This window comes from Kitasatospora sp. NPDC032121, assembly GCF_055580145.1.
In genome coordinates this window covers 61645-119315 of sequence record NZ_JBVILX010000009.1, presented here as the reverse complement: position 1 = coordinate 119315, position 57671 = coordinate 61645, and the positions used below count along the sequence as shown (strand labels likewise).

The window sequence follows — 57671 nt, the reverse complement described above, 5'->3', positions numbered from 1 at the left end:
GCAGCCGACTACGCCCTGCACCCCGCCCTGCTCGACTCCGCACTGCACGCCTCCTGGCTCGGCCTGCTCTCCGGCTCCGCGACCGGCCAGGGCCTGCTGCCCTTCTCCTGGAGCGAGGTGAACCTGCGGGCCGGCGGCGCCGCCGTCCTGCGCGTCAAGCTGAGCCCGGCCGGGCCCGACACGGTGTCGCTGCTCGTCGCCGACGGCTCCGGCCTGCCGATCGCGACCGTCGGCAGCCTGGTGCTGCGCCCGGTCGCGGCCGACCGGCTGCGGGTCGCGGCCAGGTCCCGCCAGGACTCCCTCTTCCGGCTCGACTGGGTGGGCGCGCCGCAGGGCGGGGAACTGCCCGCGCCGGCGGTGCTGACCCTCGACGCCGCCACGGCCGACTCGCAGCTGTCCGCACTCGCGGACGCCGTCGGGGACGGTACGCCGGCACCCGCCTACGTCGCGGTCGCGGCCACCGCGCCCACGACCGGAACCCACGACCCCGACGGCTGGACCGGATGGGCCGACACCGTCCGCGCCGCGAGCCACCGGGCCCTGCGGCTCCTCCAGGACTGGCTGGCCGACGACCGGTTCACCGCCTCGCGCCTGGTCCTGGTGACCCGCAACGCCACCGCGCCCGACGGCGCGCACGAGGCGCTCGACCCGGCCGAGGCCGCCGTCTGGGGCCTGGTGCGCTCCGCGCAGTCGGAGCACCCGGACCGCTTCGTCCTGGTCGACCTGGACCGCGACACCGACCCGGCCGCCGTACTGCCCGCGGCCCTGGCCGGCGGTGAGCCGCAGCTGACGGTACGGGACGGCCGCCTCCTGCTGCCCCGCCTGGCGAAGGCCGTCGAAGCCGGACCGGACACCGGCCAGGCCTTCCCGGCGGACGGCACGGTGCTGGTCACCGGTGCGACCGGCACGCTCGGCCGGCTGGTGGCGCGCCACCTGGTCACCGAGCACGGCGTGCGCCACCTGCTGCTGGTGGGCCGCCGAGGACTCGCGGCCGACGGGGCGGGCGAGTTCGAGGCCGAACTCGCCGCCCTGGGCGCCGAACCCGTCACCGCCGCCTGCGACGTGGCGGACCGCGACGCGCTCGCCGCGCTGCTCGCGGCGATCCCCGCCGAGCGCCCGCTGACGGCCGTGGTGCACGCGGCCGGTGTCACGGACGACGGCATCGTCTCCGCCCTGACACCCGAGCGGGTGGACGGGGTGCTGCGCCCCAAGGTGGCGGCGGCCCTCAACCTCCACGAGCTGACCCGGCACCTGGACCTGTCCGCGTTCGTGCTGTTCTCCTCCGTCTCCGCCACCCTCGGCGGCGCCGGACAGGGCAACTACGCGGCGGCGAACGCCTTCCTGGACGCCCTCGCGCAGCGGCGCCGGGCAGCGGGGCTTCCGGCGGTGTCGATGGCCTGGGGCCTGTGGGCCGAGGGCAGCGGCATGACCGGCAAGCTGGCCACCGCCGACCTGGCCCGGATCCGGCGGATGGGCCTGGCCGCGATGGACTCCGCCGACGCACTCGCCCTGTTCGACGCCGCGTGCGCGAGCGACGGCGGCGTGCTCTTCCCGGTGCGGCTGGACGTCGCCGGACTGCGCGGCCGGGCCGCGGACGAAGAGGTCCCGGCCCTGCTGCGGGGCCTGGTCAAGGCCGGCACCCGCCGCGCCCAGGCCGTCGACGGCCCCACCACGGACGACTCCGCCACCCTGGCCGGCCGCCTGGCGCCGCTGGCCGAGGCCGAACGGCACCGCCTCCTGCTGGACCTGGTCCGGCGCGAGATCGCGGCCGCCCTCGGCCACGCCTCCCCGGAACAGGTCGATCCCGAACGGGCGTTCAAGGACCTGGGCTTCGACTCGCTGACCGCGGTGGAACTGCGCAACGCCCTGAACACGGCCTGCGGGGTCCGGCTGCCCGCGACGCTGGTGTTCGACCACCCGACGCCGGACGCGCTGGCGCGCCACCTGGTCGCCGAGCTGGTCGGCACCGTCGCCGAGGCGGCGCCGGTGCCGGTGGCCGGGAGGGAACCCTCCGGCCCCGACCAGTGGGCCGGGGACGAGCCGATCGCCATCGTCGGGATGAGCTGCCGCTACCCCGGTGGGGTGAGCTCGCCGGAGGACCTGTGGCGCCTGGTGGCCGAGGGCCGCGACGCGGTGGCCGGATTCCCGACCGACCGTGGCTGGGACCTGGACGGGCTGTACCACCCGGACCCGGAGCACGCCGGCACGAGCTACACCCGTGAGGGCGGATTCCTCTACGGGGCAGGGGAGTTCGACCCGTCGTTCTTCGGGATCTCGCCGCGCGAGGCGCTGGCGACGGACCCGCAGCAGCGGCTGCTCCTCGAAACCGCCTGGGAGGCCTTCGAGCGGGCCGGGATCGACCCGACCTCGGTGAAGGGCTCGAGGACCGGCGTCTTCGCCGGCGTCATGTACCACGACTACGGCTCGCGTCTGCCCGTCGCACCCGAAGGCCTTGAGGGATACCTGGTCAACGGCAGCGCGGGGAGCATCGCGTCCGGCCGGGTGGCCTACACCTTCGGCCTGGAGGGCCCGGCGGTCACGGTGGACACCGCGTGCTCCTCCTCGCTGGTCGCCCTGCACCTCGCGGCGCAGGCGCTGCGCTCGGGCGAGTGCAGCATGGCCCTGGTCGGCGGCGTCACCGTGATGGCGACGCCCGGCATCTTCGTGGAGTTCAGCCGACAGCGCGGGCTCGCGGTGGACGGCCGCTGCAAGGCCTTCGGGGCCGGGGCGGACGGCACGGGCTGGTCCGAAGGGGCGGGCATGCTGCTGGTCGAGCGGCTCTCGGACGCCGAGCGCAACGGGCACCGGGTGCTGGCGGTGGTGCGCGGCACCGCGATCAACCAGGACGGCGCGTCCAACGGCCTCACCGCGCCCAACGGCCCCGCCCAGCAGCGGGTGATCCGCCAGGCCCTGGAGAGCGCGGGTCTGTCGGCCGCGGACGTGGACGTGGTCGAGGCACACGGTACGGGGACGACGCTGGGTGACCCGATCGAGGCCCAGGCGCTGCTGGCGACGTACGGGCAGGACCGGCCCGAGGACCGTCCGCTGTGGCTGGGCTCGTTGAAGTCCAACATCGGGCACACCCAGGCCGCGGCCGGCGTGGCGGGTGTGATCAAGATGGTGATGGCGATGCGGCACGGGGTGCTGCCGAAGACCCTCCACGTGGACGAGCCCACGCCGCACGTCGACTGGTCGGCGGGCGCGGTGGAACTGCTCGCGGAGCCGGTGGAGTGGGAGGCGGGTGACCGCCCCCGTCGGGCCGGTGTCTCCTCGTTCGGCGTCAGCGGTACCAACGCGCACGTCGTGCTGGAACAGCCGCCGACGGCGGTCGCCGACGAGCGGCCGCTGGACGCGCCGACGTCCGGTGCGGCTGTCGCCTGGCCGCTGTCGGCGAAGGAACCGGTCGCGCTGCGCGGCCAGGCGGAGCGCCTGCTCGCGCACCTCGCGGAGCGTCCGGAGCTCGGACTCGCCGAGGTCGGCCTGTCGCTGGCGACCTCGCGTGCCGCGCTGGCGCACCGCGCGGTGGTCGTCGGCCGGGACCGCGAGGAACTGCTCCAGGGCCTGTCGGCCGTGGCGGAGGACCGGCGGACGGCCGCCGGCCTCGTGACGGGCGAGGCGGGTTCCTCGGCCGGACGGCTGGCGCTGCTCTTCTCGGGGCAGGGGAGCCAGCGGCTGGGGATGGGGCGTGAGCTGTGCGCCGCCTTCCCGGTGTTCGCCGAGGCGTTCGACGCGGTCTGCGCGGCGGTGGACGTTCACCTCGGGCGGTCGTTGCGTGAGGTGGTGTTCGGGGATGACGCGGAGCTGCTGAACCGGACGGAGTTCACTCAGCCGGCGTTGTTCGCGGTGGAGGTGGCGCTGTTCCGGCTGACCGAGTCGTGGGGTGTGCGGGCGGACTTCCTGGCCGGGCACTCGATCGGTGAGTTCGCCGCCGCGCATGTGGCGGGTGTTCTCTCGCTGGCCGATGCGGCCGAACTGGTCGTCGCCCGTGGTCGGTTGATGCAGGAGCTGCCCTCGGGTGGTGCGATGGTGGCGGTGCAGGCCTCCGAGGGCGAGGTGGCGCCGCTGCTCGCCGGCCGCGAGGAGCGCGTGGGGATCGCGGCGGTCAACGGCCCGTCCTCGGTGGTCCTTTCGGGTGCCGAGGACGCGGTGGCGGAGGTGGTGGAGGCGCTCGCCGCATGCAGGACGAAGCGCCTCGCGGTCTCCCACGCGTTCCACTCGCCGCTGATGGAGCCGATGCTCTCGGCCTTCCGCAAGGTCGCCGAGCGGGTGACCTTCTCCGCCCCGACGTTGCCGATCGTCTCCACCCTCACCGGACAGCCGGTCTCGGCGGAGGAACTGGCCGACCCCGAGTACTGGGTGCGCCACGTCCGTCACGCCGTGCGCTTCGCCGACGCCGTCCGGACGCTCGCGGCGCAGGGCGTGACGTCCTTCCTGGAGGTCGGCCCCGGCGGCCTGACCCCGATGGTCCAGGAGACCCTGGCCGACACCGAGGTGACGGCCGTTCCGGTGCTGCGCGCCGACCGGCCGGAGGACGTGGCTCTCACCACGGGCCTGGCCCAGCTGTACGCGCGCGGACTGGCCCTCGACTGGGACGCGGTCTTCGCCGGGCGCGGCGCCCGACGCGTCGACCTGCCGACCTACGCCTTCCAGCGCCGGCACTACTGGCTGGAAGCGCCCGCGACCACCGGGGACGTGACCTCCGTCGGCCTGGTCGCCGCGGAGCACGCCCTGCTGGGCGCGGCGGCGAGCCTGCCCGACGGCGGCGTCCTGCTGACCGGCCGGCTGTCGCTCCCCACCCACGCCTGGCTGGCGGACCACGCGGTGTCCGGCGTGGTGCTGGTGCCCGGCACGGCCTTCCTCGACATGGCGGTACGGGCCGGTGATGAGACCGGCTGCGACCGGGTGGAGGAACTGACCCTCCCCGCGCCGCTGGTGCTTCCCGCGCGGAACGCGGTGCAGATCCGGGTGACCGTCGGAGCCGCCGACCCGACCGGGCGGCGCGCGCTGGAGATCCACTCGCGCCCCGAGGACGGCTCGGCGACGGACGCCCCGTGGACGTGCCACGCCACCGGCGTCCTCGCACAGTCCGACGGCCCTGCTCGGCCGGACACGGTCGATGCGGCCGTCTGGCCGCCCGTCGGCGCGACGGCTGTGGACGTCGACGGCTGCTACGAGCGGCTCGAAGAGGCCGGCTTCGGCTACGGCCCGGTGTTCCGGGGCCTGCGTTCCGTGTGGCGGCACGGGTCGGACCTCCTCGCCGAGGTTGCTCTGCCCGAGGACGTCCCGGTGGCCGGCTTCGCCCTGCACCCGGCCCTGCTCGACTCCGCCCTGCACGCGATGGGCGTGGGCGGCTTCCTCGCCGACGGCCACGAGGGGCGGATCCCGTTCTCGTGGAGCGGGGTGAGCGTGGCGACCACCGGTGCGACCGCGTTGCGGGTCCGGCTGGCCCCGTCGACGGTTCCCGGGGCCGGTGCGGACACCGTGTCGCTGGCGATCGCGGACGGCGAAGGCCGCTCGGTGGCCTCCGTGGACGCGCTGGCCCTGCGGTCGGTGACGGGCGAGCAGCTCTCGGCGGCCCGCACGGCGGACGCCGGTTCGCTCTACCGGGTGGAGTGGGTGCCGGGGTCGGCCGTGGCTGGTGAGCCCGTCGAGGTGGAGGTTCGCGAGGATCTGGCGGCTCTGCCGGCCGGTGCCGTGGTGCCCGGGGTGGTGGCGGTGGAGTGCCCGCCGTCGGGTCCGGGTGCCGAGGGTGTGCGCGTGGCGGTGTGCGGCGTGCTGGGGCTGCTCGGTGAGTGGCTGGGCGGGGAGCGTTTCGGTGACTCGCGGTTGGTCGTGGTGACCCGTGGTGCGGTCGCGGTGGGTGCGGATGACGCGAGTGGTCTCGATGCGGGCCAGGCCGCGGTGTGGGGCCTGGTGCGCTCTGCCCAGTCGGAGCACCCGGGTCGGTTCGTGCTGGTGGATGTGGAACCGGGGCTCGGGGAGCGGGATCTCCGGGAGGCGCTGTCCGGGGCGGTGACGCTGGACGAGCCGCAGGTGGCCGTACGGGGCGGTGAGCTGTCGGTGCCGCGTCTCGCGCGGGCGGCTCAGGACCCGTCCTCGGCCGTTGCCGTCCCCTTCGCGGCGGACGGCACGGTCCTGGTCACCGGTGCGACCGGTACGCTCGGCCGGCTGGTGGCGCGCCACCTGGTCGCCGAGCACGGTGTGCGGCACCTGCTGCTGGTCGGTCGCCGAGGGCTCGCGGCCGATGGTGCGGGCGAGTTCGAGGCCGAGCTCGTCGCCCTGGGTGCCGAGCCCGTCACCGCCGCCTGCGACGTGGCGGACCGCGACGCGCTCGCCGCGCTGCTCGCGGCGATCCCCGCCGAGCGCCCGCTGACGGCCGTGGTGCACGCGGCGGGAGTGGTGGAGGACGGCATCGTCTCCGCCCTGACGCCGGAGCAGGTCGAGCGGGTGTTCCGACCGAAGGTGGACGCGGCGCTGCTGCTGGACGAGTTGACGCGGGGCCTGGAGCTGTCGGCGTTCGTGCTGTTCTCGTCCGCTGCCGGGGTGTTCGGCAGTGCGGGGCAGGGCAACTACGCGGCGGCGAACGCCTTCCTGGACGCGCTGGCGCGGCGGCGCCGGGCAGCGGGGCTTCCTGCGGTGTCGATGGCCTGGGGCCTGTGGGCGCAGGACAGCACGCTGAGCGGCGAGTTGAGCGAGACGGACCGGCGCCGGATCTCCCGTTCCGGGCTGGCCGCGATCGAGACCGCGGACGGCCTGGCGCTCTTCGACGCCGCCCTCCACTCCGCCGAACCGGCCGTGGTACCGACCAGGCTGGAGACGGCCGCGCTGGCCGCACAGGCCCGTTCCGGGGCCCTGCCGGCCCTGTTCGGTGGCCTGGTGCGAACCCCGGTGCGGCGCACGCTGGACGGTGCCGCCACGACGGCGACCGGTTCGCCGCTGGCGCGGCGCCTGGCGGGCCGGCCCGAGGACGAGCAGCTCGACATCGTGCAGGCCCTGGTGCGCGAGCAGGCGGCCACCGTACTGGGCCACGACTCGGTGACCACCGTCGCGGCGGACCGTCAGTTCAGGGACCTGGGCTTCGACTCGCTGACCGCGGTGGAGCTGCGCAACGCCCTGAACGCGGCCTGCGGGGTCCGGCTGCCGGCGACGCTGGTGTTCGACCACCCGACGCCGGAGGCGCTGGCGCGCCACCTGGTCGCCGAGCTGGTCGGTTCGGCGGCGGAGATCGAGCTTCCCGCCCCGGCCCGGTCGGCGGCCGCGGACGAGCCGATCGCCATCATCGGGATGAGCTGCCGCTACCCCGGTGGGGTGAGCTCGCCGGAGGAGCTGTGGCGCCTGGTGGCCGAGGGCGGCGACGCGATCGGCGGGTTCCCGACCGACCGTGGCTGGGACCTGGACGGGCTGTACCACCCGGACCCGGAGCACGCCGGTACGAGCTACGCGCGGGAGGGCGGATTCCTCTACGGGGCGGGGGAGTTCGACCCGTCGTTCTTCGGGATCTCGCCGCGTGAGGCGCTGGCGATGGACCCGCAGCAGCGGCTGCTGCTGGAGACCTCCTGGGAGGCGTTCGAGCGGGCCGGGATCGACCCGGGCTCGGTGAAGGGCTCGCGGACCGGCGTCTTCGCCGGCGTCATGTACCACGATTACGCGTCGCAGCTCGCCGAGGTGCCGGACGGCCTCGAAGGCCACCTCGGGATGGGGACCTCCGGCAGCGTGGCCTCCGGCCGGGTGGCCTACGTCTTCGGCCTGGAGGGTCCGGCGGTGACGGTGGACACGGCGTGCTCGTCCTCGCTGGTGGCCCTGCACCTGGCGGCGCAGGCGCTGCGCTCGGGTGAGTGCACGATGGCACTGGTCGGTGGCGTCACCGTGATGGCGACACCGAGCACCTTCATCGAGTTCAGCCGGCAGCGCGGGCTGTCGGCGGACGGCCGCTGCAAGGCCTTCGGCGCGACGGCGGACGGCACGGGCTGGTCCGAAGGGGCGGGCATGCTGCTGGTCGAGCGGCTGTCCGACGCCGAGCGCAACGGGCACCAGGTGCTCGCGGTCGTGCGCGGCAGCGCGGTGAACCAGGACGGTGCGTCCAACGGTCTGACGGCCCCGAACGGTCCCGCGCAGCAGCGGGTGATCCGCCAGGCGTTGGCCAGTGCGGGGCTGTCGGCGGCGGACGTGGACGTGGTCGAGGCGCACGGCACCGGCACGACGCTCGGTGACCCGATCGAGGCTCAGGCGCTGCTGGCCACCTACGGCCAGGAGCATGCGGAGGACCGGCCGCTGTGGCTCGGGTCGATCAAGTCGAACATCGGTCACACCCAGGCCGCGGCCGGTGTGGCGGGCGTGATCAAGATGGTGATGGCGATGCGGCACGGGGTGCTGCCGCGCACGCTCCACGCGGACGAGCCGTCGCGGCACGTCGACTGGTCGGCGGGTGCGGTGCGGCTGCTGGCGGAGCCGGTGGAGTGGGAGGTGGGTGACCGCCCGCGGCGGGCCGGCGTCTCCTCGTTCGGCGTCAGCGGCACCAACGCGCACGTCGTGCTGGAACAGCCGCCGACGGCGGTCACCGCCGAGCGGTCGGTGACTGCGCCGGAGTCCGCCGCGGCCGTGGTGCCCTGGACGCTGTTCGCCAAGGACGAGCCCGCGCTGCGGGCGCAGGCGCGGCGCCTGGCCACGTACGTCACCGAGCGCCCGGAACTCGACCCGGTGGACCTCGGCTACTCGCTGGCCACCTCGCGCGCGGCGATGGAGCACCGTGCGGTCGTGATGGGCCGTGACCGGGAGGAGCTGCTCCAGGCCGTGGCCGCGATCGCCGAGGACGGACAGCCCGTCGGGTCGGCGCGGGGCTCCGCTTCCCCGGACGCCGGGCTCGCGTTCCTGTTCTCGGGGCAGGGGAGTCAGCGGCTGGGGATGGGGCGTGAGCTGTGCGCGTCCTTCCCGGTGTTCGCCGAGGCGTTCGACGAGGTCTGCGCGGCGGTGGACGTTCACCTCGGGCGGTCGTTGCGTGAGGTGGTGTTCGGTGAGGACGCCGAGCTGCTGAGCCGGACGGAGTTCACCCAGCCGGCGTTGTTCGCGGTGGAGGTGGCGCTGTTCCGGCTCACCGAGTCGTGGGGGGTGCGGGCGGACTTCCTGGCCGGGCACTCCATCGGTGAGTTCGCCGCCGCCCATGTGGCGGGTGTTCTGTCGCTGGCCGATGCGGCCGAACTGGTCGTGGCCCGTGGCCGGTTGATGCAGGAGCTGCCGTCGGGTGGTGCGATGGTGGCGGTGCAGGCCTCCGAGGAGGAGGTGGCGCCGCTGCTCGCCGGTCGCGAGGAGCGCGTCGGTATCGCGGCGGTCAACGGCCCGTCCTCGGTGGTCCTTTCGGGCGGTGAGGACGCGGTGGCCGAGGTGGTGGAGGCTCTGGCGGCCCAGGGTCGTCGCACGAAGCGCCTCGCGGTCTCGCACGCGTTCCACTCGCCGCTGATGGAGCCGATGCTCGCGGCCTTCCGCGAGGTCGCCGAGCGCGTCACCTTCTCCGCCCCGACGTTGCCGATCGTCTCCACCCTCACCGGCCGGCTCCTCACCGCCGAGGACCTGGCCGACCCGGACTACTGGGTGCGCCACGTCCGTCACGCGGTGCGGTTCGCCGACGCCGTCCGGACCCTGGCGGCGCAGGGTGTGACGTCCTTCCTGGAGGTGGGCCCCGGCGGCCTGACCCCGATGGTCCAGGAGACCCTGGCCGACACGGATGTGGCCGCCGTCCCCGCTCTGCGTGCCGACCGCGCCGAGGAGTCCGCGTTCACCACCGCCCTGGCCCAGCTGTACGTCCACGGCATCGCCCTCGACTGGGACGCGGTCTTCGCCGGCCGCGGCGCCCGGCGGGTCGACCTGCCGACCTACGCCTTCCAGCACCAGCGGTACTGGCTGGAGTCGAGCCGGCCGGTCGGTGACGTCGCCGCGGCGGGCCTGACGGCGGCCGACCACCCGCTGCTGGCCGCGGTGGTCCCGCTGGCCGGCGGCGAGGGTGCGCTGTTGACCGGTCGGCTGTCGCCGGCGGCTCAGCCCTGGCTGGCGGAGCACGCGGTGATGGGTGTGGTCCTGCTGCCCGGCACGGCGCTGGTGGACCTGGTGCTGCGAGCGGGTGACGAGGTGGGCTGCGACCTGTTGGAGGAGCTGACCATCCAGGCACCGCTGGTCCTGCCCGAGCAGGGTGCGGTCCAGCTGCAGATCACCGTCGGCGGCGCCGACGAGTCCGGACGCCGCACGGTGACCGTGCACTCCCGCCCGGAGTCCGGCGACGGCGACGAGCCGTGGATCTGCCACGCGACCGGAGCGGTCGCACCCGGGCGGAGCGAGGCGTTCGACCTGTCGGTGTGGCCGCCGGTGGGAGCCGAGGCCGTGGCGACCGCCGGGTACTACGAGCGGCTGGCGGAGCTCGGCTTCGGGTACGGGCCGGTGTTCCAGGGGCTGCGCGCGGTCTGGCGCAGTGGCGACGAGGTGTTCGCGGAGGTCGCGCTGCCGGAGGGGACGGAGGTCGCCGGGTTCGGTGTTCATCCGGCCCTGCTGGACGCGGCGCTGCACGCGGTGGGGCTGGGCGGCCTGCTGCCCGACACCGGCCAGGGGCGGATCCCGTTCTCCTGGAGCGGAGTGAGTGTGACGGCCACCGGCGCGAGCGCGCTGCGCGTGCGACTGGCCCCGGCCGGCCCCGACGCCGTCTCGCTGCTGGTCGCCGACGCCACCGGCCACCCCGTGGCCACCGTCGACTCCCTCGTCCTGCGCCCCGTCTCCGCCGAGCAGCTGACCGCTGCCCGCGGTGGCCGGCCGGACTCGCTCTACCGCGTCGACTGGACGGTCCTGCCGGCCGAGCGGCGGCCGATGGGCGAGTCGTGGGCGGTCATTGGTGACGACGACGGCCTGCGCGCCGCCGTCGAGGAGAGCGGAGTGCGCGCCGACTTCCACCCGGACCTGTCCGGTGTGCTGGCGCGGTCGGAGAGCGGCGGCCGGGTGCCCGGCGTGGTCCTGGCGACGGTGGGCACCCAGGTCGACAGCGATCACCCCGCCCCGCACGCACACCGCACCGTCCTCCGGATGCTGGAACTGCTGCAGCAGTGGGTGTCCGACGAGCGGCTCACCGACTCCCGGCTCGTGGTGCTGACCGGCAGCTCGGTGGTCGCGGCTGACGGCGACAAGGAGGTCGACCCGGCCCAGGCCGCGGTCCGCGGCCTGGTGCGGTCCGCGCAGGCGGAGCACCCTGGCCGGTTCCTCCTGGTCGACCTGGACCGGGACGCGGACTCGGTGCGGGCCCTGCCCGCGCTGCTCACCGCCGACGAGGAGCAGTTCGCAGTGCGCGACGGTCAGCTGCTGGTGCCCCGTCTCGTGCGGATCGAGACGGCGGACGCCGGTGCCGCCGCCGGCCCCTTCGCGGCGGACGGCACGGTGCTGGTCACCGGCGCCTCGGGCGCCCTGGGCCGGCTGGTGGCCCGGCACCTGGTGGCCGAGCGCGGTGTCCGCAGGCTGCTGCTGGCGAGCCGTTCCGGCGGGAACGCCGAGGGAACGGCCGAGCTGGTGGCGGAGCTGACGGCCGGGGGCGCCGAGGTCACCGTCGAGGCCTGTGACGTGGCGGACCGGGACGCGCTGGCCGCGCTGCTGGCGGCCGTTCCGGTGGAGCATCCGCTGACGGCGGTCGTGCACGCGGCCGGTGTGACGGACGACGCGCTGGTCGGGTCGCTGACGCCGGAGCGGGTGGAGCGGGTGTTCCGGCCGAAGGTGGACGCGGCGCTGCTGCTGGACGAGTTGACGCGGGATCTGGAGCTGTCGGCGTTCGTGCTGTTCTCCTCGGCCGCCGGGGTGTTCGGCGCCGCGGGGCAGGGCAACTACGCGGCGGCCAACGCCTTCCTGGACGCCCTCGCGCAGCAGCGCCGGGCATCGGGGTTGCCGGCGGTGTCGATGGCCTGGGGCCTGTGGGCCGAAGGCAGCGGGATCACCGGCCGGATGACGGAGGCCGACCGCGCCAGGATGGCCCGCAGCGGAGTCCTGCCGCTCGCCACGGAGGAGGGCCTGGCGCTCTTCGACGCCGCCTCCGCTCAGGGCGGGACGACCGTGGTGCCGGTCCGACTGGACCCCGCGGGCCTGCGGGCCCAGGCCGCCGCGGGCACCCTGCCCGCGCTGCTGCGAGGGCTGGTGCGGGTCCCGGCCCGGCAGGCCGCGGCGAGCGCGGCGCCCGGCGGGGCGGTCACGCTGTCCGCACGGCTGACCGGACTGACCGAGACCGACCAGCGCAGGCTGGTGCTGGACGTGGTCTGCGAGCACGTGGCGGCGGTCCTCGGGCTCGCCTCGCCCCAGGCGGTGCGTCCCGACCGGCAGCTGCGCGAACTCGGGTTCGACTCGCTGACCGCGGTCGAGCTGCGCAACCGCCTGGCCGCGGCCAGCGGACTGCGGCTGCCTCCCACGCTGATCTTCGACTACCCGACGCCCGTCGAGCTCGCCGAGCACCTGCGGGTCGAGTCCGCGCCGGCGGCGCCCGGTCTCGGTGCGTTGCTCGCCGAACTCGACGGCCTGGAGGAGAAGTTGCGTACGGCGGCGGCGGACGACGAAGGCCGCACGGCCGTCACCGCGCGACTGCGGGCCCTGGCGGCGCTGTGGGCGGACTCCTCGGACACCGCTCCCACGGACGAGCCCAGCCTCGCCGACGAGCTCGGCACGGCGACCGACGACGAGATGTACGACTTCATCGGCAAGGAGTTCGGCATCTCCTGACCCCCGGAGAGTTGGCGGTCAACTCCCTTTCTCCACAACGAATCTGCCGGACTCCGGCTCCACGAGATATCTGCAAGAGGGTGGCCTCAGGTGAACAACGAGGAAAAGCTCCGGTACTTCCTCCGGCGAGTGACGGCGGACCTGCACGAGGCCCGCGAGCGTCTCCAGAAGCTGGACGACGCCCAGCAGGAGCCGATCGCGATCGTGGCGATGAGCTGCCGCTACCCCGGCGGCGTCACGTCGCCGGAGGACCTCTGGCGACTGCTGGCGGACGGCGGCGACGCGATCTCGAGGTTCCCCGCCGACCGCGGCTGGGACCTGGACGCGCTCTACGACCCCGACCCCGACACCCGGGGCACCAGCCATGTGCGCGAGGGCGGATTCCTCGACGGGATCGACCTCTTCGACGCCGGCCTCTTCGAGATATCCCCCCGTGAGGCCCTCACCATGGACCCCCAGCAGCGCATCCTGCTGGAGTCCTGCTGGGAGGCGTTCGAGCGGGCGGGCATCGACCCGACCTCGCTGCGCGGCAGCCGGACCGGCGTGTTCACCGGCGTGATGTACCACGACCACGGGGCCGTCCTGCAGCGGGCCGTCGAGGACGTCGAGGGCTACATCGGGACGGGCAGCGCGGCCAGCGTCGTCTCCGGCCGGGTGTCCTACGTCTTCGGTCTGGAGGGCCCGGCGGTGACGGTGGACACCGCGTGCTCGTCCTCGCTGGTGGCCCTGCACCTGGCGGTGCAGGCGCTGCGGCAGGGCGAGTGCACGATGGCACTGGCCGGCGGGGTCACCGCGATGTCCAACCCCACGGCGTTCGTGGACTTCAGCCGACAGCGGGGCCTGGCCGCCGACGGCCGCTGCAAGCCCTTCGCGGCCGCCGCGGACGGCACCGGGTGGTCCGAGGGCGTCGGCATGCTGCTGCTGGAGCGGCTGTCCGACGCCCAGCGCAACGGGCACCGGGTGCTGGCGGTGGTGCGCGGCAGCGCGATCAACCAGGACGGTGCGTCGAACGGTCTCACCGCGCCGAACGGTCCGTCCCAGCAGCGGGTGATCCGTCAGGCGCTGGCGAGTGCCGGGCTGTCGGCCGCGGACGTGGACGTGGTCGAGGCGCACGGTACGGGGACGACGCTGGGTGACCCGATCGAGGCGCAGGCGCTGCTGGCGACGTACGGGCAGGACCGGCCCGAGGACCGTCCGCTGTGGCTGGGCTCGTTGAAGTCGAACATCGGTCACACCCAGGCCGCGGCCGGGGTGGGCGGCATCATCAAGATGGTCCAGGCGCTCCAGCACGAGCTGCTGCCGAAGACCCTGCACGTGGACGAGCCCACCCCGCACGTCGACTGGTCGGCGGGCGCGGTGGAACTGTTGACCGAGCCGGTGGAGTGGCCGGCGGGCGACCGCCCGCGTCGCGCCGCCGTCTCCTCGTTCGGGTTCAGCGGGACCAACGCCCACGTCATCGTCGAGCAGGCCCCGGCGGCCGACGAGGACGAGTCGGCCGCCGAGCCCCGGTCGGTTCCGGCCCCGAGCCCGCTGTCGGCGGCCGAGCCGCCGGCCCCGGTCCTGCTGGCGGCCAAGAGCCCGGCGGCACTGCGCGACCAGGCGGCACGTCTCCTCGCCCGCACGACGGCCGACCCCCGGCTCACGGTGGCGGACCTCGGCTTCTCCACCGCGACGACACGGGCCGCTCTCGACCACCGGGCGGCGATCGTCGCGGCGGACCGTGAGGCGCTGCAGGACGCCCTGGGCAGCCTGGCGCGGAACGAGTCCGCCCCGGGCGTGGTCGTCGGGGCGGTGGCACCGCGGAGTCTGGTGGCCCTGCTGTTCTCGGGGCAGGGGAGTCAGCGGCTGGGGATGGGGCGTGAGCTGTACGCGTCCTTCCCGGTGTTCGCCGAGTCGTTCGATGCGGTGTGTGCCGCGGTGGACGCCCACCTGGAACGCCCGCTGCGCGAGGTGGTGTTCGGCGAGGACGCGGAGCTGCTGAACCGGACGGAGTTCACCCAGCCGGCGTTGTTCGCGGTGGAGGTGGCGCTGTTCCGGCTGACCGAGTCGTGGGGGGTGCGGGCGGACTTCCTGGCCGGGCACTCGATCGGTGAGTTGGCCGCCGCGCACGTGGCCGGGGTGTTCTCGCTGGCGGACGCCGCCGAACTGGTCGTGGCGCGTGGCCGGTTGATGCAGGAGCTGCCCTCGGGTGGTGCGATGGTGGCGGTGCAGGCCTCCGAGGAGGAGGTGGTGCCGCTGCTGGCCGGCCGGGAGGAGCACGTCGGTATCGCGGCGGTCAACGGCCCGTCCTCGGTGGTCGTTTCGGGCGCCGAGGACGCGGTGGCGGAGGTCGTGGAGGCGCTTGCCGCCGACGGCCGCAGGACCAAGCGCCTCGCGGTCTCGCACGCGTTCCACTCGCCGTTGATGGAGCCGATGCTCGCGGGCTTCCGGAAGATCGCCGAACGGGTCACCTTCTCCACCCCGGCCCTGCCGATCGTCTCCACCCTCACCGGCCGGCTCCTCACCGCCGAGGACCTGGCCGACCCGGACTACTGGGTCCGTCACGTCCGGCACGCCGTCCGCTTCGCGGACGCCGTCCGGACCCTCGCGGCTCAGGGAGTGACGTCCTTCCTGGAGGTCGGCCCCGGCGGCCTGACCGCGATGGTCCAGGAGACCCTGGCCGACGCGGAGGCCGTCGCCGTCCCCGCCCTGCGCGCCGACCGCCCCGAGCCCGAGGCCTTCACCACCGCCCTGGCCCAGCTCCACGTCCACGGCACCACCCTCGACTGGAACGCCGTCTTCGCCGGTCGCGGCGCCCGGCGCGTCGACCTGCCCACCTACGCCTTCCAGCACGAGCGGTACCGGCTCGACACCCGCCCGGCCGCCGGTGACCTCACCGGGTCGGGCCTGTGGTCGGCGGACCACCCGCTGCTGGGTGCCGCGGTCACACCGGCCGACGGCGACGGTGTGCTCCTGACCGGCCGGCTGTCGCTCGGCACGCACGCCTGGCTGGCGGACCACGTCGTGATGGGTTCGGTCCTGCTGCCCGGTACGGCCCTGGTGGACCTGGCGGTCCGGGCCGGCGACCAGGTGGGCTGTGACCGCGTCGAGGAACTGACCCTGGAAGCACCTCTGCTGCTGCCCCGACAGGGCGGCGTTCAGCTCCAGGTCCTGGTGGACGACGCCGACGGATCCGGCCGCCGCTCCGTGCGGCTCTACTCGCGGCCCGACGACGCCACGGCCGCCGCGCCGTGGACGTGCCACGCCACCGGTGTGCTCACGGCGGCTCAGCCGGCGGGGGAGGGGCGGCGCGTCGAGTCCGAGCTGTCCGAGTGGCCCCCCGCGGGCGCCGGCGAGGTCGACGTCGACGCGGTGTACGAAGGCCTCGCCGAACTGGGCCTGGCCTACGGCCCGGTGTTCCGGGGCCTGCGCGCCGGGTGGCGGCGCGGGGACGAGGTGTTCGCCGAGGTCGCGCTGCCCGAGGGCGTCGGGGTGACCGGCTTCGGTGTGCACCCCGCGCTGCTGGACGCGGCACTGCACGCCGCCGCCCTGGGCGACCTCGTCGCCGACGGCGGCGAGGGGCGGGTCCCGTTCGCGTGGAGCGGGGTGAGCGTGACGGCCACCGGTGCGACCGCGTTGCGGGTCCGGCTGGCCCCGTCGACGGTTCCCGGGGCCGGTGCGGACGCCGTGTCGCTCTCGGCCGCGGACGGAACCGGTCGGCCGGTGCTGTCGGTCGAGTCGCTGGTGCTGCGCCCGGTGGCCGCGGAGCAGTTGGCCGCCGCGCGCGACCAGCAGCGCGACGCGCTGTACCGGGTGGAGTGGGTGCCGGGGTCGGTCGCGGCTGGTGAGCCCGTGGAGGTGGAGGTCCGCGAGGATCTGGCGGCTCTGCCGGCCGGTGCTGTGGTGCCCGGGGTGGTGGCGGTGGAGTGCCCGCCGTCGGGTCCGGGTGCCGAGGGTGTGCGCGCGGCGGTGTGCGGCGTGCTGGGGCTGCTCGGTGAGTGGCTGGGCGGAGAGCGTTTCGGCGACTCTCGGCTGGTCGTGGTGACCCGTGGTGCGGTCGCGGTGGGTGCGGATGACGCGAGTGGTCTCGATGCGGGCCAGGCCGCGGTATGGGGCCTGGTGCGCTCTGCTCAGTCGGAGCACCCGGGTCGGTTCGTGCTGGTGGATGTGGAACCGGGGCTCGGGGAGCGGGATCTCCGGGAGGCGCTGTCCGGGGCGGTGGCGCTGGGCGAGCCGCAGGTGGCCGTACGGGGCGGTGAGCTGTCGGTGCCGCGTCTCGCGCGGGCGGCTCAGGACCCGGCCGTTGCCGTCCCCTTCGCGGCGGACGGCACGGTGCTGGTCACCGGTGCGACCGGTACGCTCGGCCGGCTGGTGGCACGCCACCTGGTCGCCGAGCACGGCGTGCGGCACCTGCTGCTGGTGAGCCGTCGCGGCGCGCAGGCGCCGGATGCGGCGGAGTTCGAGGCCGAACTCGCGGCGCTGGGTGCGGAGGCGGTGACGGCGGCGTGCGACGTGGCGGACCGGGACGCGCTGGCCGCGCTGCTGGCGGAGGTGCCGGCGGAGCATCCGCTGACCGGGGTCGTGCACTCGGCCGGTGTGACGGACGACGCGCTGATCGAGTCGCTGACGCCGGAGCGGGTGGACCGGGTGTTCCGGCCGAAGGTCGATGCGGCGCTGCTCCTCGACGAGCTGACGCGGGGCCTGGAGCTGTCGGCGTTCGTGCTGTTCTCGTCCGCTGCCGGGGTGTTCGGCAGTGCGGGGCAGGGCAACTACGCGGCGGCGAACGCCTTCCTGGACGCGCTGGCGCGGCGGCGCCGGGCAGCGGGGCTTCCTGCGGTGTCGATGGCCTGGGGCCTGTGGGCGCAGGACAGCACGCTGAGCGGCGAGTTGAGCGAGACGGACCGGCGCCGGATCTCCCGTTCGGGGCTGGCCGCGATCGAGACCGCGGACGGCCTGGCGCTCTTCGACGCCGCCCTCCGCTCCGCCGAACCGGCCGTGGTGCCCACGCGGTGGGACGCCAGGGTGCTGCGGGAGTCGGCCCGGTCCGGGGACCTGCCGGCCGTGCTGCGGAACCTGGTGCCCGCATCGGCGCGTCGGGTCGCCGCGTCGACGGCCGAGCAGTCCGGGGCGTCGTCACTCCTGCTGGCCGGGGTCCCCGGGGCCCGGCAGCAGGAGGTGCTGGAGGAGCTGGTGCGCACCCACGCCGCCGCCGTCCTGGGCCACGGTCGCGCCGAATCGATCCCGCCGATGCAGGCGTTCCGCGAGCTGGGATTCGACTCGCTGACGGCCGTCGAGCTCCGCAACCGGCTCGGGGCCGCCACCGGCGTGCGGCTGCCGGCCGGCCTGGTCTTCGACCACCCGACGCCCGCCGCACTGGCCGGCTTCCTGCGTGAGCAGCTGGTCGACGCACCGCGCCCCGCCGCCAGCGCCGCGGTCACCGCGACGCGGGGGGACGAGCCGATCGCGATCGTGGCGATGAGCTGCCGCTACCCCGGCGGGGTGAGCTCGCCCGAGGAGCTGTGGCAGTTGCTCGCCTCGGGCACGGACGCCATCTCCGAGTTCCCCGTCGACCGCGGCTGGGACCTCGGCCTGCTCTCCGGCGACAACCCCGACCAGGCCGGCAGCAGCCACACCCGCGAGGGCGGGTTCCTGCACGACGCGGGCGACTTCGACGCGGCGTTCTTCGGGATCTCGCCGCGCGAGGCGCTGGCGATGGACCCGCAGCAGCGGCTGCTGCTCGAAACCTCCTGGGAGGCCTTCGAGCGGGCGGGCATCGACCCGACCACGCTGAGGGGCTCGCGGACCGGCGTCTTCGCCGGCGTCATGTACCACGATTACACCTCCTCGTTGCAGAAGGTCCCCGACGGTGTGGAGGGCTTCCTCGGCACCGGGAACTCGGGCAGTGTCATCTCGGGCCGGCTCTCCTACTCCTTCGGCCTGGAGGGGCCGGCGGTGACGGTGGACACCGCGTGCTCGTCCTCGCTGGTCGCGCTGCACCTGGCGGTCCAGGCGCTGCGCTCGGGCGAGTGCACGATGGCACTGGCCGGCGGCGTCACCGTCATGGCCGGACCGGGAGCGTTCGTCGAGTTCAGCCGCCAGCGCGGCCTGGCCCCCGACGGCCGCTGCAAGGCCTTCGGGGCCGGGGCGGACGGCACGGGCTGGTCCGAAGGGGTCGGCATGCTGCTGGTCGAGCGGCTCTCCGACGCCGAGCGCAACGGTCACCCGGTGCTGGCGGTGGTGCGCGGCAGCGCGATCAACCAGGACGGCGCCTCCAACGGTCTCACCGCGCCGAACGGCCCCGCCCAGCAGCGGGTGATCCAGCAGGCACTGGCCAACGCGCGCCTTGCCACCGGTGACATCGACGCGGTGGAGGCGCACGGCACGGGGACCAGGCTGGGTGACCCGATCGAGGCGCAGGCGCTGCTGGCGACGTACGGCCAGGACCGTGAAACCCCGCTCTGGCTGGGCTCGTTGAAGTCGAACATCGGGCACACCCAGGCGGCGGCCGGGGTGGGCGGCATCATCAAGATGGTGCAGGCGATGCGGCACGGCACCCTGCCGCGCACGCTGCACGCCGAGCAGCCGTCCCCGCACATCGACTGGTCGGCGGGCGCGGTGCGGCTGCTGACCGAGCCGGTCGAGTGGCCCTCGGGAGAGGGCGATCGCCCGCGCCGCGCCGCCGTCTCGTCCTTCGGCTTCAGCGGGACCAACGCGCACGTCATCGTCGAGGAGGCACCGGCCGGGCCGGCCACGCGCCGCGACGAGGCGCAGGACGGGCGGCGGGTCGCATCCCCCTGGGTGCTGTCCGCGAAGTCGCCCGAGGCACTGCGGGACCAGGCGGCAAGGCTGCTGTCCTACGCGCAGGGCCGTGACGACCTGACGGCGGCCGACGTGGCGTACTCGCTGGCCACGTCGAGGGCGCTCCTGGACCACCGCGCGGCGGTGGCCGCGCCGGACACGGCCGTGGCCCTGGAGGGCCTGCGCGCGCTGGTCAACGGCGAGCCGTCCGCGGCGGTCGTCCGCGGCGTCGCGGTACCGGGGGCGAAGGCGGCCCTGATGTTCTCGGGGCAGGGGAGTCAGCGGTTGGGGATGGGGCGTGAGTTGTATGCGTCGTTCCCGGTGTTCGCCGAGGCGTTCGATGCGGTGTGTGCTCACCTGGACGTCCACTTGGTGCGGCCGTTGCGGGAGGTGGTGTTCGGTGAGGACGCCGCGTTGCTGAGCCGGACGGAGTTCACTCAGCCGGCGTTGTTCGCGGTGGAGGTGGCGCTGTTCCGGCTCACCGAGTCGTGGGGTGTGCGGGCGGATTTCCTGGCCGGGCACTCGATCGGTGAGTTCGCCGCCGCGCATGTGGCGGGTGTTCTGTCGCTGGCTGATGCGGCCGAATTGGTCGTGGCCCGTGGCCGGTTGATGCAGGAGCTGCCGTCGGGTGGTGCGATGGTGGCGGTGCAGGCCTCGGAGGAGGAGGTGGTGCCGCTGCTGGCCGGCCGCGAGGAGCGCGTAGGTCTCGCGGCGGTCAACGGCCCGTCCTCGGTGGTCATTTCGGGCGCCGAGGACGCGGTGACGGAGGTCGTGGAGGCGCTCTCCGCCGACGGCCGCAGGACCAAGCGCCTCGCCGTCTCCCACGCGTTCCACTCCCCGCTGATGGCGCCGATGCTCGCGGGCTTCCGCAAGATCGCCGAACGGGTCACCTTCTCCACCCCGGCCCTGCCGATCGTCTCCACCCTCACCGGGCAGCTCCTCACCGCCGAGGACCTGGCCGACCCCGAGTACTGGGTCCGTCACGTCCGGCACGCCGTCCGCTTCGCCGACGCCGTCCGGACCCTGGCGGCTCAGGGAGTGACGGCGTTCCTGGAGGTGGGCCCCGGCGGCCTGACCCCGATGGTCCAGGAGACCCTGGCCGAAGCGGAGGTGACGGCCGTCCCCGCCCTGCGCGCCGACCGCCCCGAGCCCGAGGCCTTCACCGCCGCTCTCGCCGGGCTCCACGTCCACGGTGTCGCCCTCGACTGGAACGCCGTCTTCACCGGCACCGGCGCCCGGCGGATCGACCTGCCCACCTACGCCTTCCAACGCCGCCGCTACTGGCTGGAGTCGGGCCCGGCGACCGGGGACGTCACCTCGGCGGGTCTGGCCGCGGCCGACCACCCGCTGCTGGGAGCGGCGGTCACCCTGGCCGGCGGCGAGGGCGTGGTGCTCACCGGCCGCCTGGCCCTCACCACGCATCCCTGGCTGGCCGACCACGCGGTGCTGGGCACCGTGCTGCTGTCCGGCACCGCCCTGGTGGACCTCGCGCTGCGGGCCGCCGACGAGGTGGGCTGTGACCTCCTGGACGAGCTGACCATCCAGGCCCCGCTCGTTCTGCCCGAGCAGGCCGCCGTCCAGCTCCAGGTCGTCGTGGCGCCCGTCGACGAGGCCGGCCGCCGCACGCTGACGATCTACTCGCGCCAGGCCCACGGCGACACGGCCGACCAGCCGTGGACCAGCCACGCAACGGGCGTGCTCGCCGCCGGCCAGGGTACGGAGTTCGAGCTGTCCGACTGGCCCCCGGCGGGTGCGGGCGCGCTCGACACCGAGGCGCTGTACGACCGGCTGGCCGGGCTCGGGCTCGACTACGGCCCGGTGTTCCGGGGCCTGCGGGCCGCCTGGCAGCAGGGCGAGGCCGTGTTCGCCGAGGTCGCCCTGCCCGAGGGCACGGAGACCGGCGGGTTCGGCGTTCACCCGGCGCTGCTGGACGCGGCGCTGCACGCCGCCGCTGTGGGCGGGCTGCTGCCCGAATCCGGCCAGGCGCGGGTCCCCTTCTCCTGGAGCGGGGTGCGCCGGTACGAGTCCGGCGCGGCCGCCCTGCGGGTGTGGCTCGCCCCGGCCGGAACGGACGCGGTGTCCCTCCTGGTGGCGGACGCGGCCGGCCGCCCCGTCGCCTCGGTCGACTCCCTCGTCCTGCGGCCGGTCTCCGCCGACCAGTTGGCCGCCGCCCGCAACGCGCGGCCGGACTCGCTCTACCGGGTCGCCTGGGTGCCGCTGCCGCTCACCGGACCCGACGTCACCGAACCCCGTTCGTGGGCGCTGCTGGGCGGCGCGGAGGCCGCTCCGGTGGCGGCCCTGCGGGGGGCAGGCCACGCCCCGGAGATCCACGACGACCTGGCCGCCCTGTTCGCCGGGCCGGCGCTCCCCGACACCGTGGTGGCGCTCCCGCCCCGGACGCCCGACGCGGCGCCCGGTACGCCGGACGCCGCCCGGGCCGCGACCGGGCGCGCCCTCGCGCTGCTGCACGAGTGGCTGGAGCGGGCCGGGTCCGACACGGCCCGACTGGTGGTGCTGACCCGGGGCGCCGTCGCCCCCGGCACCTCGGAGGACACCGCGCCCGGCGCCCCGGACGCGGTGCGGCCGGACCCGGCGCAGGCCGCCGTCTGGGGTCTGCTCCGCTCCGCGCAGTCGGAGCACCCGGGCCGGTTCGTCCTGGTCGACCTGGACGACGACGAGGACTCCGCCCGCGCCCTGCCGGCCGCGCTGGCGGCCGCCGAGGCCGCCGACGAACCGCAGCTGGCGGTGCGGGCGGGCCGGACGTACGTGCCGAGGCTGGAGCGTGCGGCGGTGCCCGGCGCGGCGGCGGCCGACGCCCCGACGGCGCCCGCGCCGGACCCGGAGGGCACCGTCCTGGTGACCGGCGCGACCGGGGCCCTGGGCCGGCTGGTGGCACGTCACCTGGTCGCGGTCCACGGCGCGCGGCACCTGCTGCTGACCAGCCGCCGCGGGCCGCGGGCCGACGGCGCCCGCGAGTTCGAAGCCGAACTGGAGGCCCTGGGCGCCCGGGTGACGACGGCGGCCTGCGACGTGGCCGACCGCGCCGCGCTCGCCGCGCTGCTCGCGGCGGTGCCCGCCGAGCACCCGCTGACCGCCGTGGTGCACGCCGCCGGCGTCCTGGACGACGCACTGGTCGGCTCGCTGACGGCGGAGCGGCTGGACGGGGTGTTCCGCCCGAAGGTGGACGCGGCCTTCCACCTGCACGAGCTGACCCGGCCGTACGAGCCGGCGGCCTTCGTGCTCTTCTCCTCCCTCGCCGGCACGCTCGGCACCGCCGGACAGGCCAACTACGCGGCCGCCAACGCCTACCTGGACGCACTGGTGGAACTGCGCCGCGCCCAGGGCCTGCCGGGCGCCTCGCTCGCCTGGGGGCCGTGGGCGGGGGCCGACGGGATGGTGGGCGAGCTGGACGCCGAGGCGCTCGCGCGGATGGCCAGGGGCGGGGTGGCGCCGCTGTCGGCACGCGACGGCCTGGCTCTCTTCGACACCGCCCGCGCGGCGGCCGGGACCGGGTCCGCGGGCGTCCTCGTCCCGGTCCCGCTGAACCTCGCCACCCTGCGGACCCGCGCCCTGAGCCAACCGCTGCCCGCCATCCTGCGCGGCCTGGTACGGGTCCCGGCCCGCCGGCCGGAGCGGGTGGGCGCCGCCGCGCTGGCGGAGCGGCTGGCGGGGGCCTCGCCGGACAAGCGCCGGCGGATCCTGCTGGCCACCGTCCGCGCCGAGATCGCCGCCGTCCTGGGCCACGCCTCCATCGAGGCGGTGGGCGCCGGCCAGGCCTTCCGCGACCTCGGATTCGACTCGCTCACGGCCGTCGAACTGCGCAACCGCCTCGGCGCCGTCACCGGACTGCGTCTGCCCGCGGGCCTGCTGTTCGACCACCCGACCCCGACCGCCCTGGCGGAGCACCTCGGAGCCGCGATGCCGGACGGCGGTGAGGCACCACCGTCCGTCCTCGCGGAGATCGACCGGCTCGAAGCCGCACTGGCCGCCTCGCCGGCCGACCGGGGCCTGCGCAGCACCGTCACCATGCGCCTGGAGGTCCTGCTGGCGAAGTGGAACGGGGCGCCGGACGAGCACGGAGCCGCGGACGACGACTCCGAGGTCGAGTCGGCCACCGACGACGAACTCTTCGAACTGCTGGACAACGAGCTCGGCACCTGATCGACCGGCACGTACCCCCTTGGCGTTGAGGAACAGAATTCAGATGACGACTGACGAGAACAAGCTCCGGGACTACCTCAAGCGTGCCACCGTCGACCTGCGCCACGCGCGCCAGCGGCTGCGGGAGGTGGAGAGCCGCAACCACGAGCCGATCGCGATCGTGGCGATGAGCTGCCGCTTCCCCGGCGGCGTCGAGTCGCCGGAGGACCTGTGGAACCTGGTCGCGAACGGCGACGACGCGATCTCCGGGTTCCCGACCGACCGCGGCTGGGACCTGGAGACCCTCTACCACCCGGACCCGGAGCACCCCGGCACCACCTACACCCGCGAGGGCGGCTTCCTGCACGACGCGGGCGAGTTCGACGCGGCGTTCTTCGGCATCGGCCCGCGCGAGGCGCTGGCGATGGACCCCCAGCAGCGGCTCCTGCTGGAGGCGTCCTGGGAGGCGGTGGAGCGCGCCGCGATCGACCCGCGCTCCCTGCGCGGCAGCGACACCGGCGTCTTCGCCGGCGTCATGTACCACGACTACGCCTCCCGGCTGCCGCAGCTGCCCGAGGGCATCGAGGGCTACATCGGCACCGGCAACTCGGGCAGCGTGGTCTCCGGCCGGATCGCCTACACGCTGGGCCTCGAAGGCCCGGCGGTGACGATCGACACCGCCTGCTCCTCCTCGCTGGTCGCGCTGCACCTCGCCGTCCAGGCGCTGCGCAACGGCGAGTGCTCGCTGGCGTTGGCCGGCGGCGTCACCGTGATGTCGGGGCCGACCACCTTCACCGAGTTCAGCCGCCAGCGGGGCCTGTCGCCCGACGGCCGGTGCCGGGCGTTCTCCGCCACGGCGGACGGCACGGGCTGGGGCGAGGGCGTCGGCGTGCTGCTGGTGGAACGGCTCTCCGACGCCCGCCGCAACGGGCACCCGGTGCTCGCGGTCGTCCGCGGATCGGCGGTGAACCAGGACGGCGCCTCCAACGGCCTGACCGCGCCGAACGGGCCGTCCCAGCAGCGCGTCATCCACCAGGCGCTGGCCAACGCCCGGCTCTCCCCGGCCGAGGTGGACGCGGTGGAGGCGCACGGCACCGGCACCAACCTGGGCGACCCGATCGAGGCGCAGGCCCTGCTCGCGACCTACGGTCAGGACCGCTCCGGGCAGCGGCCGCTGTGGCTGGGCTCGATCAAGTCGAACATCGGCCACACCCAGGCCGCGGCCGGCGTCGCCGGAGTGATCAAGATGGTGGAGGCGATCCGGCACGGGGTGCTGCCGCCCACCCTGCACGTGACCGAGCCCTCGCCGCACGTCGACTGGTCCTCCGGCGCGGTGTCGCTGCTCACCGAGGCGACCGCGTGGCCCGAGACGGGCGCGCCCCGGCGGGCCGGCGTGTCGGCCTTCGGCGTCAGCGGCACCAACGCCCACGTCCTCATCGAACAGCCGGAGACGGGCGATGGGAGCGAAGCCGCCGACGGCGACCCGACGGCCCCGGACACCGCGACGCCGCTGCCGCTGATCCCGTGGGTCCTGTCCGGCAAGGACCAGGCCGCCCTGGTCGCCCAGGCCGGGCGCCTGCGCTCGCACCTCGCCGCGGACCCGGCACTCGACGCCACCGACGTCGCCTTCTCCCTCGCCACATCCCGCTCGGCCTTCGAGCACCGCGCCGTGCTGCTCGCCGCCGACCGGGCCGGGCTCGACGCGGCGCTCGCCGCCCTGGCCGCCGGCACGCCCGAGCCGGACCTGGTGCGCGGCGTCTGCGACGACGTCCGCCAGGTCGCCCTGGTCTTCCCCGGACAGGGCTCGCAGTGGGCCGGCATGGCCGTCGGGCTGCTCGACGGCTCCGCGGTGTTCCGCGAGCGGATCGCCCAGTGCGAGGCCGCCCTCGCCCCCCACGTGGACTGGTCGCTGACGGCCGTGCTGCGCGGCGAGGAGGGCGCGCCGGGACTGGACCGGGTCGACGTCGTCCAGCCGGTGCTGTTCGCCGTGATGGTCTCGCTGGCCGAGCTGTGGCGCTCGTACGGGGTGCACCCGGACGCGGTGGCCGGACACAGCCAGGGCGAGATCGCCGCCGCCTGCGTGGTGGGCGCGCTCTCCCTGGAGGACGCCGCGAAGGTGGTGGCGCTGCGCAGCCGCGCGCTGACCACGCTGGCCGGGCGCGGCGGCATGATGTCCGTCGGCCTGCCCCTGGAGCAGCTGACCCCGCGCCTCGCGCCGTGGGGCGAGCGGCTGTCGGTGGCCGCGGTCAACAGCCCCTCGTCGATCGTCCTCTCCGGCGACCCCGAGGCGCTGGCCGAGCTGCGCGACAGCCTGCTGGCCGACGACCTCCGGGCCCGGATGATCGCCGTGGACTACGCCTCGCACTCCGCGCACGTCGAAGAGGTGCGCGAGCGGGTGCTGGCCGAGCTCGCGGACATCGCCCCGCGCTCCTGCGACGTGCCGTTCTACTCCACCGTGACCGGCGAGGTCCTGGACACCGCCGGGCTGGACGCGGACTACTGGTACCGGAGCCTGCGTCAGACCGTGCGGTTCGAGGAGGTCACCCGCGCACTGGTGGCACACGGCCACGGCGCACTGATCGAGGTCAGCGCCCACCCGGTCCTGACGATCGGCATGCAGGAGACCATCGCCGCCCTGGACAGCGACGCCGTGGCCCTGGGCACCCTGCGCCGCGGCGAGGGCGGACCTGACCGCGTGCTGCGCGCCGTCGCCGAGGCCCACGCGCACGGCTGCGACGTCCACTGGCCGGCCGTCTTCGCCGGCACCGGCGCCCGCACCGTCCCGCTGCCCACCTACGCCTTCCGGCACCAGCGGTACTGGCTGGACGCCCCGCACACCGCCGGCGACGCCGCCGGCCTCGGGCTCGGCCCGGCGGACCACCCGCTGCTGGGCGCCGTCGTCACCCTGGCCGACTCCGACGGCCTGCTGCTCACCGGCCGGCTCTCGACGCAGACCCACCCCTGGCTCGCCGACCACGCCGTGCTGGGCTCGGTGCTGCTGCCGGGCACCGCGTTCGTCGAACTCGCCGTCCGGGCCGGCGACCAGGTCGGCTGCGGCTGCCTGGACGAACTGACCCTCCAGGCACCGCTGCTGCTGCCCGAGCGCGGCGGCGTGGTGGTGCAGGTCTCGGTCGGTCTGCCGGACGGCGACGGCCGGCGCCCCTTCGGCCTGTACTCGCGGCCCGAGGAGGCGCCCGCCGAGGAGGAGTGGACCTGCCACGGCACCGGGGTGCTGAGCGCGGACGCCGCCGAGGGCGAGGACCTCACCGTCTGGCCGCCCGCCGACGCCACCGCGATCGACCTCACCGGCTTCTACGACCGCCTCGCCGAGCGCTCCTTCGAGTACGGGCCGCTCTTCCAGGGCCTGCGGGCCGCCTGGCGGCGCGGCGACGAGGTCTTCGCCACCGTCGCGCTGCCCGCCGACGCCCAGTCCGAGGCGGGCCGGTTCGGCCTGCACCCGGCGCTGCTGGACGCGGCCCTGCACGCCGTCGGGTTCGGCCCGCTCGGTGACATGGGAACCGGACGGATGGCGTTCTCCTGGGAGGGCGTGCGCCTGCACGCCACCGGAGCCGTCGAACTGCGCGTACGGCTGGCCCCCACCGGCCCCGACGCCGTGTCGGTGACCGTCGCCGACGGCACCGGCCGGGCGGTCGCCACGGTCGACACGCTCTCCTTCCGCACCGTCGACGCGCAGCAGCTGCGCCCGGCCCGCGGCGGGTACCACGACGCGCTCCACCGGGTCGACTGGACGGCGCTGCCCGTGCCGGCCGCCGCGCCGAACGGGCCCTGGGCGGTCCTCGGTGACGACGCCTCGGCGGCCGTGCGGGCACTGCTCGACGGCCCCAGGCCGCCCGCCCGCCACCCCGACCTGGCGGCGCTGGCCGAGGCCGTCGAGAGCGGCGCGCCGCTGCCCGAGGTGGTCGTGGCCGTCCTGCCCACGGGAGGAACCGGTCCGCAGGCCGTCCGGGCGGCGGCCCGGGACACCCTCGCGCTGCTGCGGGACTGGCTCGCCGACGAGCGGTTCACCGCCTCCCGACTGGTGCTGCTGACCAGCGGCGCGGTGGCCACCGAGGCCGGCGCCGACACCCCGGGCCTGGACCACGCCCCGGTCTGGGGCCTGGTCCGCTCGGCGCAGTCCGAACACGCCGACCGGCTGGTCCTGGCAGACCTCGACGACCACCCCGACTCCTTCCGGACACTGCCCGCGGCGATCGCCACCGGTGAGCCGCAACTGGCCCTGCGCGCCGGGACGGTGTCCGTCGCCCGGTTGGCCCGGGTGCCACGGCCGACCGCGCCGGACACCACCGGTGGCCGCACCGCGGCCCCACTCGACCCGAACGGCACCGCCCTGATCACCGGCGGCACCGGCGCGCTGGGCGGGCTGGTCGCCGAACACCTCGTCACCGAGCACGGCATCCGCCACCTCGTGCTGACCGGCCGCCGCGGACCCGCCGCCGACGGCGCGGCCGAACTGACCGCCCGGCTCTCGGACCTCGGAGCGACCGTCACCGTCGCCGCCTGCGACGCGGCCGACCGCGACGCGCTGGCCGACCTGCTGGCGGCGATCCCCGCCGACCGACCGCTGACCGCCGTCATCCACGCGGCCGCCGTGGTCGCGGGCGGCCTCGTCGACTCGCTGACCGCCGACGAACTCGACCAGGTCCTGCGCCCCAAGGTCGACGCGGCGCTCAACCTGCACGAACTGACCCGGGACGCGGACCTGGCCGCCTTCGTCCTCTTCTCCTCCTTCGCCGGCACGCTCGGCGGCGCCGGCCAGGGCGCCTACGCGGCCGGCAACGCCTTTCTGGACGCCCTGGCCCACCACCGCGCGGCCCAGGGCCTCCCGGCCTCCTCGCTGGCCTGGGGCGTGTGGGAGGAGCGCGGCGCCCAGACCCGGCTCGCGGACGGCGACCTCCAGCGGATGGCCCGCGCGGGCCTGGTGCCGCTCACGGCCGAGGAAGGGCTCCGCCTCCTCGACGTCGCCCGCACCCTCGACGACCCGGCCGTCGCGCCGGTCCGGCTGGACCTCGCGGCGATGCGCGCCCAGGCGGTGGGCGGCACCGTGCCCGCCCTGCTGCGCGGCCTGATCAGGCCGCCGACGCGGCGGGCCGCCGGGGCGGCGGCCGGTGAGACCTCCGCCGAACTGCGGCGGCTGGCGGCGCTCGCGCCGGCCGAACGCCGGGAGGCGCTGCTCGGGCTGGTGCGCGGCCAGGCCGCGGCCGTGCTGGGCCACAGCAGCGCCGAGGTGGTCGACCCCGGGCGGGCCTTCCGCGAACTGGGCTTCGACTCCCTCGCCGCGCTGGAGCTGCGCAACCGCCTGAACGCCGCGACCGGCGTGCGGCTGCCGGTCACCGCGGTCTTCGACCACCCGACCCCCGCCGCCCTGGCCGGCCACCTGCTGGAGGAGGTCTCCGGCGGGGAGAGCCTGGTCACCACCGCTCCGGCCCCCACCGGCCGCCACTCCGGTGACGACGCCGAGCCGATCGCGATCGTCGCGATGAGCTGCCGCTTCCCGGGCGGCGTCGCCGGCCCCGAGGACCTGTGGCGCCTGGTCGCCGACGGGACCGACGCGATCACCGGCTTCCCGTCGAACCGCGGCTGGGACCTCGAACGGCTCTACGACCCCGACCCCGACGCCGCGGGCCGCTGCTACACCCGCGAGGGCGGCTTCCTGCACGACGCCGACGAGTTCGACCCGGAGTTCTTCGGGATCTCGCCGCGCGAGGCGCTGACGATGGACCCGCAGCAGCGCCTGCTGCTGGAGACCACCTGGGAGGCGTTCGAGCGGGCCGGGATCGACCCGGCCGCCCTGCGCGGCAGCCGGACCGGCGTCTTCACCGGAACCAACGGCCAGGACTACGCGGCCGGGCTGCGCGGGACGGACACCGAAGGGCTCGAAGGACTCGAAGGACACCTGCTCACCGGCAACTCCGCGGCGGTCGTCTCCGGCCGCCTCGCCTACACCTTCGGTCTGGAGGGGCCGGCGGTGACGGTGGACACCGCGTGCTCCTCCTCCCTGGTCGCCCTGCACCTGGCGGCGCAGGCGCTGCGCTCGGGCGAGTGCTCGCTCGCGCTGGCCGGCGGCGTCACCGTGATGTCGACCCCCGGAGCGCTCATCGCCTTCAGCCGCCAGCGCGGCCTGTCCGAGGACGGGCGCTGCCGGGCCTTCGCGGCCGGGGCCGACGGCACCGGCCTCGCGGAGGGCGTCGGCATGCTGCTGGTCGAGCGGCTGTCGGACGCCGAGCGCAACGGGCACCCGGTGCTGGCCGTGCTGCGGGGTTCGGCCGTGAACCAGGACGGCGCGTCCAACGGTCTCACCGCCCCGAACGGCCCCGCCCAGCAGCGGGTGATCCGTCAGGCCCTGGAGAGCGCGGGGCTGTCGGCGACGGACGTCGACGCGGTCGAGGCGCACGGCACCGGCACCACGCTGGGCGACCCGATCGAGGCACAGGCCCTGCTGAAGGCCTACGGGCAGGGACGCCCCGAGGACAGCCCGCTCTGGCTGGGGACGGTCAAGTCCAACATCGGCCACACCCAGGCCGCGGCCGGTGTGGCGGGCGTGATCAAGATGGTCATGGCGATGCGGCACGGGGTGCTGCCGCCCACCCTGCACGCGGACGAGCCGTCACCGCACGTCGACTGGTCGGCGGGCACGGTGCGGCTGCTCACCGAACCGGTCGAGTGGCCCGTGGGCGACCGCCCGCGGCGGGCCGGCGTCTCCTCGTTCGGCGTCAGCGGCACCAACGCGCACGTCATCATCGAGCAGGCTCCCGTACGTCCGGCGGACGGGAACGAGGACCGGACGCAGCCGGCCGACACCGCTCCGGCCGCCCTGCCGTGGGTGCTCTCGGCCAGGAACCCGCAGGCCCTGCGGGACCAGGCGGCACGGCTGCACCTCCACCTGCGGGAGCACGCGGAGCTGGACGCGGTGGACGTCGCCCACTCGCTGGCCACCTCGCGGGCCGCACTGGCCCGGCGCGCCGCCGTGGTCGGCACGGACCGGGAGGAACTGCTGGCCGGCCTGAGCGCGCTGGCGCGTGGCGAGGCGCTGAACAGCACGGTGGAGGGCTCCGCCTCCTCGGGCGGACGGCTGGCGCTGATGTTCTCGGGGCAGGGGAGTCAGCGGTTGGGGATGGGGCGTGAGTTGTATGCGTCGTTCCCGGTGTTCGCCGAGGCGTTCGATGCGGTGTGTGCTCACCTGGACGTCCACTTGGCGCGGTCGTTGCGGGAGGTGGTGTTCGGTGAGGACGCCGCGTTGCTGAGCCGGACGGAGTTCACTCAGCCGGCGTTGTTCGCGGTGGAGGTGGCGCTGTTCCGGCTCACCGAGTCGTGGGGTGTGCGGGCGGATTTCCTGGCCGGGCACTCGATCGGTGAGTTCGCCGCCGCGCATGTCGCGGGTGTTCTGTCGCTGGCTGATGCGGCCGAATTGGTCGTGGCCCGTGGCCGGTTGATGCAGGAGCTGCCGTCGGGTGGTGCGATGGTGGCGGTGCAGGCCTCGGAGGAGGAGGTGGCGCCGCTGCTGGCCGGCCGCGAGGAGCGCGTGGGTATCGCGGCGGTCAACGGCCCGTCCTCGGTGGTCCTTTCGGGCGCTGAGGACGCGGTGGCGGAGGTCGTGGAGGCCCTGACGGCGGGCGGCCGCCGTACGAAGCGCCTCGCGGTCTCGCACGCGTTCCACTCGCCGCTGATGGAGCCGATGCTTGCGGCGTTCCGCGAGGTCGCCGAGCGCGTGACCTTCGGTGCGCCGAAACTGCCGATCGTCTCCACCCTCACCGGACAGCCGGTCTCGGCGGAGGAACTGGCCGACCCGGACTACTGGGTCCGTCACGTCCGGCACGCCGTCCGCTTCGCCGACGCCGTCCGGACGCTCGCGGCTCAGGGCATCACATCCTTCCTGGAGGTCGGCCCCGGCGGCCTGACCCCGATGGTCCAGGAGACCCTGGCCGAAGCGGAGGCCGTCGCCGTCCCCGCGCTGCGCGCCGACCGCCCCGAGCCGGAGGCCTTCACCACGGCCCTGGCCCAGCTGCACGTCCACGGTGTCGCCCTCGACTGGGACGCCGTCTTCGCCGGTCGCGGCGCCCGACGCGTCGACCTGCCCACCTACGCCTTCCAGCGGGCGTCCTACTGGCTGAAGGCGTCCGCGCCGAAGGCCGACGGAACGGCCGTCGCCGACCCGGCCGACCAGGACTTCTGGGACGTCGTCGAGCGCGCCGACCTGGCCTCGCTGTCCGAGCGCTTGGAGGTGGACGGGGAGGCGCCGCTCAGCTCGGTGCTTCCGGCGCTCTCCAGCTGGCGTCGCCGGCAGCGCGAGCACTCGGTCGTGGACGGCTGGCGCTACCGGGTCCAGTGGAAGCCGCTGACCGCACGCGGCGACGCCGAACTCGCGGGCAGCCTGCTGCTGGTGGTGCCGGCCGACGCGCAGGACCACCCGATCGTCGTGGCGGTCCGGGCGGCGCTGGGCGCCCACGGCGCCGACGTCGTCGAGCTGTCCGCAGGGGCCGACGACGACCGCGCGACGCTGGCCGAGCGGCTGGCCGAGGCGATCGGCACCCGTGCGACCGACGACGGGACGCCGCCCGCCGCCGTGCTGTCACTGCTCGCCCTGGGCGAGGACCCGCACCCCGACCACCCCGCGCTGCCGCTGGGGCTGGCGCTGACCACCCTGCTGGTGCAGGCCCTGGGTGACGCCGGAGTGGACGCGCCGCTGTGGTGCGCCACGCGTGGCGCGGTCGCGGTCGGCCGGTCGGACGGCGCCGAGAACCCGTCCCAGGGCATGATCTGGGGCCTGGGACGCTCCGTGGCGCTGGAGCACCCGCAGCGCTGGGGCGGCCTGGTCGACCTCCCGCAGACACTGGACGAGCGCTCGGCCCGCCGGCTCGCCGCCGTGCTGGCCGGCGGGAGCGACGAGGACCAGCTCGCCGTCCGCTCCTCCGGCACCTTCGCCCGCCGCCTCCACCGCGCCACCGCGGCCTCGACCGGCGCGGACACCGCCGGCCGGGTCTGGCGCCCCCGGGGCACGGTGCTCGTCACCGGCGGACTCGGCGCGCTGGGCACCCAGGTGGCGCGGCACCTCGCGCAGCGCGGCGCCGAGCACCTGGTGCTGACCGGCCGCCGGGGCGCGTCCACCGCCGGGGCCGCCGAACTCGCCGCCGAGATCGAGGCGTCGGGCGTGCGGGTGACCATCGCGGCCTGCGACGTGTCGGACCGGGAAGCGGTGGCGGGGCTGCTCGCCGCCCTCCCCGAGGCCGACCAGCCGACCGCCGTCGTGCACGCCGCCGGCCTGCCCCAGTTCGTACCGGTCGAGCAGACGACCCTCGCGGACCTCGCCGAGGTGGTGGCCGCCAAGGTCGCCGGCGCCACGCACCTGGACGAGCTGCTGGGGGACCGTCCGCTGGACGCGTTCGTCCTCTTCTCGTCCGTCGCCGGCGTGTGGGGCAGCGGCAGCCAGGCCGGCTACGCCGCGGCCAACGCCTTCCTGGACGGCCTGGCGCAGCGGCGCCGCGCCCGGGGCCTGGCCGCGCTCGCTGTTGCCTGGGGCCCGTGGGCCGAGGGCGGCATGGCGGACGGCGAGGAGGCGGAGGCCCACCTGCGCCGCCGCGGCCTGCCCGCCATGGCGCCGCGGCCCGCGATCGCCGCCCTCCAGCGGGCCCTGGACCAGGACGAGACGGCGGTCGTGGTGGCCGACGTCCGCTGGGAGCGCTTCGCCCCCGCCTTCACCGTCACCCGCCCCAGCCCGCTCTTCGACGAACTGCCGGAGGCGCGAAGGGCGTTGTCGGACTCCGAGGATGCGCAGGCGCAGCCCGGGGACGCACTCCCGCCCCTCGCGGCGAAGCTGGCCGGGTTGCCGGGCGCGGAGCGTGACCGGGTCCTGCTCGACCTGGTCCGCACCGAGGTGGCCGTCGTGCTCGGCCACCCGGGCCCCGAAGCGGTCGCGCCCGACCGGGCGTTCAAGGACCTGGGCTTCGACTCGCTCACCGGCGTCGAGCTGCGCAACCGGCTGAACGCCGACACCGGGCTGCGGCTGCCGACCACCCTGGTCTTCGACCACCCCAACGCGACGGACCTCGCGGCCTTCCTGACCGCCGAGATGTCCGGCCGGCAGCCGGCCGCCGTCGGCGCCCCCGTGGCGTCGGCGACCGGGACCGGGAACGAGGAGCCGATCGCGATCGTCGCGATGGGCTGCCGCTTCCCCGGCGGCGTGCGGTCCCCCGAGGACCTGTGGCGGCTACTGGTGGACGAGGCGGACGCGGTCACCCCGTTCCCGACCGACCGCGGCTGGGACATCGAGGCCCTGTACGACCCGGACCCGGAGAAGACGGGCACCAGCTACGTCAACCAGGGCGGCTTCCTGCACGACGCCGGCTCCTTCGACGCGCGGTTCTTCGGGATCTCGCCCCGCGAGGCGCTGGCCATGGACCCGCAGCAGCGCATCCTGCTGGAGGTGGCCTGGGAGACCCTGGAGCGGGCACAGCTCGACCCCGCGTCGGTGCGCGGCAGCCGGACCGGCGTCTTCGTCGGCTCGGGCTACCAGGGCTACGGCGCCGGGCTGGCCGAACTGCCCGAGGGCGTGGAGGGACACCTCCTCACCGGCAGCTCCTCCTCCGTCATGTCCGGCCGCATCGCCTACGCGTTCGGGCTGGAGGGCCCGGCGGTGACGGTCGACACGGCCTGCTCGTCCTCGCTGGTCGCCCTGCACCTGGCGACCCAGGCGCTGCGTCAGGGCGAGTGCTCGCTGGCCCTGGTCGGCGGCGCGGCCGTGATGTCCAGCCCGAACGCCTTCATCGAGTTCAGCCGGCAGCGCGGCCTGGCCGCCGACGGCCGCTGCAAGCCCTTCGCGGCCGCCGCGGACGGCACCGGCTGGGGCGAGGGCGTCGGCATGCTGCTGGTCGAGCGGCTCTCCGACGCCGAGCGCAACGGGCACCCGGTGCTGGCGGTGGTGCGGGGTTCCGCGGTGAACCAGGACGGTGCCAGCAACGGCCTCACGGCCCCGAACGGCCCCGCCCAGCAGCGGGTGATCCAGCAGGCACTGGCGAACGCCCGCCTCTCCACGGGCGACATCGACGCGGTGGAGGCCCACGGCACCGGCACAGCGCTCGGCGACCCGATCGAGGCCCAGGCCCTGCTGGCGACGTACGGCCAGGACCGGCCCGAGGACCGGCCGCTCTGGCTCGGCTCGATCAAGTCGAACATCGGCCACACCCAGGCCGCCTCGGGTGTCGCCAGCGTGATCAAGACGGTGCTGGCGATCCGGCACGGCTCGCTGCCGCGCACTCTGCACGTGGACGAGCCCACCCCGCACGTCGACTGGTCGACGGGGGCGGTGCGGCTGCTGACCGGGCCGGTGGCCTGGCCGGAGGGCGACCGTCCGCGCCGCGCCGCCGTCTCCTCCTTCGGGGTGAGCGGCACCAACGCGCACACCATCATCGAGCAGGCCCCGGCCGCCCCGACCGCCCCCGTGGCGGACGAGGAGCCGCCGGTCGGCGCGGACGCACCGCGCAGCCTGCCCTGGGTGCTGTCGGCGAAGGACGAGCCGGCCCTGCGCGAGCAGGCACACCGGCTGCTCGCCACCCTTGAGGACCACCCCGAGGACACCCCGGACGACCTCGCCCTCTCCCTGGCCGTCTCGCGTAGCGCCATGGACCACCGGGCCGTCGTCGTGGGACGCGGCCGGGCCGACCTGGTCGCCGGTCTCGGCGCGCTGGGCCGGGGCGAGTCGGCGGCCGGACTGGTGCGAGGAGTCGCCGCGCCGTCCCGGGGCCGGCTGGCCCTGCTGTTCTCGGGGCAGGGGAGTCAGCGGCTGGGGATGGGGCGCGAGCTGTGCGCCGCCTTCCCGGTGTTCGCAGAGGCCTTCGACGAGGTCTGCGCTCACCTGGACGTCCATCTGGTGCGTCCCTTGCGGGAGGTGGTGTTCGGCGAGGACGCGGAGCTGCTGAGCCGGACGGAGTTCACTCAGCCGGCGCTGTTCGCGGTGGAGGTGGCGCTCTTCCGGCTGGTGGAGTCGTGGGGTGTGCGGGCGGACTTCCTAGCCGGGCACTCGATCGGTGAGTTCGCCGCCGCGCACGTCGCGGGTGTTCTCTCCCTGGCCGATGCGGCCGAACTCGTGGTCGCCCGTGGCCGGTTGATGCAGGAGCTGCCGTCCGGTGGTGCGATGGTGGCGGTGCAGGCCTCCGAGGAGGAGGTGGCGCCGCTGCTGGCCGGCCGGGAGGAGGGCGTGGGGATCGCGGCGGTCAACGGCCCGTCCTCGGTGGTCATTTCGGGTGCCGAGGACGCGGTGGCGGAGGTGGTGGAGGCGCTGGCGGCCCAGGGCCGTCGTACGAAGCGGCTCACGGTGTCGCACGCGTTCCACTCGCCGCTGATGGAGCCGATGCTCGCGGCCTTCCGCAAGATCGCCGAGCGGGTCACCTTCTCCGCCCCGACGCTGCCGATCGTCTCCACCCTCACCGGTCAGCCGGTCTCGGCCGAGGAGTTGGCCGACCCCGACTACTGGGTGCGCCACGTCCGTCACGCGGTGCGGTTCGCCGACGCCGTCCGGACGCTCGCGGCGCAGGGCGTGACGTCCTTCCTGGAGGTCGGCCCCGGCGGGCTGACCCCGATGGTCCAGGAGACCCTGGCCGACGCCGAGCCGGCCACCGTCGCCGTTCCCGCCCTGCGCGCCGACCGCGCCGAGGACACGGCGTTGGTCACCGCCCTGGCCGACCTGCACGTGCGGGGCATCTCCCCGGAGTGGGAGACGCTCTTCGCCGGCACCGGCGCCCGGCGGGTCGACCTGCCCACCTACGCCTTCCAGCAGCAGCGGTTCTGGCTGGAGGGCGCACCGGAGCGGGCCGCCAAGGTGGCGCCCGCCGACGCGGCGGAAGCCGAGTTCTGGGACACCGTGGAGCACGGGGAGCCGCAGGCGCTGGCCGAGCGGCTCGGTCTCGACGCCGACGCCCCGCTCGACTCGGTGTTCGCCGCGCTGTCGTCCTGGCGCCGCGAGACCAGGACGCGGAACACCGTGGACGGTTGGCGCTACCAGGCCACCTGGAAGCCGTGGACCGACCTCCCCTCCCGTTCCCTGACGGGCGGCTGGCTGGTCGTCTCGGCCGACGAACAGGCCGCGGACGTCTGCGTGCGCGCGCTGCGGGAGCGGGGCGCCGAACCGTCGGCGCTGATCGTGGCCGACGCCGGCACCGACCGCACCATGCTCGCCAAGCTGCTGCGCGAGGCGCTGCCGCAGGACACCCCGCCGGTCGGGGTGCTCTCCCTGCTGGCACTGGACGAGCGCGCACACCCTGTTCACCGGGCGCTGCCGCTCGGCCTCACGGCGACCGTGACCCTGGTGCAGGCACTGGGCGACATCGAGCTGGACGCGCCGCTGTGGAGCGTCACCCGGGGTGTCGTCTCGGTCGGGCGTTCCAACTCCGTCGAGCACCCGCTCCAGGGGCTCGTGTGGGGCCTGGGCCGCGCGGTCGCGCTCGAACAGCCCGAGCGCTGGGGCGGACTGGTCGACGTCCCGCCGTCCTTCGGGTCGGACGACCGCACCCTGGCCCGTCTGCTCGACGTGCTCGCCGGCGCCGGGGACGAGGACCAGCTGGCGGTGCGCGACTCGGGCGTGTTCGTCCGCCGGCTGGCGCGGGCCACCCGGAGCACCCCCGAGCGGGAGTGGCGTCCGCGCGGCACCGTGCTGATCACCGGTGGCACCGGTTCGCTCGGCGGGCACGCGGCGCGCTGGCTGGCGCGCAACGGCGCCGAGCACCTGGTGCTGACCAGCCGGCGCGGTGCGGCGGCCGAAGGCGCGGCCGAACTCCGCGAGGAGCTGGAGGCGTTGGGGTCCGAGGTCACCATCGCCGCCTGTGACGTGGCCGACCGCGAGGCCGTGGCGGGCCTGTTGGACTCCCTGCCGGCGGACCGCCCGCTGACCGCCGTCGTGCACGCCGCCGGCCTACCTCAGTTCACCACCGTCATGGAGACCGGCCTGGCCGAGCTGGAGACCGTGGTCGCGGCGAAGGTGGCGGGTGCCGTGCACCTGGACGAGCTGCTGGCGGACCGGGACCTGGACGCCTTCGTCCTGTTCTCCTCGGTCTCCGGTGTCTGGGGCAGCGGCAGCCAGGCCGCCTACTCGGCCGGCAACGCCTTCCTGGACGCCCTGGCACAGCGGCGCCGGGCCCGGGGCCTGGCCGCGACGGCGGTGGCCTGGGGCCCGTGGGGCGAGGGCGGCATGGCGGCCGAGGACGGGGCGGCGGAGCACCTGCGCCGCCGTGGCCTGCCGCAGCTGGCACCCGCGCTGGCCGTCAGCGCGCTCCAGGACGCCCTGGACCGGGACGACACCGCGGTGGTGGTGGCGGACGTCGACTGGTCGCGGTTCGCACCGTCGTTCACCGTCGGCCGGGTGAGCCCGCTGCTCGGTGACCTGCCGGAGGTCCGGGAGGCACTGGCGGGAGCGGTCGGTGGCGACGAAGCCGCCTCCGGCGCCTCGGAGTTGACCCGGCGCCTCGCCGGACTGCCACCGGCCGGCCGGCACGCGGCGGTGCTCGACGTCGTCCAGGCGGAGGCCGCGGCGGTGCTCGGCTACGCCGGCGGCGAGGAGATCGAGCCGGACCGGGCGTTCCGGGAGCTCGGCTTCGACTCGCTCACCGCGGTCGAGCTGCGCAACCGCATCGCCACGGCGACAGGGCTGCGGCTGCCGACGACCATGGTCTTCGACCACCCCACCCCCGGCGCCCTCACCGACCACCTGTGCGCCGAACTCCTGCCGGACACCGGCGAGGACACCGGCGCCGGGTCCGACGGCGTCCCCGAGGCGCAGCTGCGCCAGGCCCTGGCGTCCGTCCCGCTGTCCCGCCTCAGGGAGGCCGGGCTGCTGGACGCCCTGCTGCGGCTGGCGGAGCCCGGCGCGGCAGAAGCGGTACCCGATGACAACGGCGCGGAGGAGTCCATCGAAACGATGGGCATCGACGATCTCGTCGAACTCGCGCTCGGCAACAGTGATTCCTGAAACGGCCTGAGTACGGAGCAGATGATGACCACCCCGAACGAGAAGATCGTTCAAGCACTGCGGGCCTCCCTTCAGGAGACCGAGCGGCTGCGCCGGCAGAACCGCAAGCTCGTGGACGACGCCGCGGAGCCCATCGCGATCGTGGCGATGAGCTGCCGCTTCCCCGGCGGCGTCGCGGCGCCCGAGGACCTCTGGCGGCTCGTCGCCGAGGGCGGCGACGCCATCGGCGCCTTCCCCGCCGACCGCGGCTGGGACCTGGAGGCGCTCTACGACCCGGACCCGGACAACGCGGGCACCTGCTACGTCCGCCACGGCGGATTCCTGTACGACGTCGCCGAGTTCGACGCCGACTTCTTCGGGATATCGCCGCGCGAGGCCCTGATGATGGACCCGCAGCAGCGGCTGCTGCTGGAGACCGCCTGGGAGGTCTTCGAGCGGGCCGGCCTCGATCCGAGCACGCTGCGGGGCACCCGTACCGGGGTCTTCGCGGGCACCAACGGGCAGGACTACGCGCGGCTGTCCAACTCGCCGGAGGACTTCGACGGCTACCTCGGCACCGGCAACGCCGCCGCCGTGGTGTCGGGCCGGCTCTCCTACTCCTTCGGCCTGGAGGGGCCGGCGGTGACGGTGGACACCGCGTGCTCCTCCTCGCTGGTGGCCCTGCACCTCGCGGCGCAGGCGCTGCGGCGCGGGGAGTGCTCGCTGGCCCTGGTGAGCGGCGTGACCGTGATGTCGACGCCCGGCGCGTTCATGGAGTTCAGCCGGCAGCGCGGCCTGGCCGCCGACGGCCGCTGCAAGCCCTTCTCGGCGGCCGCCGACGGCACCGGCTGGGCCGAAGGCGTCGGCATGCTGCTGGTCGAGCGGCTGTCCGACGCGCGGCGCAACGGCCACCAGGTGCTGGCGGTGGTGCGCGGCAGCGCGGTGAACCAGGACGGCGCGTCCAACGGTCTGACCGCCCCGAGCGGCCCCGCCCAGCAGCGGGTGATCCGCGAGGCGCTGGCGGACGCGGGCCTGACCGCGGCCGAGGTGGACGCGGTGGAGGCGCACGGCACCGGCACCTCGCTGGGCGACCCGATCGAGGCGCAGGCGCTCCTGGCCACCTACGGCCAGGAGCGCCCCGCGGACCGGCCGCTCTGGCTGGGGGCCCTGAAGTCGAACATCGGTCACACCCAGGCCGCGGCCGGTGTGGCGGGCGTGATCAAGATGGTGATGGCGATGCGGCACGGCACTCTGCCGGGCACGCTGCACCTGGACGAGCCCTCGCCGCACGTGGACTGGTCGGCGGGCGCGGTGAAGCTGCTGACCGAGGCCGTGGCCTGGCCGGAGCAGGACCGCCCCCGGCGGGCGGGCGTGTCGTCGTTCGGCGTCAGCGGCACCAACGCCCATGTGATCCTCGAAGCGGCGCCCGCCGAGGAGCAGGCGGAGGTTCCGGCGGACGCGCGGCCGGAGGTTCCGGCGGTGCTGTGGCCGCTGTCGGCCCGCGGTGAGCAGGCGCTGCGCGGGCAGGCCCGGCAGCTGCTGGCCCACCTGGCGGAGCGCCCGGAGCTCGACCCCGCCGACCTCGGCCGCGCGCTGGCCACCACACGTGCCGCGCTGCCCCACCGGGCCGTGGTCGTCGGCACCGACCGGGACGGGCTGCTGCGCGGGCTGGAAGCCCTGGCCCGGGACGGCGCGGAGGCCGGCCTCGTGCGGGGAGTCACGGGACGGAAGAACAAGCTCGCGTTCCTGTTCTCGGGGCAGGGGAGCCAGCGGCTGGGGATGGGGCGTGAGTTGTGCGCGTCGTACCCGGTGTTCGCCGAGTCGTTCGACGAGGTCTGTGCTCACCTGGACGTCCACTTGGCGCGGCCGCTGCGTGAGGTGGTGTTCGGCGAGGACGCGGAGCTGCTGAGCCGGACGGAGTTCACTCAGCCGGCGCTGTTCGCGGTGGAGGTGGCGCTATTCCGGCTGGTGGAGTCGTGGGGGGTGCGGGCGGACTTCCTGGCCGGGCACTCGATCGGCGAGTTCGCCGCCGCGCACGTGGCGGGTGTTCTCTCTCTGGCCGATGCGGCCGAACTGGTCGTCGCCCGTGGCCGGTTGATGCAGGAGCTGCCCTCGGGCGGTGCGATGGTGGCGGTGCAGGCCTCCGAGGGCGAGGTGGCGCCGCTGCTCGCCGGCCGTGAGGAGCACGTCGGCATCGCGGCGGTCAACGGCCCGTCCTCAGTGGTCCTTTCGGGTGCCGAGGACGCGGTGGCGGAGGTGGTGGAGGCGCTCGCCGCACGCAGGACGAAGCGCCTCACGGTCTCGCACGCGTTCCACTCGCCGCTGATGGAGCCGATGCTCGCGGCCTTCCGTAAGATCGCCGAGCGCGTCACCTTCGGTGCACCGGCCCTGCCGATCGTCTCCACCCTCACCGGGCAGCCAGTCTCGGCCGAGGAGTTGGCCGACCCCGAGTACTGGGTCCGCCACGTCCGGCACGCCGTCCGCTTCGCCGACGCCGTGCAGACCCTGGCGGCTCAGGGTGTGACGTCCTTCCTGGAGGTCGGCCCCGGAGGGCTGACCCCGATGGTCCAGGAATCCCTGGCCGAAGCGGAGGTGACGGCCGTCCCCGCCCTGCGCGTCGACCGCGCCGAGCCCGAGGCCTTCACCACCGCCCTGGCCCAGCTCCACACCCAGGGCACCGCCCTCGACTGGGACGCCGTCTTCGCCGGTCGCGGCGCCCGACGCGTCGACCTGCCCACCTACGCCTTCCAGCGCCGCCGCTACTGGCTGGAGTCCTCGGCCTTCTCGGCCACGCCGGCCGCCGCGGCGGACCCGGTCGAGGCCGGCTTCTGGGAGACGGTGGAGCAGCAGGACCTGGCGGCGTTCGCCGACCGCATCCAGGTGGCCGAGGACGCCCCGCTGGCGTCCGTCCTGCCGGCGCTCTCCAGCTGGCGGCGCGCTCACCGTGAGCAGTCCACGGTGGACGGCTGGCGCTACCGGATCGTCTGGAAGCCCGCGACCGATCTCAAGGAGGCGGCGCCGAGCGGGCGTTGGCTCGTTGTGCTGCCCGCCGGGTCGGAGGGCGACGGCTGGGGATCGGCCGTCGCCGACGCGCTGGGCGAGCACGGTGGAGAGGCCGTCCCGGTCGTCGTGGACACCGCGGCCGACCGCGAGGCCGTCGCCGAGCAGCTGCGCGGCGTGCTCGCGGGCCTCACCCCGGCACAGCCGGCGCCCGACTCGGAGCCCGGGGCGGTCACCGGAGTGCTGTCCCTGCTCGCGGTGGACGAGCAGCCGCATCCCGTCCACTCCGCGCTTCCGGCGGGCCTGGCCGCCACCCTCGCGCTGGTCCAGGCGCTGGGCGACGCCGGCCTCGACGCCCCGCTCTGGTGCGCCACCCGGGGCGCGGTCTCCATCGGTTCCTCCGAGCCGGTCCGCAGCGCCCACCAGGCGCAGGTCTGGGCGCTGGGCCGGACCGTGGCGCTGGAGCACAGCCGGCGCTGGGGCGGTCTGGTGGACCTCCCGGACACCCTGGACGAGCGCGCCGCCCGCCGACTGGCGACCGTGCTGGCGGGCTCGGGTCCGGAGGACCAGCTGGCGGTGCGCGGCTCTGGCGTCTACGTCCGCCGGCTGGCGCGCGCTCCGCAGGGCGCGGTCACGGCGGGCGCCGCCCGGCGCCCGCACGGGACCGTCCTGATCACCGGCGGCACGGGGGCCCTCGGCGGCCACGTGGCGCGCCGGCTGGCGCACGACGGCGCCGAGCACCTGGTGCTGGTCGGCCGCCGAGGCCTCGCGGCCGAGGGCGCGGCCGAACTCCGCGACGAACTGGTGGGGCTGGGCGCCGAGGTCACCGTCGCCGCCTGCGACGTGTCCGACCGCGAGGCGCTGGCGCGCCTGCTCGACGGCCTGCCGGCCGAGTACCCGCTGACGGCCGTGGTGCACGCCGCCGGCGTGGGCACACCCGGCATGCTGGCCGACACCACGCCGGAGGAGTTCGCCCGGGTGGTGGCCGCGAAGGTCGAGGGTGCCAGGCACCTCGACGAGCTGCTGGGCGAGCGTCCGCTGGACGCGTTCGTGATGTTCTCCTCGATCTCCGGGGTCTGGGGTGCCGGCGGCCAGGCCGCCTACGCGGTGGCCAACGCCGCACTCGACACGCTCGCCGAGCGGCGCCGGGCCCGGGGCCTGGCCGGTACGGCCGTGGCCTGGGGGCCCTGGGCCGGCGGCGGGATGGTCGAGGACGGCGACGCCGAGGAGCGGCTGCGGCTGCGCGGGCTGCCCGCGCTCGCACCGGCGCTGGCGGTCTCCGCGCTGCGCGGCGTGCTGGACCGCGAGGAGACCACCGTGACCGTGGCGGACGTCGCCTGGGAGCGGTTCGCGCCGTCCTTCACCCTGATGCGGCCCAGCCCGCTGCTCGCCGACCTGCCGGAGGTCCGGTCCGCGTTGGCGGCCGCCGCCGACCCGGAGCCGGGCGCCGGCGAGGCGGTGCCCGCGTTCGTCCGGCGGGTGACCGCGCTCGCGGAGGCCGAGCAGCAGCGGGCCGTGCTCGACCTGGTCCGCTCCGAGGCGGCCGCGGTGCTCGGCCACGGCGGCTCGGAGCCGGTCGCCGCCGACCGCGCCTTCCGGGAGCTGGGCTTCGACTCGCTGACCGCCGTCGAGCTGCGCAACCGGCTGGCCGCGGCGACGGACGTGCGACTGCCCGCCACCCTGGTCTTCGACCACCCGACGCCCGCGGTGCTGGCCGCCCACCTGCGCACCCAGCTGACCGGCGCCGCCGAGGCGGCCGCGCTCACGGCCGCCCCCGCGCTCGCGCCCCTCGACGACGAGCCGATCGCCATCGTCGCGATGAGCTGCCGCTACCCGGGCGAGGTGCACTCGCCCGAGGACCTGTGGCGTCTGGTGGCCGAGGGCCGCGACGCGGTGGCCGGGTTCCCCGCCGACCGCGGCTGGGACCTGGAGACGCTCTACGACCCCGACCCGGACCGTCCGGGCACCACCTACGCCAAGGACGGCGGATTCCTCTACGACGTCGCCGACTTCGACCCGGCCTTCTTCGGCATCTCGCCGCGCGAGGCGCTCGCCATGGACCCGCAGCAGCGGCTGCTGCTCGAACTCACCTGGGAGGCCTTCGAGCGGGCCGGGATCGACCCGGCCTCGGTGAAGGGCTCGCGGACCGGCGTCTTCATGGGATCCGGATACCAGGACTACGCCTCACGCCTGCTGAGCGTGCCACAGGATCTGGAGGGCTACATCGGCACCGGCAGTTCGGCGAGCGTGGTGTCGGGCCGGATCGCCTACTCCTTCGGCCTGGAGGGCCCGACCCTGACGGTCGACACCGCGTGCTCCTCCTCGCTGGTCGCCCTGCACCTGGCGGCGCAGGCGCTGCGGCGCGGGGAGTGCTCGCTCGCGCTCGCCGGCGGCGTGACCGTGATGTCCAGCCCGAACGCCTTCATCGAGTTCAGCCGGCAGCGCGGCCTGGCCGCCGACGGCCGCTGCAAGCCCTTCGCGGCCGCCGCGGACGGCACCGGCTGGGGCGAGGGTGCGGGCATGCTGCTGGTCGAGCGCCTGTCCGACGCCGAGCGCAACGGCCACCGGGTGCTGGCGGTGGTGCGCGGCAGCGCGGTGAACCAGGACGGTGCGTCCAACGGTCTGACCGCGCCGAACGGGCCCGCCCAGCAGCGGGTGATCCGCCAGGCCCTCGCGGACGCGGGACTGTCCACGGCGGACGTCGACGTGGTCGAGGCGCACGGCACCGGCACGACGCTCGGTGACCCGATCGAGGCCCAGGCGCTGCTGGCGACGTACGGCCAGGACCGTGAAACCCCGCTCAGGCTCGGCTCGTTGAAGTCGAACATCGGCCACACCCAGGCCGCGGCCGGGGTGGGCGGCATCATCAAGATGGTGCAGGCGATGCGGCACGGCGTCCTGCCGAAGACCCTGCACGTGGACGAGCCCACCCCGCACGTCGACTGGTCCGCCGGCGCCGTCGAGCTGCTCACGGAGCCCGTCGACTGGCCGCACGACGACCGGCCGCGCCGGGCGGGAATCTCCTCCTTCGGGGTGAGCGGCACCAACGCGCACGTGATCATCGAGCAGGCGCCCACCGAGGCGGGGCCGGTCCCGACGGTTCCGGTCCCGACGGTTCCGGTCTCGACGTCCGGGACAGCCGGGACGGCCGGGGTGGCCGGGGCAGCGATGCCGTGGGTGCTCTCGGGAACCACGGCGGAGGCACTGCGCGGACAGGCCGAGCGGCTCCACGCCCACCTGGCCGAACAGCCGGAGCTCGGCGTGGCGGACGTCGGCCTGACGCTGGCCACCTCGCGGGCCGCACTGGAGCACCGCGCGGTGGTGGTGGCCCCGGACGCGGCCGGCAGGCTGTCGGCCCTGCGCGCCCTCGCGGCCGGCGAGCCGGCCGGCGCGGTGGTCCGTGGCACCGTCCTCCCGGAGAGCGGGCTCGCGTTCCTGTTCTCGGGGCAGGGGAGTCAGCGGCTGGGGATGGGGCGTGAGTTGTGCGCGTCGTTCCCGGTGTTCGCGGAGGCGTTCGACGAGGTCTGCGCTCACCTGGATGTCCACTTGGCGCGGTCGTTGCGGGAGGTGGTGTTCGGCGAGGACGCCGAGTTGCTGAGCCGGACGGAGTTCACTCAGCCGGCGTTGTTCGCGGTGGAGGTGGCGCTGTTCCGGCTCATCGAGTCGTGGGGTGTGCGGGCGGACTTCCTGGCCGGGCACTCGATCGGTGAGTTCGCCGCCGCCCATGTGGCGGGTGTTCTGTCGCTGGCCGATGCGGCCGAACTGGTCGTCGCCCGTGGTCGGTTGATGCAGGAGCTGTCCTCGGGTGGTGCGATGGTGGCGGTGCAGGCCTCCGAGGGCGAGGTGGCGCCGCTGCTCGCCGGCCGCGAGGAGTTCGTCGGTATCGCGGCGGTCAACGGCCCGTCCTCAGTGGTCATTTCGGGCACCGAGGACGCGGTGGCCGAGGTGGCGGAGGCTCTGACGTCCCAGGGCCGTCGCACGAAGCGCCTCACCGTCTCGCACGCGTTCCACTCGCCGCTGATGGAGCCGATGCTCGCGGCCTTCCGCAAGATCGCCGAGCGGGTCACCTTCGGTGCACCGGCTCTGCCGATCGTCTCCACTCTCACCGGACAGCCGGTCTCGGCGGAGGAACTGGCCGACCCGGACTACTGGGTGCGCCACGTCCGTCACACGGTCCGCTTCGCCGACGCCGTCCGGACCCTCGCGGCTCAGGGTGTGACGTCCTTCCTGGAGGTCGGCCCCGGCGGGCTGACCCCGATGGTCCAGGAATCCCTGGCCGACGCCGAGCCGGCCGCTGTCGCTGTCCCCGTTCTGCGTGCCGACCGCCCCGAGCCGGAGGCCTTCACCACCGCCCTGGCCGGGCTCCACGTCCACGGCATCGCCCTCGACTGGAACGCCGTCTTCACCGGTCGCGGCGCCCGGCGGGTCGACCTGCCGACCTACGCCTTCCAACGCCGCCGCTACTGGCTCGACACCCGGCCCGGGGCCGGCGACCTCACGAGCGCGGGCCTGCGGTCGGCCGAGCACCCCCTGCTGGGTGCCGCGGTCCCGCTCGCCGGTGGCGAGGGTGCGCTGTTGACCGGTCGGCTGTCGCCGGCGGCTCAGCCCTGGCTGGCGGAGCACATGGTGATGGGTGTGGTCCTGCTGCCCGGCACGGCGCTGGTGGACCTGGTGCTGCGGGCCGCCGACGAGGTGGGCTGCGACCTGCTGGAGGAGCTGACCATCCAGGCACCGCTGGTCCTGCCCGAGCAGGGTGCGGTCCAGCTGCAGATCACCGTCGGCGGCGCCGACGAGTCCGGACGCCGCACGGTGACCGTGCACTCCCGCCCGGACGGCACCCGGACCGACGAACCGTGGACCTCGCACGCCACCGGCACCCTGGCGGCTGCCGAGCCGCCCGCCGACGAGGAGCTGTCGGCGTGGCCGCCGGTGGGGGCCGAGGCCGTGGCGACCGCCGGTTACTACGAGCGGCTGGCGGAGCTCGGCTTCGGGTACGGGCCGGTGTTCCAGGGTCTGCGTGCGGTCTGGCGCAGTGGCGACGAGGTGTTCGCGGAGGTCGCGCTGCCCGAGGGGACGGAGGTCGCCGGGTTCGGTGTTCACCCGGCCCTGCTGGACGCGGCGCTGCACGCGGTGGGGCTGGGCGGCCTGCTGCCCGACACCGGCCAGGGGCGGATCCCGTTCTCCTGGAGCGGAGTGGGTGTGACCGCCACCGGCGCGAGCGCGCTGCGCGTGCGACTGGCCCCGGCCGGCCCCGACGCCGTCTCCCTGCTGGTCGCCGACACCACCGGACACCCCGTGGCCACCGTCGACTCCCTCGTCCTGCGCCCCGTCTCGGGGAACGCGCTCGCCGAGGCGCGCCGCACCGACCAGCAGGACGGGCTGTACCGGATCGCCTGGCCGACGGTCCCCCTGCCGGCCGCGCCGAGTACGGGCGCCTCGCCCGCCGACTGGGTGCTGCTCGGTGCGTACGACCCCGCCGACCCGGTCCCGGCCGCGCTGAACACCGAGCTGGCGCGGACCGGCGGCGGCCTCACGGTCCACCCCGGCCTCGCCGAGTTCGCCGTCGCCCTGGACTCCGGCGCCACGCTCCCGCAGGTGGTGGTCACCACCGTGGCGCCCGGCGGGGAGAGCGCCGCCGACGTCCACCGGACGACCCGTGAGGTCCTCGCCCTGGTCGGGGCCTGGCTGGCCGAGGAGCGCACGGCGCGCTCGCGGCTGGTCCTGCTCACCCGCGGCGCGGTCGCCCCGGAGCCCGGCGAGTCCGTGACCGACCCGGCGCAGGCCGCCGCCTGGGGGCTGGTGCGCTCCGCGCAGTCGGAGAACCCGGACCGGATCCTGCTGGTCGACCTGGACGGCCACCAGGACTCCGTGAGCGTCCTGCCGTCCGTGGTCGCCGCCGGCGAGCCGCAGCTGGCGCTGCGCCGCGGCTCCGCCCACGCCCCCCGGCTGGCCAGGGCCGCGCCCGGCGCGGCCCTGCACCCCGAGCCGGGCGCGGCCGGCTGGCGGCTGACGACCGACGGAACGGGCACCCTGGACGGCCTGGCGCTGACCGAGAACCCGGCCGCCACCGCCCCGCTGGGCGAGGGCCAGGTCCGGATCGCGGTGCGCGCCGCCGGGATGAACTTCCGCGACGCGCTCATCGCGCTGGGCATGTACCCGGGCGCCGCCTCGCTGGGCAGCGAGGCCGCCGGCATCGTCGTCGAGACCGGGCCCGGAGTCACCGGACCGGCCGTCGGGGACCGCGTGTTCGGCATGGTCCCCGAGGCCTTCGGGCCGCTCGCCGTCACCGACCACCGCCTGGTGGCCCGGGTGCCGCGCGGCTGGACGTTCGCCCAGGCCGCGTCCGTGCCGATCGTCTTCCTCACCGCGTACTACGCGCTGGTCGACCTGGCCGGGCTGCGCCGGGGCCAGTCGCTGCTGGTGCACTCGGCGGCGGGCGGCGTCGGCATGGCGGCCACCCAGCTGGCCCGCCACCTCGGCGCCGAGGTCTACGGCACCGCCAGCCCCGGCAAGTGGGCGGCGCTGCGGGCCGACGGCCTGGACGAGGCGCACCTCGCCTCCTCCCGCACGCTCGACTTCGAGCGGCACTTCCTGGCGGCGACCGGCGGCCGCGGCGTGGACGTCGTGCTGAACTCGCTGGCCGGTGAGTACGTCGACGCCTCCCTGCGGGTGCTGGCCGAGGGTGGAAGCTTCCTGGAGATGGGCAAGACGGACGTCCGCGCCGCCGAGCAGGTCGCCGCGGCCCACCCGGGCGCGTCCTACCAGGCCTTCGACACCATCGAGGCGGGACCGGAGCGGATCGGCGCGATGCTCGGCGCTTTGGTGGAGCTGTTCGAGAGCGGCGCGCTGCGGCCGCTGCCCGTCACCGCCTGGGACGTGCGGCAGGCGCCGGAGGCGCTGCGCCACCTCAGCCAGGCCCGGCACACCGGCAAGCTCGTGCTCACCGTGCCCGCGGCCCTCGACCCGCACGGCACGGTGCTGGTCACCGGGGCCACCGGCGCGCTCGGCGGCGTGGTCGCCCGGCACCTGGTGACCGAGCACGGCGTGCGGCGGCTCGTGCTGACCGGCCGGCGCGGCCTGGCGGCCGACGGTGCCCGCGAACTGCGCGACGAGCTGGTGGAGTTGGGCGCCGAGGTGACCGTGACGGCCTGCGACGTGGCCGACCGCGAGGCGGTCGCCGCGCTGCTGGCGGCCGTACCGGCCGAGCACCCGCTGACCGCGGTGGTCCACGCGGCCGGGGTGCTGGACGACGGCACGGTGACCGCGCTGACCCCCGAGCGGCTGGCGGCGGTGCTGCGTCCGAAGGTGGACGCCGCCCTGGTGCTGGACGAGCTCACCCGCGGCCTCGACCTGTCGGCCTTCGTGCTGTTCTCCTCGGTCGCCGCCACCCTCGGCAGCGCCGGGCAGGGCAACTACGCGGCGGCCAACGCCTTCCTCGACGCGCTGGCCCTGCGCCGGCGGGTGGCCGGCCTGCCCGCGACCGCCCTCGCCTGGGGCCCCTGGGCCGAGGGCGGCATGGCGGCCGGGATGGACGAGTCGGGCCGCGGCCGGATGGCCCGCTCGGGCCTGGTCCCCTTCCGGGCGAAGGAGGGCCTGGAGCTCTTCGACGCCGCCCGGTCGGGGGAGAGCGCCCTGGTGGTCCCGGTGCGCTTCGCCGCCACGGCGGACCGGGGCGCCGGCCCGGCCACCGTTCCCGCGATCCTGCGCGGCCTGGTCCGGACGCCCGCCCGGCGTACGGCCGAGGCCCCGGCGGTCGGCGCGGACACCCTCCGGAGCCGACTGACCGGCCTGCCGCAGGCCGAGCAGACCCGCCTCCTGCTGGACGTCGTGCGCACCCACGTGGCGGCGGTGCTCGGGCTCGGCGGACCGCAGGACGTCGAGCGGGGCCGCGAGTTCAAGGCCCTGGGCTTCGACTCGCTGACGGCGGTGGAACTGCGCAACCGGCTCGGCGCGGCCACCGGGCTCCGGCTGCCCGCGACGCTGGTGTTCGACTTCCCGAACCCGCTCGCGCTGGCGGAGCGGATCCGCACCGGCCTCGCGCCCGAACCGGTGGCGCCGGAGGTGGCGGTCTTCGGGGAGATCGACCGGCTGGAGGCAGTCCTCGCCGCGATCGGGTCGGACGACGAACTCGTCCGTTCCGGCATCCGGACCCGCCTGCAGGGCGTGCTCGCCAAGCTCGCCGACACCCCGGCGGGCGGCGCGGGCGACGGGCAGGCGGACGGCTCCGACGAGCGGCTCCAGAGCGCGACCATCGACGACATCTTCGCGCTGATCGACCAGGAGCTCGACGCCTCCTGACCCCTGCGGCTCCACGGGATCGCAGTACGACCAGCACTTCCTGACTCTCATGGCGGGTGAACGAGACATGCAGAATGAGCAGAACGAGCAGAAGCTGCTCGACTACCTCAAGCGTGTGACGGCCGATCTCAAGCAGACCCGGCGCCGGTTGCACGAGGTGGAGACCAAGGACCAGGAGCCGATCGCCATCGTGGCGATGGGCTGCCGCTACCCCGGGCAGGTCAACAGCCCCGAGGAGCTCTGGCAACTGGTCGAGCGCGGTGGTGACGCGGTCTCCGGCTTCCCCACCAATCGCGGTTGGGACCTGGAGGCGCTCTACGACCCGGACCCCGAGAGCCCCGGGAAGTGCTACACCCGCGAGGGCGGGTTCCTGCACGGGGCCGGGGAGTTCGACCCGTCGTTCTTCGGGATCTCGCCGCGCGAGGCGCTGGCCACCGACCCGCAGCAGCGGCTGCTGCTGGAGGTCGGCTGGGAGACCTTCGAGCGCGCCGGCATCGACCCCTCCTCGGTCAGGGGCTCGAACACCGGCGTCTTCGTCGGCCTCGCCTACCAGGGGTACGCGGGCGACGAGGAGAGCGCACAGGAACTGGAGGGCTTCCTGCTGACCGGCACCGCGCCGAGCGTCGCCTCGGGCCGGCTCTCCTACACCTTCGGGCTCGAAGGCCCGGCGCTGACCGTGGACACCGCGTGCTCGTCCTCGCTGGTCGCCCTGCACCTGGCGATCCAGGCCCTGCGCCGGCGGGAGTGCACCCTCGCGCTGGCCGGCGGTGCGGCGATCATGGCGAGCACCGGCATGTTCACCGAGTTCAGCCGCCAGCAGGGCCTCGCCGTGGACGGCCGCTGCAAGTCCTTCGCCGCCGAGGCGGACGGCACGGGCTGGGGTGAGGGCGTCGGAATGCTGCTGGTCGAGCGGCTGTCCGATGCCGAGCGCAACGGGCACCCGGTGCTGGCGGTGGTGCGGGGTTCGGCCGTGAACCAGGATGGCGCGTCGAACGGTCTGACGGCCCCGAACGGCCCCGCCCAGCAGCGGGTGATCCGCCAGGCACTGGCCAGTGCGGGGCTGTCGGCCGCGGACGTGGACGTGGTCGAGGCGCACGGCACGGGAACCAGGCTCGGTGACCCGATCGAGGCGCAGGCGCTGCTGGCGACGTACGGCCAGGACCGGCCCGAGGACCGTCCGCTGTGGCTGGGCTCGTTGAAGTCGAACATCGGGCACACCCAGGCGGCGGCCGGGGTGGGCGGCATCATCAAGATGGTGCAGGCGATGCGGCACGGCGTCCTGCCGCGCACCCTGCACGCCGAGCAGCCGACGCCGCACGTCGACTGGTCGGCGGGCGCGGTACGGCTGCTGACCGAGCCGGTCGCCTGGCCGGAGGGCGACCGCCCGCGCCGCGCCGCCGTCTCCTCCTTCGGGGTCAGCGGCACCAACGCGCACACCATCATCGAGCAGGCCCCGGCCGCCCCCAAGGCGGACGAGGAGCCGCCGGCCCGGGCCGAGCCGACGCCCGCCGCGGCGCCGCTGTCCTGGGTGGTCTCCGCCCGCAGCAGGGCCGCCCTGCGCGAACAGGCTGAACGGCTGCTCTCCCAGGTGATCGGCCTGCCCGACGCGCGGCCGCTCGACGTCGCCTACTCGCTGGCGACCTCCCGTGCCGCACTGGACCACCGCGCCGTGGTGGTCGGCACGGACCTCGCCGAGCTCATCGACGGCGTCCGCGCGGTGGCCGAGGGGAAGTCGGCACCGCAGGTGGTCCAGGGACACACCGGCCGGGACGCCGGGCTCGCCCTCGTGTTCTCGGGGCAGGGGAGCCAGCGGCTGGGGATGGGGCGTGAACTGTACGCGTCCTTCCCCGTGTTCGCCGAGTCGTTCGATGCGGTGTGTGCCGCGGTGGACGCCCACCTGGAACGCCCGCTGCGCGAGGTGGTGTTCGGCGAGGACGCGGAGCTGCTGAACCGGACGGAGTTCACCCAGCCCGCGCTGTTCGCGGTGGAGGTGGCGCTCTTCCGGCTCATCGAGTCGTGGGGTGTGCGGGCGGACTTCCTGGCCGGGCACTCGATCGGTGAGTTCGCCGCCGCGCACGTGGCCGGGGTGTTCTCGCTGGCGGACGCCGCCGAACTGGTCGTGGCGCGTGGCCGGTTGATGCAGAAGCTGCCCTCGGGTGGTGCCATGGTGGCGGTGCAGGCCTCCGAGGACGAGGTGGTGACGCTGCTCGCCGGCCGCGAGGAGCGCGTGGGTATCGCGGCGGTCAACGGCCCGTCCTCGGTGGTCATTTCGGGCGCCGAGGACGCGGTGGCGGAGGTGGTGGAGGCGCTGGCGGCCCAGGGCCGTCGGACGAAGCGCCTCGCGGTCTCCCACGCGTTCCACTCGCCGCTGATGGCGCCGATGCTCGCGGCCTTCCGTAAGGTCGCGGAGCGGGTCACCTTCTCCACCCCGGCCCTGCCGATCGTCTCCACCCTCACCGGCCGGCTCCTCACCGCCGAGGACCTGGCCGACCCGGACTACTGGGTCCGTCACGTCCGTCACGCCGTGCGCTTCGCCGACGCCGTCCGGACCCTGGCGGCGCAGGGTGTGACGTCCTTCCTGGAGGTCGGCCCCGGCGGCCTGACCCCGATGGTCCAGGAATCCCTGGCCGACGCCGAGCCGGCCGCCGTCGCCGTCCCCGCCCTGCGCGCCGACCGCCCCGAGCCGGAGGCCTTCACCACCGCCCTGGCCCAGCTGCACGTCCACGGTGTCGCCCTCGACTGGAACGCCGTCTTCACCGGCACCGGCGCCCGGCGCGTCGACCTGCCCACCTACGCCTTCCAGCGGGAGTCGTACTGGCTGGAGCCGGCCGCCCGCGAGCCGCGCGAGCAGTCGGCGGCGGACGGGTGGGAGTACCAGGTCACCTGGGCCCCGCTCCCGGAGGCCACGACCGCCACCGCGCAGGGCCGTTGGCTGCTCCTCGCGCCCTCCGGCCCGAGCGCGCAGGCCGTCACCGGCCCGCTGCGGGAGGCGCTGGCGGCCCGGGGCGCGGACGTCGACCTGCTGGAGGTCGACGAGGCCGACGACCGGCAGACCCTCGCCGCCCGCCTGCGCGAGGCCGCCGACGGTGAGGTGCCGCTGCGCACGGTCGTGTCGCTGCTGGCCCTGGGCGACCGTCAGGGCACCGGCGGGGCGCACACCCCGCTGCCCGCCGCCGTGGCGCTGACCCTCACCCTGGTGCAGGCCCTCGGCGACGCGGACGTCGAGGCGCCGCTGTGGTGCGCCACCCGTGGCGCGGTGTCGGTGGACGGCTCCGACGGGCCGACCAGCCCCGCTCAGGCACAGGTCTGGGGCCTGGGCCGGGTCGCCGCCCTGGAGCACTCCGGCCGCTGGGGTGGCCTGGTCGACCTGCCACCGGCCGCCGGGCCGGGCGAGGACCGGCCGGTCCTCGACGAACAGGCGCTGACCTGGCTGGTCGCCGTCCTCACGACGGACGATGACGAGGACCAGCTGGCCGTCCGCGACACCGCGGTCCTGGCCCGGAGGTTGACCCGCCTCGCCCCCGCCGACCCCACCGCGCAGCCCGCCGACGGGGGTCCCGGCACCGACGGGTGGACGCCGCGCGGCACCGTCCTGGTCACCGGCGGCACCGGCGCGCTCGGCGGCCACGTCGCCCGCTGGCTGGCCGGCCGCGGCGCCGAGCACCTCGTGCTGACCAGCCGGCGCGGCCCCGCCGCCCCGGGCGCGGACGAGCTGCGCGACGAGCTGGAGCGGCTCGGCGCCCGCGTGACGATCGCCGCCTGCGACGCCGCGGACCGCGACGCGCTGGCGCGGCTGCTGGCCGGACTCCCGGGCGAGCAGCCGCTCACCGCCGTGGTCCACACGGCCGGCGTCGACACCCCGGAGCTGCTCGCCGACACCACCCCGGAGCGCTTCGCCGCCGTGGTGGCGGCGAAGGCCGCGGGCGCGTCCCACCTGGACGAGCTGCTGGGCGATCAGGACCTGGACGCCTTCGTGCTCTTCTCCTCGATCGCCGGGGTCTGGGGCAGCGGCGGCCAGGGCGCGTACTGCGCCGCCAACGCCCACCTGGACGCGCTCGCCGAGGCGCGCCGGGCCCGCGGCCTGGCGGCGACCGCCGTCGCCTGGGGCCCGTGGGCCGAGTCGGGCATGGCCGGCTCCGCCGAGGTCGCCGACGGCCTGCGCCGCCGGGGCCTGCGTCCGCTGGCACCGGACGCCGCGATCGCCGTACTGGCCGGGCTGCTGGAGCGCGGCGAGACCGCCGTGACGGTGGCCGACGTGGCGTGGGAACGGTTCGCGCCCGCGTTCACCGTCGTGCGGCCCAGCCCGCTGCTGTCGGACCTGCCCGAGGCCGGGGCGGCCCTGCGGCCGGCCGCGGACCCGCGCGACGCCGACCTCTCCGACGAGGCCGCCGAACTGCGCCGCACCCTCGCCGGGACCGACCCGGCCGAGCGGGAGCGCACCCTGGTGGAGCTGGTCCGCGCCGAGGCGGCGGCCGTGCTCGGGTTCCGCGGTGCCCACCTGGTCGACCCCGAGCGGCCGTTCCGGGAGCTGGGCTTCGACTCGCTGACCGCCGTCGAGCTGCGCAACCGGCTCAAGCGCGCCACCGGCGTCCGCCTGGCCACCACCGTGGTGTTCGACTACCCCACGGCCATCGCGCTGGCCGGACAGCTCCTGACCGAGCTGCTGGGCGCGACGTCCGAGACCGGCGCCGACGCGGGGACCGGCCGGGCCGCCCCGGACGAGCCGATCGCGATCGTGGCGATGGGCTGCCGCTTCCCCGGCGGCGTGCGCAGCCCCGAGGACCTGTGGCAGCTGGTGGCCGGGGAGACCGACGCGATGTCGGACTTCCCCTCCAACCGGGGCTGGGACCTGGACGCGCTCTACCACCCCGACCCCGACCACCCGGGCACCACCTACGCGCGCTCCGGCGGCTTCCTCCACGACCTGGCCGACTTCGACGCCGCCTTCTTCGGCATCTCGCCGCGCGAGGCCGTCGCCATGGACCCCCAGCAGCGGCTCCTCCTGGAGACCTCCTGGGAGGTGTTCGAGCGGGCGGGGATCGACCCGACGACGCTGCGCGGCACCCCGACCGGCGTCTTCGTCGGCACCGGCTACCAGGACTACCTCCAGCGCGGCCTGGACGTCCCGGACGGCGTGGTGGGCTACCTGGGCACCGGCAACGCGGCCAGCGTGGTGTCCGGGCGCATCTCCTACACCTTCGGTCTGGAGGGCCCGGCGGTCACCGTGGACACCGCCTGCTCCTCCTCCCTCGTCGCCCTGCACATGGCCGTCCAGTCGCTGCGCAACGGCGAGTGCACGCTGGCGCTGGCCGGCGGTGTCACCGTGATGTCCAACTCGGGCGCGTTCGTGGAGTTCAGCCGTCAGCGGGCGCTGTCCGCGGACGGCCGCTGCAAGGCGTTCTCCGCCGCCGCCGACGGCACCGGCTGGGGCGAGGGCGTCGGCCTGCTGCTGGTCGAGCGGCTCTCCGACGCCGAGCGCAACGGCCACCGCGTGCTGGCAGTGGTGCGCGGCACCGCGATCAACCAGGACGGCGCGTCCAACGGCCTCACCGCGCCCAACGGCCCCGCCCAGCAGCGGGTGATCCGCCAGGCCCTGGCCAACGCGGGCCTGACCGCGGACCAGGTCGACGCGGTGGAGGCGCACGGCACCGGCACCACGCTGGGCGACCCGATCGAGGCCCAGGCCCTGCTCGCCACCTACGGCCAGGAGCACCCCGAGGACCGTCCGCTGTGGCTGGGCTCGCTGAAGTCGAACATCGGCCACACCCAGGCCGCGGCCGGGGCGGGCGGCATCATCAAGATGGTCCAGGCCCTGCGGCACGGGCTGCTGCCGAAGACCCTGCACGTGGACGAGCCCACCCCGCACGTCGACTGGTCGGCGGGCGCGGTGAAGCTGCTGACCCAGCCCGTGGCGTGGGCACCGGGCGACCGTCCCCGCCGGGCCGGCGTCTCCTCCTTCGGGATGAGCGGCACCAACGCCCACGTGATCATCGAGGAGCCTCCCACCGCGCGCCAGGCGGCCGACACCCCCGCCCCGGCGGCCGACACCTCCGCCCCGGTGGCCGACGCCGCGCCGCGGCCGGTGCCGCTCGGCCCGGCGGCGGTGGCCCTGCCGCTGGCCGCCCGTACGGTCGGCGCGCTGGAGGAGCAGGCGGCCTCGCTCGCCGCACTGCTGCGCGCGCGGCCCGACCTGCGCCCCGAGGACGTCGGCTACTCGCTCGCCACCACGCGCTCGGCCTTCGAGCAGCGCGCGGTGGTGGTCGGCGCCGACCGGGCCGAGCTGACCGAGGGGCTGGAGACGCTGGCCGCCGGCGGCTCCGCCCGCCTGGTCGCGCGCGGCACCGCCGGAGCCGAACCGAAGGCCGTGTTCGTCTTCCCCGGCCAGGGCTCGCAGTGGGCCGGCATGGCCGTCGAACTGCTGGACATCTCCCCGGTGTTCCGGGACGGCTTCGCCGCCTGCTCCCGGGCTCTGGCGCCGTTCGTGGACTGGAGCCCGGAGGACGTGCTGCGCGAGGCGCCCGGCGCGCCCGGGCTCGACCGGATCGACGTGATCCAGCCGGTGCTCTGGGCGGTCATGGTGTCGCTCGCCGAGCTGTGGCGCTCCTGCGGGGTGCGGCCCGCCGCCGTGGTGGGCCACTCGCAGGGCGAGATCGCGGCCGCCTGCTGCGCGGGCGCGCTGTCGCTGGAGGACGGCGCGCGGATCGTGGCGCTGCGCAGCAGGCTGCTCTCCCGGCTGAGGGGCGGAATGGCCTCGATCACGCTGCCGCGGGCGGAGGTCTCCCGGCGCCTGGAGCGGTGGGAGGAGCGACTGAGCGTCGCCGCGGTCAACGGCCCGCTCAGTGTGGTGGTCGCCGGCGACGTCGACGCCCTGGACGAGCTGCTGGCCGCCTGCGAGGCCGAGGGGGTGGCGGCCAAGCGGATGGTCCGGGTCGAGTGCCCCTCGCACTGCCCCCAGGTCGAGGTGCTGCGCGACGAGCTCGACGCGATGCTCACCGGGATCACCCCGAAGGCGCCGGAGGTGCCGTTCTACTCCACGGTGACCGGCGGCAGGCTGGAGACCGCGCCGGACGCCGCCTACTGGTACGGCAACCTGCGCCGGACCGTGCAGTTCGAGCGGGCCACCCGGCAGCTGCTGGCCGACGGCCACCACGTCTTCGTCGAGATCAGCCCGCATCCGGTGCTCGCCTTCGGCCTCCAGGAGACCATCGACGCCGTCGCGGGGGAGGAGCAGGAGGCGCAGGACGCCGCCCCGCAGCCGGCCCTGCCGCCGGTCGTGGTGCCCACCCTGCGGCGCGGCGACGGCGGCGCCCGGCGCTTCCTGGCCTCGCTGGGCGAGGCGCAGGCCAACGGCGTCCGGCCCGACTGGTCCGCGGTCTTCGCCGGTTGGGACGCCCGGGAGGTCGACCTGCCGACCTACCCGTTCCAGCGCCGGCGGTACTGGCTGGAGACGGCCGAGCGGCCCGCCGGGCCGGTGGCGGCCTCGGAGGTGGACGCCGAGTTCTGGGCGGCCGTCGAACGCGAGGACCTGACGGCGCTGACCGGGGGCCTGCGCCTGGCGCAGGACGCCACGCTGCGCTCGGCCCTGCCCGCGCTCTCCTCCTGGCACCGGCGCCGCCGCGAGGAGTCCGTGGCGGACGGCTGGCGCTACCGGATCACCTGGCAGTCCGTCCCGGAGCCCACGGCGCCCGTCCTGGCCGGCACCTGGCTGGTGGTCCTGCCGCAGGAGCCGTCCGCCGACCCCGCCGTCGAACTGGCGCTGAACGCCCTGGCGACGCACGGA

The 57671-nt window shown here is 75.5% G+C and carries 5 protein-coding genes (2 of these 5 only partly in view); all 5 read left to right on the top strand.

What is annotated here, in order from left to right:
* Positions 1-12726 carry the 3' portion of a type I polyketide synthase gene (locus tag ACZ5OX_RS22915; RefSeq protein WP_465632475.1) on the top strand. 10368 nt of this gene lie to the left of the window's left edge, so only the last 12726 of its 23094 coding nucleotides appear in the window; the start codon falls outside the window, past its left edge; its stop codon occupies positions 12724-12726.
* Between the two features lie 90 nt (positions 12727-12816).
* Positions 12817-23664 (top strand): type I polyketide synthase, encoded by a 10848-nt coding sequence (locus ACZ5OX_RS22910; protein WP_465632473.1) that lies wholly within the window; start codon positions 12817-12819, stop codon positions 23662-23664.
* Between the two features lie 19 nt (positions 23665-23683).
* Complete coding sequence (locus tag ACZ5OX_RS22905; RefSeq protein ID WP_465632472.1) at positions 23684-38614, top strand: type I polyketide synthase; 14931 nt, start codon at positions 23684-23686, stop codon at positions 38612-38614.
* A gap of 6 nt (positions 38615-38620) precedes the next feature.
* Positions 38621-49891, top strand: coding sequence for a type I polyketide synthase (locus ACZ5OX_RS22900; RefSeq protein WP_465632727.1), 11271 nt, complete (start codon positions 38621-38623; stop codon positions 49889-49891).
* A 67-nt stretch (positions 49892-49958) separates the two neighbouring features.
* On the top strand, positions 49959-57671 hold the 5' portion of the coding sequence (locus ACZ5OX_RS22895) for a type I polyketide synthase (protein ID WP_465632470.1). 2517 nt of this gene lie beyond the right edge of the window; only the first 7713 of its 10230 coding nucleotides appear in the window; it begins with the start codon at positions 49959-49961; the stop codon falls past the right edge of the window.